The 54,444-nt window shown below is 67.3% G+C and carries 55 protein-coding genes and 3 tRNA genes (1 of these 58 only partly in view); 31 read left to right on the forward strand and 27 right to left on the reverse strand.

Features of this window, described 5'->3' with window-relative positions:
- The 3 genes from F614_RS14725 to F614_RS0100015 form a co-directional block, all read right to left on the reverse strand.
- Positions 1-182, reverse strand: a 182-nt coding sequence (locus tag F614_RS14725; protein ID WP_196800280.1) for a transposase, incomplete at its 3' end; no start/stop codon positions are given.
- 674 nt (positions 183-856) lie between these two features.
- Positions 857-933 (reverse strand) — tRNA-Arg (locus F614_RS0100010).
- An 81-nt stretch (positions 934-1,014) separates the two neighbouring features.
- Positions 1,015-1,722: an MBL fold metallo-hydrolase gene (locus F614_RS0100015; RefSeq protein ID WP_018875347.1), complete on the reverse strand. Its 708-nt coding sequence runs from the start codon at positions 1,720-1,722 to the stop codon at positions 1,015-1,017.
- Positions 1,723-1,794: 72 nt separating this feature from the next.
- On the opposite strand from F614_RS0100015, the gene F614_RS0100020 reads away from it, so the two are divergent.
- Positions 1,795-2,415: a methyltransferase domain-containing protein gene (locus F614_RS0100020; RefSeq protein ID WP_019557970.1), complete on the forward strand. Its 621-nt coding sequence runs from the start codon at positions 1,795-1,797 to the stop codon at positions 2,413-2,415.
- Positions 2,416-2,575: 160 nt separating this feature from the next.
- Positions 2,576-3,094: a DUF302 domain-containing protein gene (locus tag F614_RS0100025; protein ID WP_019557971.1), complete on the forward strand. Its 519-nt coding sequence runs from the start codon at positions 2,576-2,578 to the stop codon at positions 3,092-3,094.
- Between the two features lie 86 nt (positions 3,095-3,180).
- Here F614_RS0100025 and F614_RS0100030 read toward each other — a convergent pair whose 3' ends face one another.
- Positions 3,181-5,136: a DEAD/DEAH box helicase gene (locus tag F614_RS0100030; RefSeq protein ID WP_018880719.1), complete on the reverse strand. Its 1,956-nt coding sequence runs from the start codon at positions 5,134-5,136 to the stop codon at positions 3,181-3,183.
- Between the two features lie 351 nt (positions 5,137-5,487).
- Here F614_RS0100030 and F614_RS0100035 point away from each other — a divergent pair, with 351 nt between their 5' ends.
- Positions 5,488-5,841 carry a metalloregulator ArsR/SmtB family transcription factor gene (locus F614_RS0100035; RefSeq protein ID WP_026329765.1) on the forward strand — a complete coding sequence of 118 codons (354 nt, stop codon included), beginning with the start codon at positions 5,488-5,490 and terminating at the stop codon, positions 5,839-5,841.
- A 99-nt stretch (positions 5,842-5,940) separates the two neighbouring features.
- Here F614_RS0100035 and F614_RS0100040 read toward each other — a convergent pair whose 3' ends face one another.
- Positions 5,941-7,020 (reverse strand): lipoate--protein ligase, encoded by a 1,080-nt coding sequence (locus F614_RS0100040; protein ID WP_019557973.1) that lies wholly within the window; start codon positions 7,018-7,020, stop codon positions 5,941-5,943.
- A 34-nt stretch (positions 7,021-7,054) separates the two neighbouring features.
- Positions 7,055-9,184, reverse strand: a complete 2,130-nt coding sequence (locus F614_RS0100045; RefSeq protein WP_019557974.1) for a TonB-dependent siderophore receptor — start codon at positions 9,182-9,184, stop codon at positions 7,055-7,057.
- Positions 9,185-9,328: 144 nt separating this feature from the next.
- On the opposite strand from F614_RS0100045, the gene F614_RS0100050 reads away from it, so the two are divergent.
- Positions 9,329-9,961 (forward strand): MarC family protein, encoded by a 633-nt coding sequence (locus tag F614_RS0100050; RefSeq protein WP_018867375.1) that lies wholly within the window; start codon positions 9,329-9,331, stop codon positions 9,959-9,961.
- A gap of 66 nt (positions 9,962-10,027) precedes the next feature.
- Here the strand turns inward: F614_RS0100050 and F614_RS0100055 are convergent, their stop codons facing one another.
- Both F614_RS0100055 and F614_RS0100060 read right to left on the reverse strand, forming a co-directional pair.
- Complete coding sequence (locus F614_RS0100055; protein ID WP_018867376.1) at positions 10,028-10,528, reverse strand: heme-binding protein; 501 nt, start codon at positions 10,526-10,528, stop codon at positions 10,028-10,030.
- Positions 10,529-10,722: 194 nt separating this feature from the next.
- Positions 10,723-11,493 (reverse strand): hypothetical protein, encoded by a 771-nt coding sequence (locus F614_RS0100060; RefSeq protein ID WP_019557975.1) that lies wholly within the window; start codon positions 11,491-11,493, stop codon positions 10,723-10,725.
- A 166-nt stretch (positions 11,494-11,659) separates the two neighbouring features.
- Here F614_RS0100060 and F614_RS0100065 point away from each other — a divergent pair, with 166 nt between their 5' ends.
- Positions 11,660-12,715 (forward strand): NAD(P)-dependent alcohol dehydrogenase, encoded by a 1,056-nt coding sequence (locus F614_RS0100065; protein WP_026280537.1) that lies wholly within the window; start codon positions 11,660-11,662, stop codon positions 12,713-12,715.
- Here the strand turns inward: F614_RS0100065 and F614_RS0100070 are convergent.
- From F614_RS0100070 to F614_RS0100095, 6 genes are all read right to left on the reverse strand, one after another.
- Entirely contained in the window at positions 12,705-13,352 is a 648-nt protein-coding gene (locus F614_RS0100070) for a dienelactone hydrolase family protein (protein WP_026279285.1), read from the reverse strand. The genes F614_RS0100065 and F614_RS0100070 overlap by 11 nt on opposite strands.
- Positions 13,339-13,992 (reverse strand): phosphoribosyltransferase, encoded by a 654-nt coding sequence (locus F614_RS0100075; RefSeq protein ID WP_026329766.1) that lies wholly within the window; start codon positions 13,990-13,992, stop codon positions 13,339-13,341. The genes F614_RS0100070 and F614_RS0100075 overlap by 14 nt, the downstream gene beginning before the upstream one ends.
- Positions 13,993-14,122: 130 nt before the next feature.
- On the reverse strand, positions 14,123-14,326 hold the full coding sequence (locus tag F614_RS0100080) for a DUF2892 domain-containing protein (protein WP_018867381.1): 204 nt from the start codon (positions 14,324-14,326) through the stop codon (positions 14,123-14,125).
- A 123-nt stretch (positions 14,327-14,449) separates the two neighbouring features.
- On the reverse strand, positions 14,450-14,653 hold the full coding sequence (locus F614_RS0100085) for a DUF2892 domain-containing protein (protein ID WP_018867382.1): 204 nt from the start codon (positions 14,651-14,653) through the stop codon (positions 14,450-14,452).
- Positions 14,654-14,852: 199 nt separating this feature from the next.
- Positions 14,853-14,928, reverse strand: a tRNA-Thr gene (locus F614_RS0100090).
- A gap of 58 nt (positions 14,929-14,986) precedes the next feature.
- Positions 14,987-15,073 (reverse strand) — tRNA-Leu (locus F614_RS0100095).
- Between the two features lie 258 nt (positions 15,074-15,331).
- On the opposite strand from F614_RS0100095, the gene queA reads away from it, so the two are divergent.
- The 5 genes from queA (at position 15,332) to secF (ending at position 20,785) form a co-directional block, all read left to right on the forward strand.
- Entirely contained in the window at positions 15,332-16,408 is a 1,077-nt protein-coding gene (gene queA / locus F614_RS0100100; protein ID WP_019557977.1) for a tRNA preQ1(34) S-adenosylmethionine ribosyltransferase-isomerase QueA, read from the forward strand.
- Positions 16,398-17,513, forward strand: coding sequence for a tRNA guanosine(34) transglycosylase Tgt (gene tgt, locus F614_RS0100105; protein ID WP_019557978.1), 1,116 nt, complete (start codon positions 16,398-16,400; stop codon positions 17,511-17,513). The genes queA and tgt overlap by 11 nt, the downstream gene beginning before the upstream one ends.
- Before the next feature lie 84 nt (positions 17,514-17,597).
- Positions 17,598-17,927, forward strand: a complete 330-nt coding sequence (gene yajC / locus F614_RS0100110) for a preprotein translocase subunit YajC (RefSeq protein ID WP_018867385.1) — start codon at positions 17,598-17,600, stop codon at positions 17,925-17,927.
- 25 nt (positions 17,928-17,952) lie between these two features.
- The gene (gene secD, locus F614_RS0100115; protein WP_018867386.1) at positions 17,953-19,821 is read left to right on the forward strand and encodes a protein translocase subunit SecD; all 1,869 of its coding nucleotides are present in this window, start codon (positions 17,953-17,955) and stop codon (positions 19,819-19,821) included.
- Positions 19,822-19,837: 16 nt separating this feature from the next.
- Positions 19,838-20,785: a protein translocase subunit SecF gene (secF, locus tag F614_RS0100120; RefSeq protein WP_018867387.1), complete on the forward strand. Its 948-nt coding sequence runs from the start codon at positions 19,838-19,840 to the stop codon at positions 20,783-20,785.
- Positions 20,786-20,881: 96 nt separating this feature from the next.
- Here the strand turns inward: secF and F614_RS0100125 are convergent, their stop codons facing one another.
- The 4 genes from F614_RS0100125 to F614_RS0100140 all read right to left on the reverse strand — a co-directional run bounded on the left by F614_RS0100125 (position 20,882) and on the right by F614_RS0100140 (position 24,471).
- On the reverse strand, positions 20,882-21,409 hold the full coding sequence (locus tag F614_RS0100125) for a DUF302 domain-containing protein (protein ID WP_028484446.1): 528 nt from the start codon (positions 21,407-21,409) through the stop codon (positions 20,882-20,884).
- A 105-nt stretch (positions 21,410-21,514) separates the two neighbouring features.
- The gene (locus tag F614_RS0100130) at positions 21,515-22,069 is read right to left on the reverse strand and encodes a C40 family peptidase (protein ID WP_018867389.1); all 555 of its coding nucleotides are present in this window, start codon (positions 22,067-22,069) and stop codon (positions 21,515-21,517) included.
- Positions 22,047-22,847, reverse strand: coding sequence for a hypothetical protein (locus F614_RS0100135; RefSeq protein ID WP_019557980.1), 801 nt, complete (start codon positions 22,845-22,847; stop codon positions 22,047-22,049). Before F614_RS0100135 ends, F614_RS0100130 begins: the two co-directional genes overlap by 23 nt.
- Positions 22,848-22,908: 61 nt before the next feature.
- Positions 22,909-24,471: a bifunctional aminoglycoside phosphotransferase/ATP-binding protein gene (locus F614_RS0100140; RefSeq protein WP_019557981.1), complete on the reverse strand. Its 1,563-nt coding sequence runs from the start codon at positions 24,469-24,471 to the stop codon at positions 22,909-22,911.
- Between the two features lie 140 nt (positions 24,472-24,611).
- Between F614_RS0100140 and mrcB the strand changes: the two genes are divergently transcribed.
- From mrcB to truD, 5 genes are read left to right on the forward strand one after another with little or no spacing between them, the layout of a single operon-like run.
- On the forward strand, positions 24,612-26,966 hold the full coding sequence (gene mrcB / locus F614_RS0100145) for a penicillin-binding protein 1B (protein WP_081619674.1): 2,355 nt from the start codon (positions 24,612-24,614) through the stop codon (positions 26,964-26,966).
- A gap of 41 nt (positions 26,967-27,007) precedes the next feature.
- A complete protein-coding gene (locus F614_RS0100150; RefSeq protein WP_018867393.1) occupies positions 27,008-27,532 on the forward strand; it encodes a tetratricopeptide repeat protein in 525 nt (174 codons plus the stop codon).
- The gene (locus tag F614_RS0100155) at positions 27,525-29,501 is read left to right on the forward strand and encodes an ATP-dependent DNA helicase (RefSeq protein ID WP_018875369.1); all 1,977 of its coding nucleotides are present in this window, start codon (positions 27,525-27,527) and stop codon (positions 29,499-29,501) included. Before F614_RS0100150 ends, F614_RS0100155 begins: the two co-directional genes overlap by 8 nt.
- Positions 29,492-30,175, forward strand: coding sequence for a tRNA (adenosine(37)-N6)-threonylcarbamoyltransferase complex dimerization subunit type 1 TsaB (gene tsaB / locus F614_RS0100160; RefSeq protein ID WP_019557983.1), 684 nt, complete (start codon positions 29,492-29,494; stop codon positions 30,173-30,175). Before F614_RS0100155 ends, tsaB begins: the two co-directional genes overlap by 10 nt.
- The gene (gene truD / locus F614_RS0100165) at positions 30,172-31,248 is read left to right on the forward strand and encodes a tRNA pseudouridine(13) synthase TruD (RefSeq protein WP_019557984.1); all 1,077 of its coding nucleotides are present in this window, start codon (positions 30,172-30,174) and stop codon (positions 31,246-31,248) included. The genes tsaB and truD overlap by 4 nt, the downstream gene beginning before the upstream one ends.
- Positions 31,249-31,259: 11 nt before the next feature.
- On the opposite strand, the gene F614_RS0100170 is transcribed toward truD, so the two are convergent.
- The 3 genes from F614_RS0100170 to F614_RS0100180 all read right to left on the reverse strand — a co-directional run bounded on the left by F614_RS0100170 (position 31,260) and on the right by F614_RS0100180 (position 33,686).
- Positions 31,260-31,691 carry a PAS sensor domain-containing protein gene (locus F614_RS0100170; RefSeq protein ID WP_026279288.1) on the reverse strand — a complete coding sequence of 144 codons (432 nt, stop codon included), beginning with the start codon at positions 31,689-31,691 and terminating at the stop codon, positions 31,260-31,262.
- 221 nt (positions 31,692-31,912) lie between these two features.
- Complete coding sequence (locus F614_RS0100175) at positions 31,913-32,521, reverse strand: DUF3365 domain-containing protein (protein WP_018867398.1); 609 nt, start codon at positions 32,519-32,521, stop codon at positions 31,913-31,915.
- A 607-nt stretch (positions 32,522-33,128) separates the two neighbouring features.
- Entirely contained in the window at positions 33,129-33,686 is a 558-nt protein-coding gene (locus F614_RS0100180) for a Smr/MutS family protein (protein ID WP_018867399.1), read from the reverse strand.
- Positions 33,687-33,795: 109 nt separating this feature from the next.
- Between F614_RS0100180 and surE the strand changes: the two genes are divergently transcribed.
- The 5 genes from surE to rpoS are packed head-to-tail and all read left to right on the forward strand — an operon-like array spanning position 33,796 to position 37,763.
- Positions 33,796-34,566 (forward strand): 5'/3'-nucleotidase SurE, encoded by a 771-nt coding sequence (gene surE / locus F614_RS0100185; protein ID WP_018875374.1) that lies wholly within the window; start codon positions 33,796-33,798, stop codon positions 34,564-34,566.
- The gene (locus F614_RS0100190; protein ID WP_018867401.1) at positions 34,556-35,221 is read left to right on the forward strand and encodes a protein-L-isoaspartate(D-aspartate) O-methyltransferase; all 666 of its coding nucleotides are present in this window, start codon (positions 34,556-34,558) and stop codon (positions 35,219-35,221) included. Before surE ends, F614_RS0100190 begins: the two co-directional genes overlap by 11 nt.
- Before the next feature lie 56 nt (positions 35,222-35,277).
- The gene (locus F614_RS0100195) at positions 35,278-35,862 is read left to right on the forward strand and encodes a YqaA family protein (protein WP_018867402.1); all 585 of its coding nucleotides are present in this window, start codon (positions 35,278-35,280) and stop codon (positions 35,860-35,862) included.
- Between the two features lie 3 nt (positions 35,863-35,865).
- Entirely contained in the window at positions 35,866-36,651 is a 786-nt protein-coding gene (locus tag F614_RS0100200; RefSeq protein ID WP_026279289.1) for a peptidoglycan DD-metalloendopeptidase family protein, read from the forward strand.
- A 23-nt stretch (positions 36,652-36,674) separates the two neighbouring features.
- A complete protein-coding gene (rpoS, locus tag F614_RS0100205) occupies positions 36,675-37,763 on the forward strand; it encodes an RNA polymerase sigma factor RpoS (RefSeq protein WP_018867405.1) in 1,089 nt (362 codons plus the stop codon).
- 26 nt (positions 37,764-37,789) lie between these two features.
- On the opposite strand, the gene F614_RS0100210 is transcribed toward rpoS, so the two are convergent.
- Positions 37,790-38,164: an Mth938-like domain-containing protein gene (locus F614_RS0100210; protein ID WP_018875375.1), complete on the reverse strand. Its 375-nt coding sequence runs from the start codon at positions 38,162-38,164 to the stop codon at positions 37,790-37,792.
- A gap of 189 nt (positions 38,165-38,353) precedes the next feature.
- Between F614_RS0100210 and alaC the strand changes: the two genes are divergently transcribed.
- From alaC to thrC, 3 genes are all read left to right on the forward strand, one after another.
- Positions 38,354-39,577, forward strand: coding sequence for an alanine transaminase (gene alaC, locus F614_RS0100215; RefSeq protein WP_018875376.1), 1,224 nt, complete (start codon positions 38,354-38,356; stop codon positions 39,575-39,577).
- A gap of 74 nt (positions 39,578-39,651) precedes the next feature.
- Positions 39,652-40,965, forward strand: a complete 1,314-nt coding sequence (locus tag F614_RS0100220) for a homoserine dehydrogenase (RefSeq protein ID WP_018877755.1) — start codon at positions 39,652-39,654, stop codon at positions 40,963-40,965.
- A gap of 40 nt (positions 40,966-41,005) precedes the next feature.
- Positions 41,006-42,148: a threonine synthase gene (thrC, locus tag F614_RS0100225; protein ID WP_018867409.1), complete on the forward strand. Its 1,143-nt coding sequence runs from the start codon at positions 41,006-41,008 to the stop codon at positions 42,146-42,148.
- Between the two features lie 22 nt (positions 42,149-42,170).
- Here thrC and F614_RS0100230 read toward each other — a convergent pair whose 3' ends face one another.
- A complete protein-coding gene (locus F614_RS0100230) occupies positions 42,171-42,956 on the reverse strand; it encodes a RibD family protein (RefSeq protein WP_018877753.1) in 786 nt (261 codons plus the stop codon).
- A 194-nt stretch (positions 42,957-43,150) separates the two neighbouring features.
- On the opposite strand from F614_RS0100230, the gene ribA reads away from it, so the two are divergent.
- Positions 43,151-44,296, forward strand: a complete 1,146-nt coding sequence (ribA, locus tag F614_RS0100235) for a GTP cyclohydrolase II RibA (RefSeq protein WP_026279290.1) — start codon at positions 43,151-43,153, stop codon at positions 44,294-44,296.
- 8 nt (positions 44,297-44,304) lie between these two features.
- Here the strand turns inward: ribA and F614_RS0100240 are convergent, their stop codons facing one another.
- Entirely contained in the window at positions 44,305-45,108 is an 804-nt protein-coding gene (locus F614_RS0100240) for a creatininase family protein (protein WP_019557985.1), read from the reverse strand.
- A gap of 31 nt (positions 45,109-45,139) precedes the next feature.
- Entirely contained in the window at positions 45,140-45,919 is a 780-nt protein-coding gene (locus F614_RS0100245; protein WP_038037197.1) for an FkbM family methyltransferase, read from the reverse strand.
- Between the two features lie 126 nt (positions 45,920-46,045).
- Between F614_RS0100245 and F614_RS0100250 the strand changes: the two genes are divergently transcribed.
- The 3 genes from F614_RS0100250 to F614_RS0100260 are packed head-to-tail and all read left to right on the forward strand — an operon-like array spanning position 46,046 to position 49,586.
- On the forward strand, positions 46,046-47,203 hold the full coding sequence (locus tag F614_RS0100250; protein ID WP_026329768.1) for a ChaN family lipoprotein: 1,158 nt from the start codon (positions 46,046-46,048) through the stop codon (positions 47,201-47,203).
- Between the two features lie 3 nt (positions 47,204-47,206).
- Complete coding sequence (locus tag F614_RS0100255; RefSeq protein ID WP_019557987.1) at positions 47,207-49,174, forward strand: M1 family metallopeptidase; 1,968 nt, start codon at positions 47,207-47,209, stop codon at positions 49,172-49,174.
- Complete coding sequence (locus F614_RS0100260) at positions 49,164-49,586, forward strand: HIT domain-containing protein (RefSeq protein WP_019557988.1); 423 nt, start codon at positions 49,164-49,166, stop codon at positions 49,584-49,586. The genes F614_RS0100255 and F614_RS0100260 overlap by 11 nt, the downstream gene beginning before the upstream one ends.
- Positions 49,587-49,612: 26 nt before the next feature.
- Here F614_RS0100260 and F614_RS0100265 read toward each other — a convergent pair whose 3' ends face one another.
- Entirely contained in the window at positions 49,613-50,278 is a 666-nt protein-coding gene (locus F614_RS0100265) for an OmpW family protein (protein ID WP_019557989.1), read from the reverse strand.
- Between the two features lie 95 nt (positions 50,279-50,373).
- Complete coding sequence (locus tag F614_RS0100270) at positions 50,374-51,078, reverse strand: SDR family NAD(P)-dependent oxidoreductase (RefSeq protein ID WP_019557990.1); 705 nt, start codon at positions 51,076-51,078, stop codon at positions 50,374-50,376.
- 60 nt (positions 51,079-51,138) lie between these two features.
- Between F614_RS0100270 and F614_RS0100275 the strand changes: the two genes are divergently transcribed.
- The 4 genes from F614_RS0100275 to F614_RS0100290 form a co-directional block, all read left to right on the forward strand.
- A complete protein-coding gene (locus tag F614_RS0100275) occupies positions 51,139-52,641 on the forward strand; it encodes a DUF1538 domain-containing protein (RefSeq protein ID WP_018867419.1) in 1,503 nt (500 codons plus the stop codon).
- Between the two features lie 4 nt (positions 52,642-52,645).
- Positions 52,646-52,993: a hypothetical protein gene (locus tag F614_RS0100280; protein ID WP_018867420.1), complete on the forward strand. Its 348-nt coding sequence runs from the start codon at positions 52,646-52,648 to the stop codon at positions 52,991-52,993.
- Positions 52,994-53,004: 11 nt separating this feature from the next.
- Complete coding sequence (locus tag F614_RS0100285) at positions 53,005-53,397, forward strand: CBS domain-containing protein (protein WP_018145798.1); 393 nt, start codon at positions 53,005-53,007, stop codon at positions 53,395-53,397.
- Positions 53,398-53,485: 88 nt separating this feature from the next.
- A protein-coding gene (locus tag F614_RS0100290; protein WP_019557991.1) for a diguanylate cyclase crosses the window boundary here: on the forward strand, positions 53,486-54,444 show its 5' portion. 316 nt of this gene lie beyond the right edge of the window; only the first 959 of its 1,275 coding nucleotides appear in the window; its start codon is at positions 53,486-53,488; the stop codon falls past the right edge of the window.

The following is a 54,444-nucleotide window of genomic DNA, read 5'->3' on the forward strand; positions in this document are numbered from 1 at the left end:
CGGTAGCCCAGGCGGCCCTCGGTGCGCTCGCCCGGTGCCGCCTGGAGCTGGTCGCTCATCTCGGCTTCCAGAACCTGCTGGACCGCCTCGCGCACCAGCGTGCGCATCAGTTCCTCGTCTGTCCCCAAAAACGCTCGCAGTGACGTGCGATCCGCAGTAGCCTGGCTCTTGTGAGTGGTCATGGTCTCGCCCTCCTTGAGGGGTTCCGGTGGTCGCTAACCAACCCGAATACCATGGCCGCTCACCTCCTGCCAGCTTCTGCACATAACTCAGCACACTACTCGTTGCGCCGCACCTGAGGGCTGGCTGTAGGGGCACGATCGAAGGCGTTCCTACGAACACAAGGAACGGAATGACTCGCGAAGCCAGGTACTAATCGGGCACGAGGAGCCCAATTGGCGTAATTCGGGTTTGTCACAGGAGTGGCACGAGCCCTGAGCCAGAACGAAAAAGGGACCAGCGACTGTAAGTCAGGGATCCCTTTCTCCGAAATGTGGCGCGCCCGAAAGGATGGCGGCGACGCGGTACGTGTTGACCTCCCGGCTGCCGGCTGTGGGCTGACACGTTCCTCGCTGCGCGAGGGATCGAACCGTATTGTTGAACGGAAGTTCGAATCCTTTGTGCTGGCCCAAACGAAAAAAGGCACCCGGCTGTGGGTGCCTTTTCTCTGGAATATGGCGCGCCCGGAAGGATAGCGGCGACGCGGGGCGTCTTGCCCTTCCGGGTGTCGGCCGTGGGCCGACACGTTCCTCGCTGCGCTCGGGATCGAACCGTATTGTTGAACGGAGGTTCGAATCCTTTGTGCTGGCCCAAACGAAAAAAGGCACCCGAACGTGGGTGCCTTCTCTCTGGAATATGGCGCGCCCGGAAGGATTCGAACCTCCGACCACCTGGTTCGTAGCCAGGTACTCTATCCAGCTGAGCTACGGGCGCATCGTCTGAAGGCGCGCATTATCGCGATTGGTCCCGGGGGATGCAAGCCATCGGGACGGATTCTTTGTTTTTCGGCCCGTCTCAGCTCCGGGGGATGGGGTGGTAGGGCGTGCTGCGCACGCGGTCGTGCTCGACCATGCGGTAGTGGACGAAGTCGTCCTTGTCGTGGAAGTGCAGGAAGGGGTTGCCGGCGTCCTGTTCTTCCAGTGTGGATTCGGCTTTGTCGGCGTAGTTGTGGCCCGGGTGGATGCAGGTATGCGCCGGCAGGCCTTCACGCAGACCGTTCAGGGTATGGAACATCTGTTCCGGGTCGCCGCCGGCCAGGTCGCAGCGACCGCAGCCGAAGACGAACAGGGTGTCCCCGGTGATGAGGTCGTCGCCCGCGGGCATGTGAAAGCAGGCAGAGCCGGGCGTGTGGCCGGGCGTATGCAGGAAGCGGATCTCGGTATCGCCCAGGCGCATCGCATCGCCGCCGTGGTGCAGCTCCGGGCGTTCCAGTTGCTTGCCCCAAAATTCGGCCTCCGGCTTGAGCAGGTGCAGCCGGGCATTCGGGTATTGCTCCAGGATGGCCTCGACGCCGTTGATGTGATCGTGATGGCTGTGAGTCAGCAGGATGTCGGAGATCTCGACGTCGTTCTCCCGTGCCTGACGGATGATCGCCTCGGGCTCCCAGGCGGGGTCGACCACGGCGCCGCGGTGACTGGCGCGATCCTCGATCAGGTAGACGAAGTTCTCCATGGGGCCGAGTTCCTGGCGGTGGATGCGGTAGGGCAGTTGGTTCCGGTCCATCGGGATCTCCGTGAGTCGTTGGCGCTTTGGTATGGTCTATCGGGTTCCTATCCTGTGCCGAGAAGGAGTCCGATGCCAAATTCCGAAAGTTCCCCTGCCGATTCCGCTTCCGTCGATGCGGAGGCGGACTGGGAGGCCCGCTATCAGGCGGGCTCGACCCGCTGGGATCGCGGTGGGCCCAGCCCCTCGCTGGAGCAATGGTTGCAACGCACCGCCCTGAAGCCGGGGGCCCGTATCGTGGTGCCCGGCTGCGGGTTTGGCCACGAAGTCCCGACCCTGGCGGCACGGGGCTTTCACGTGATTGGACTGGACGTGGCGCCAACGCCCGTCGAACAGCTGCGGAGCGATCTGGACCATGCCGGCCTGGAAGCCGATGTGGTTCAGGCCGATATGCTGTCCTGGCGGCCGGAGGCACCGGTAGACGGGGTTTACGAGCAAACCTCCCTGTGTGCCCTGCCGCCCGCTCAGTGGCCGGCCTATGAACGCCAGCTGCACGCCTGGTTGCGCCCGGGCGGTGAGCTGTTTGCGTGTTTCATGCAGACCGGCCGGGAGGGTGGGCCGCCCTTCCATTGCGCGCTGCCGGCCATGCGGGAACTGTTTCCGGCGGATCGCTGGGACTGGCGTGACGAGGCGGGTCGCACCGATCACACCAACGGCAAGTACGAGCTTCTGCACCGCCTGATCCGGCGTTAGTGCAGGGGGGGGCAGATTGCTTTGATCGCGGGGTATCTCCCGTCGTCCAGTGCGGGAGAGCGGGTGAAGCGCGCCAGCATGATCTAGATTTCGGTAAGGAAGGATTCACATGCCGCCCCGGCCGGCGAACCCTTCCGTCCACCCGAATCAGGAGAGCGCGATGAAAGTCTGGATGCTGGTGTTGCTGTTGATGCTGCTGCCGTTGCCTCTGGCTGCGTCGGATTCCACCGATGTGGAGGAGCTGGATCGCGAGACCCTGCAGCAGATGGTTCGACACAGCGTGGAGCTGGTGCGCATCGAGGATGGCGTAAGCATTGATGAGGCTATCGAGTCGATGAAGCTGCGCGCCAACCTGCGCAATTTCCAGGAGGTCGCGGATCTGCCGCTGTCCGAGCAGGTGCGGGCGATGGGGGGCGAGGGCAACTACATGCGCATCCTGGCCTTCTGTGATGCGCTGATTGCCAATCAGATGGTGCAGCACGACATCATCTTCGCCAGCTTCCTGCCCTGCCGGATCGCCGTGGTGGAGGACGACGAGGGGCGGGGCTGGATCGTGACCACCAACATGGACATGATGCTGCACGCGACGGACCTGCCCGAGGACCTCGAGGCGACCGCGCGCGAGGTCCGCGACACGATCTACAGCATCGTCGAGGCGGGCCGTACCGGCGATTTCTGAAGCCCTGAACGAGAAAGCCCGCGGCATCCAGAGGTGTCGCGGGCTTCTGGCCTGAGCCAGCCGTCGTCTTCGCGGGTTGGGGCGGGTTAGCCGTTCGCGACCTTGCGCTTGATCATCAGCGTGCCGTCCGCGCGCGGACCGGAGGCCTTCGGGGACCCCGTGCCCTTGCCGGCGGGGCGTTTGCCCGGCGCCGCATAGGCCGGGCGCTTGCGGTTGGCCGGGGCCGGGCCGCGCTTGGCGGGTGCCGGCTTGCCCATGGGCCGCGACTTCCGGGCCGCCGGCTCGGACCGCTCATCGCGGGATTTGCCGGGCTTGCGCGCGGGGGCGGGCCGTGCGTCGTCCTGGTGGGCCGACTGGCCGGGGCGGGGCGCCTGGCGGGTCAGCTCCAGCTTGCGATTCGCGACGTGGATGTTGCCCAGGCGGCGAATGGCAGCCTCGTCCAGCGAGGCCGGCAGATCGACATGGCTGTGGTCGTCGCGCAGCCCGATGCGGCCGATGTCGCGGCCGTTCAGCCCGCCCTCATTGGCGAGTGCGCCCACGATGGCGCCCGGTGCCACACCGTTGTTGCGGCCCACGGGCATGTAGTAGCGCACCATATCCGCTTCCGGCTCGCGATCCTTGCCGCGTGAGGGGCGCTCGCCTCGGGGCTTCGCGTCGCGACGACTGTTGCCGCGGTCGGTATGGGGCGCGCGGGCGGCGGCCAGCAGCGGGTCCGTACCCTGACGGGCGTTGGCATCCAGCGGGCTGTCGGCGGTGGCGAGGGCGACCAGGGCCAGGGCCAGGTCGCGTTCGGATACCGTGCCGTCGGCCAGCAGGCGCTCGACCAGGGCGTCGTGCGCGCTGGCCTGTTCACTGCCCAGCAGGGCCTGGACTTGTTCCGCGAAACGCGCCTCGCGACGGGCCTGCACGGCCTGGCGATCGGGAAGCGCCTGCTCGCGGACCGGCTTGCCGGTCAGGCGTTCGATGTCCTTGAGCATGCGGCGCTTGCGCGGCTCCAGGAACAGGATCGCGCGGCCCTTGCGCCCGGCACGGCCGGTACGGCCAATGCGGTGCACATAGACCTCGGCATCGCCGGGGGCATCGAAGTTGAAGACGTGGCTGATGCGCGGCACATCGATGCCGCGGGCGGCGACATCGGTCGCAACGATCACGTCCAGGCGGCCGTCGCGCAGGTCGCTGACGACGCGCTCCCGTTCGCCCTGTTCCATGTCGCCATTCAGGGCCGAGGCCTTGATGCCGGCGAGGCCGAGGGCGTCGGCGATCTCCACCGTGGAGGCCTTGGTGCGGGCGAAGACCACCGCGCCATCCAGGTCTTCTTCGGTTTCCATCAGCCGGGTCAGGGCCTCCAGCTTGTGGCGGGCGTCGACCAGGCAGTAGCTCTGGTCGATATCGGTGCCGGCCTCGTTGCCGGCACCAATCTTGATCTCTTCCGGCTCGCGCATATGGCGATGCGCGATACGACGAATCGGACCCGGCATGGTGGCCGAGAACAGGGTCGTCTGACGCGCTTCCGGGGTCTGCTCCAGGATCCACTCGATCTCTTCGACAAAGCCCATGCGCAGCATCTCGTCGGCCTCGTCCAGCACCACGACCCGCAGGGCCTCCAGGCTCAGCGTGCCCCGCTTGATGTGGTCCACCACGCGGCCAGGGGTGCCGACCACGATTTGCGGGCCCTTGCGCAGGGCGCGCAGCTGCTCGCCCATCGGCTGACCGCCGTAGACGGGCAGCACGTCGATGCCGTCGAACCCGGAGGCGAATTCGGTCAGCGCGCCCGCGACCTGATTGGCCAGTTCGCGGGTCGGGGCCAGCACCAGTGCCTGGGGCACGCGCTCGCCGGCGTCAATCAGGTCGATCAGCGGCAGGCCGAAGGCGCCGGTCTTGCCAGTGCCGGTCTGGGCCTCGCCCAGGACGTCGCGGCCTTCCAGCAATGCAGGGATACAGGCGGCCTGAACCGGGGTCGGGGTGGTGAAGCCCATATTCGACAGGGCACGAACCAGCGACTCGGAAAGCCCGAGCTGGGAGAAGGAGGGGGAATCGGACATTGGGGGGTACTCACACAGGCCGGAAACAAAGGCCCGGCGAAAATCGGATGGCAACTGCCAACCCGGCATCATACACGAATCGAAGCCCTAACAAGCGAAAACTTCGGGATTTTCTTGGGTTCGCCCCTGCCTGGATAGAGTTCCAGCCCGGGACGAGATCGAACGTGTTGCGGATCATCCCTCGTTGGCGGCCATGCACGCGGGCGGATCCTGTCGTTTCTGGGGCGCCGCCGAAATATCCAATGGGCTCGCTGCGTCTTATCGGCAGAGCCGCGTATGCCTGGCTCGGTTGAATTGCCCGACCTGCGGTGTCGGGATATAGTTCGCGAACGCTACTTTGCTGGATGCAATATGTCGCTTAAACCAACGGATTTGTTCAACCTGCTGGCGGACGAGACACGGCTGCGGTCGCTGTTGCTGATGCAGGCGGAAGGGGAGCTTTGTGTGTGCGAGCTGACGCATGCCCTGGAGATGTCCCAGCCGAAGGTGTCGCGTCACCTGGCGGCCTTGCGTCAGCACAAGGTGGTGCGGACGCGGCGGGAGAGCAACTGGATCTATTACCGGATTGCTTCCGATTTGCCGGAATGGGCGGGCGCGACCCTGCAGGCCGCCGAACGCGCGGCGGCGGGCGCGGAGCCCTATGCGGGTGACCGTGCGCGGTTGTCTACCGCGCCCAGCCGTGCCGAGTTCCTCAACTCGGCTTGATCGGCACAGCACCCGAACAAGCGGCATAACGCAAAACGGCCGGCGCCACGTACAAGGCGCCGGCCGTTTTCGTTTGCACCAGCGGCGGTGCAGGGGTGATCAGTGCGGTTCGCGGTGGACGCAGGCAAGGATCGCGGTGGCGATGTCGGCGGCCTCGATACCCGGGGCATCCAGGCCGATCTCCTGCATGCAGGCGGTCGCGGCGGTTTGCAGGGCCTCCTGATCCAGCGGCTGGCCGTGCAGGGCGTCGGCGATGCGGTCCATGCCGTCTTCCGGGAAGACCGTGAAATCGCCGGACAGCAGGAGATCCGCGATGTGATCGTCCTTCTCCATGAGCTGGGCCCGGATCAGGCCGCCGGCGGCCTTGTGGGCCCCCTCGGTCAGGTGAGTGCCCGCGGCGATCTTGACGCCCATCTCCACGAATTTGCGGCCCTTGCGGTAGGTCCATTCAGGGTCCGTGAGCTCGGCCATCTGTTCCTCGATGGCGGCGGTCTCCTCGGCGGTGGGCTCGCTCATCTCGACCTCGACGTCGAGATCGCTGGCCACCCGCTTCAGGAAGGCCTCGCGCACGGTCTCGCGGGCCGGCATCTGGCCGAGTTCGCGGGACAGCGTGGTGATGTAGTCCTCCATGCCGGCGCGCAGCTTGTCGCGGAATTTCTCCGACGGCACCTTGAGGCAGCGCGCCATAGTGGCGGTGTCGAAGTCGAACATGAAGCTGCCGACCATCACCGTTGCGTTGCCGATACTCGCCGCACCCGTGCCACCGATCTTGCGGCCGTCCACGTGGATGTCGTTGACCGGACGGAAGGTCGCGTTCACGCCCAGGTCCTGATAGGTGTTGATCACCGGGTCAATGAACTTCTTGTAGATGTCCGAGACGATCCGCGGTGCCTTTGCCGACGGATAGATGAAGTGAAAGAACATCTGGTTGTGGTCCAGATAGACCGCACCGCCGCCGACGTGACGGCGGATGATGGGCAGGTTCTGTTCCTTGCAGAAGTCCTCGTCCGCCTCCAGGGCGATTTCCTGGTGCAGGCCCACGCAGACGTAGGGGTCGTCCGGGTTGACCAGGGTGAGCACTGGGTCGTCGTCCTTGGCCATGGCCTCGGCGATGCCGTGGTAGACGGCCTGGGAGCGCACGGCCGGCTGCTGGCCGAAGTCGATTACGCGTAAACGCATAGCGGTTTCCTTGTCTTGTTCGTGAGGCAGTCGCTCAGAATTCTGCATTCCAGGTGAGGCCGAAGCTGCGGCCCGGGGCCCAGATGTCCTGGACACCGTTGGCCGGGTCCAGGCGGGCTTCGGTCATTTCGTTGACATGCTCGCGGTAGGTCTTGTTCGCGATGTTGGTCACGCTGAAAGTGATCTCGTTGGAACGAAAGCCCGCGCTCGGCCCGAAGCGGTAGCCTACGGCGAGGTCGGCGGTGGCGAACCCGGAGGTGCTGCGCTCGGTTCCGTCGGTGAACGTGTCCGCCGTGCGGCTCTGAGGCGCTACGGCGCGCACACGCGCATCCCACTGCCAGCCCTGGGCCACGGTGTGGCTCAGGCCGATGCTGGCCTCCGGCGGCGGCATCTGGGTCAGCGGTTCGTCGAAGCGGCTGTCGCGGTTCTCGCCGCGGATCCAGGTGCCGCTTGCGTAGCCGGTGATCGCGTCGCTGAAGGCATGCTCCACCAGCGCCTCGACGCCATGGATGCGGGCCTCGTCGAGGTTGATGGTTTGCTTGATCGGAAATGGATCAAGAGCAACCACGCTTCCACCAATGTAGTCGCGGATCCGGCTCTCGTAGGCCGCGACAGTGTACGAGGTCGCGCCAATGTGGCCGCGGGCGCCCACCTCGAAGGTGCGGTTGCGTTCTGGGTCCAGTTGCGGGTCGCTCTGCCAGGTAAAGCCGTCGCTGTAGGGGTAGGTCAGGTAGCGCTCGAGCAGGCTGGCGGAGCGGTAGCCCTCGGATAGGCTGAAGTAGGGGTTGAAGGCCTCGTCCAGGTGCCAGGTGAGCCCGGCCGACCAGCTGAAGTTGCGATCGGTCTTGTCCAGAGGCCCAGGCACGTTCGCTGCGGCGTCGGCACTGCCGCGTACCTCGTCATAGCGGGCGCCAAGGTTGACGGTCGCCCAGTCAAGGTAGGTCTCGTGCTGGACGAAGACCCCTGCGGATTCAATTCTTCCATTCTCGACCAACGGGGTGGGCGCGGCATTTTCCGGTCGGAACCCGTTGGCCTCGGTGCCGATGAACGAAACGGGGCTTGCACGAAGGCGCCAGGCCTCGGCACCGACCAGGAGGATCTGGTCGTCGGTGGGGACGAGTTCGGTCTGGACGCGCAGGCCATCGGTGGTGAAGTCGGTATCCGAGGTTCGGTAGTCGCGGCCCAGTTGCGCGTTCCAGTCGTAGTTGCCCCGCGTGAGTTCGTGTCGATAGACAGAGGCCTCGACGCGCGGGGCCCAGGCGCCGGACAGTTCGCCCTCGTAGCGGAGTTCGAAGAGGTCGCGTGTCTGGCGCGGGGTGTAGTGGGTGTTGAGGCCCAGGGGTGGAGCAATAGGGCTGGGCGAGGCGCTGGGCGGGGTCTCGTTGAAGTTGCGCGAGGCGAGGTACCAGACGTCCTTGCGTTCGTCGCGCTGGGCGCGGAACTGGACCTCGTGGCCCGGCGCCAGCTTGCCGCGATAGCGCAGGTGGTAGGCGTTCTGTTCGGTGCCGGAATCGCGCAGGCGGTCGCCGTCGCCGTTCTTGTAGTCGTCGGTGTTCAGATACGCGGTGGACAGGTCCAGCACGTTGCGGTCGTTGGAGACGGTTACGCCGACCGCGCCGCGGATGCCGTCATCCACCGAGGTGACACCCAGGCGCGAGAAACCACGGGTCTCGGGCTCCTCGGTGAAGTCGCCGCCGCGGGTGATGATGTTGATCACGCCGCCCATGGCGCCGGCGCCATAGAGTACGGAGCCCGGACCGCGCACGATCTCGATGCGTTCGATCAGGTCCACGTTCACGTAGGACGCCAGTGAGCCACGCGCCGGCGGCTGCATGGCGTTGATGCGTACGCCGTCCACCAGCACCAGGACCTGGTCGCGCTTGAGGCCGCGGATGATCGGATCGGAGCCCACCGATCCGTCCACCGCGGTGGCGATGCCCGGCTGGCCCCGCAGCAGATCGCCCAGGGTGCGCGCCTCGCGGTTGCGGATCTCGCTGGACTCGATCACGGTGACCGAGGCGGGGGTCTCGTCGATCAGCGTCTCGTAGCCCGTCGCCGTGACCGACACGGTGCCCAGAGTGTGCGCGGCGTCCTGGGCGTGGGCAAGGGCGGGTGACGCAAGCAGACTGGCCAGCGTCAGCTGACCGACAACACGACGTTTCATGGCTGGATGGCTCCCCAATCGGTATTTCAGAGCGCGCTAAAGTAGGTTCGTGAAACACGAAGGGCAACTTACACCTCGAAGTGTCGGGCTCATTCAGGTTTGTGCCATGCCCCCCGGAAGGGGCCGCGAGAGGAGGGATCCGCCATGCTGGAACTGGGAATCGTCGCACTGACCACGTTCTTCGTGACCATCGGGCCGGTGGATGTGGCGGTGGTGTTCGCCGTGCTCAGTCAGGGCATGAGCCCGGCCCAGCGGCGAGCTATGGCGATTCGCGGGGCGCTGGTGGCCGGCGGTATTCTCCTGCTGTTCGCGCTGGTCGGAGAGGCGCTGCTTTCGATTCTGGGCATTTCGCTGGCGGCGCTGTATACCGCAGGCGGCATCCTGCTGCTGCTGATCGGGATCGATATGGTGTTCGCCCGCAGTTCCGGCGGCGTATCGGCGACGGCGGCGGAGACGCAGGAGGCCCGGACGCGCAAGGACCTGTCGATCTTCCCGCTGGCGACGCCGTTGCTGGCCGGCCCCGGCGCGATGGGAGCCGCCATTCTGATGATGAGCCGGGCCGAGGGCGATCCCGCCGCTCAGGCGGTGGTGCTGGGCGCGCTGGTCGCCGTGATGGTCCTCGCGTTGGTGTGCCTTCTGGTGGCCTCGCGGCTGCAGCACTGGCTGGGCGTGACCGGGGCGCATGTGCTGACGCGCATCCTGGGGGTCCTGCTGAGCGCGCTGGCCATGCAGTTTATCTTTGACGGGCTGCAGCGCAGCGGTTTGCTGGGGGCATGAAGGGACCGAGGGGATCCCGAGCGGGGGCCTGTCGCCTGTGGCGGCAAGGCCCCCGCGTCGCGTAGATCAGAGCAGGTCGTCGGCGATCGCGTCCATGCCGGCGGCCGCGCATTCATCGTCGATCTGACCGCTGGGCGCGCCGGAGATGCCGATGCCGCCGATAATGCGGCCCCCGGCCATGATCTGCTTGCCCCCGCCCAGGATGCTGACCCGGGGCAGATGCTGGATCCCGTAACCGGCCGCGCCGGGATCGGTCATTTCGCGCAGTTCCAGGGTGTCGGTGCGGAAGCTGACGGCCGTCCAGGCCTTGCTGATAGCGGTGTCCACGGTATGTGGCCCGGCGAAGCGATCACGCTTGAGCGCCTGGGGCGTCCCGTGGCGGTCGACCACCGCCGCGGTCACCTGGGTGTCGCGATCACGGCAGGCCTGTACCGCCGCCTCGGCGGCCTTGACCGCGAGTTCGGGGATCAGGGTGGGGGTATCGAACGTCCCCTCGCTGGCATGCAGTGGCGCGGCAGCCAGTACGAGGGCGATGGGGGCGGCAAGAGCGTAGCGCAGAGTCTTCATTACGGGCCTCCAGGGAGCCGGGGTTTCGCACCCTGATCACTAGATCGCCCGGTCGTGCCCTTCAAGCGGTCCACGATGCGCGCGGACCGGCTGCTCAGCCTGCTTGAAGAAACGATCCGTTTCGCCGGTAAGTTACTGTGTTTTCTTTATAAAACGCATCAAATAACGCTGGCGCGAGTGGTCGTCGAGCTGGCTCAGGCCGCGCCGCTGGCGACTTCGCGATCACGGCGGGCGAGGTCGCGCAGGGCATGGCGCAGGGCGGGCCGAAGCGGGGTATTCAGATGGGCGCGGGCGCGTCCCGGCGGTATCCCCTGAGCGCGGCAGAACAGACCCAGGGCATAGGCAAGATCATCGCGGGACAGCGCGGCTTCACGTTCGGCAGACGGGCCCTTGCAGGCACCGCACTGATTCACGCGGACCTGAAAGGCGGTATTGGCCAGCATTACGCCGAAGCCCATGCGGGTGGCCAGAAGCTCCGCGATGTGCGCCTCGTTGCCTTCCAGGGCCGGTGGGGTCTGGCGCGCCGTGGCGAGCAGACGCAGGGCGATCTCGCGTGCGAAGTGGGCGATCAGGGCCTGGGAATGGGGGACCAGTTCCGGATCGTAGGGGATACCCACTCCCGCGCTCTGGGCTGTCGTTCCGTTCGGGGCGGCGCGGGCTGTGCCCATGGCGTCCCACGGGACCGGGGCGTCCATCAGGTTGCCGGGATGCGAGAGCCGAAACGGGCCGTCGGCGAGCCCGGCATGCTCCAGAACGCGATCAAATACCAGCTGTGCCATCGCCTGCCGGTTGTCCGCCTGGCCGGGGAAGTGCTCGGCCGTGGGCAATACCAGATGCGCTTTGCGCAGAAGCGGGCCCAGGTGGGGTTCGTTCCCGGCCCAGTCGGAGATCGCGTGGATCCAGGCACGGCTTTCCGGGTCGAGGGCCGGCGCGCGTTGAAACAGGCGGGGGATGAGCGAGATCACATGAGATCCTGAACGGCGGATGTAGCCTTATTGTACGGCAGGCGATCGTCGGGTCGCGATCGCAAGGCGTGGCCCAAGTGACCAGGCGGACGGCCTTGCTATGTTCGATAAACAGGTTGCGCATGAAACCGGATGCAGCAACCGGCCACAACCCGTGGAGGCGAGCATGAGTACGATGAAGGCGGCGGTTTTCGTCGAGCCGGGTCGGATCGAGATTCAGGATCGGCCCATCCCGGAGATCGGGCCGACGGATGCCCTGCTGCGGGTGACGACCACCACGATCTGCGGGACCGATATCCATATCCTCAAGGGCGAGTATCCCGTGGAGGCCGGGCGCATCGTCGGGCACGAACCCGTCGGGGTGATCGAACAGCTGGGCAGCGCGGTGACCGGCTACGAGGTGGGCCAGCGTGTGATCGCGGGGGCCATTACGCCCTGCGGGCAGTGCCATTCCTGTCAGGAAGGCATCTCCAGTCAGTGCGGTGGCAAGGCCATGGGGGGCTGGCAGCTTGGGAACACGATCGATGGCTGCCAGGCGGAGTACGTGCGTATTCCCAACGCCCAGGCCAACCTGACCCCGGTGCCGGACGGGCTCAGTGACGAGCAGGTCCTGATGTGCCCCGACATCATGAGCACGGGTTTCGGCGGTGCGGAGAGCGGGCACATCCATATCGGCGACACGGTGGCGGTGTTCGCGCAGGGCCCGATCGGCCTGTGTGCCACGGCGGGCGCCAAGCTGATGGGCGCGACCCGGATCATCGTGGTCGATGGCGTGCCGGAACGCCTGGAGACCGCCCGCAAGCTGGGCGCGGATGTGGCGATCAACTTCCACGAACAGGACCCGGTCGAAGCGATTATGGACCTGACCGGGGGCCGCGGGGTGGATGTATCCATCGAGGCCCTGGGGCAGCAGGAAACCTTCGAGGCCAGCCTGCGCATCCTGAAACCGGGCGGGACGCTATCCAGTCTCGGGGTTTACTCGGGCAAGCTCTCGATGCCGCTGGATGCAATCGCGGCCGGACTGGGGGACCACACCATCGTGACGACGCTGTGCCCCGGCGGGAAGGAGCGCATGCGGCGGCTGATGGAGGTGGTCGCTTCGGGGCGCGTGGACCTGACGCCGATGGTGACGCACCGCTACAAGCTGGCCGATATCGAGGCCGCCTATGACCTGTTCTCGCATCAGCGAGACGGCGTGCTGAAAGTGGCGATCACGCCGTAGGGAGCCACTGACGGAACCAGGCCGCCGCGAGGTCCGCCGCCTGCTCCAGCGTGCCGGGTTCCTCGAACAGATGGGTGGCACCGGGGATGATCTCCAGATCGCAACGGGCGTGCATCAGCGCCTGCGCCTGGCGATTGAGCTGGATGACGGTGGTGTCGAGGCCGCCCACGATCAGCAGCGTGGGGCTTTCCACCCGTTGCAGGGCGTTACCCGCCAGGTCCGGACGGCCGCCGCGCGAGACGACCGCCCGGATCGCTTGTGGCGCGGCCGCGGCGGCCCGCAAGGCAGCGGCCGCGCCGGTGCTCGCGCCGAACAGTCCCAGCGGCAGGGCCGCTAGGGTGGGCTGTGCCGTCGCCCATTGGCAGGCCTGCACCAGCCGCCGGCCGAGCAGCTCGATGTCGAAGCGGTTGGCGTAGGTCCGCTCCTCCTCCTCGGTCAGGAGGTCGAACATCAGGGTGGCCAGGCCGCTGTCCTGCAGGGTGTTGGCGACCTGATGATTGCGGGGGCTCAGGCGGCTGCTGCCGCTGCCATGCGCGAAGATGACCAGTCCGAGGGGCGACCCGGGCAGGTCGAGGATGCCCTGGTGGGGATCGCCATCCAAGACGAGGCTTACGTTACGGTCCTCAGCGGGAGACATCGGGTCGTTGCGACTGGTGGACCGAGGCGAGCAAGGCGATGACTTCGTCATCCGAGGTCTGCTCGAAATCTTCGTAATAAGCCCCGACGGACCCGCGAAAATATTCCGGGATATCCAGGGTGACCAGTTCGTCTGCCTCGGTTTCCAGCATCGCGGCGGTCTCCGCCGGCGCGACGGGGATGGCCACGACGAGGTGGCGGGGCCGGCGCTGGCGGGCGTCGCGGATCGCGGCCCGCATGGTCAGGCCAGTCGCGATCCCGTCATCGACGATGATGGCCAGTTTGCCGGTCACCTCCGGCACGGGTGCGGTGCAGTACAACTCGCGCCGGCGCCGGGCCTCCGAGCGCTCGCGCGCCTCGGCCTGCTCCAGCCAGTCGGGATCCACGCGCTCCGCCTCGCGCGGATTGCAGACCCGTTCGCCGTGTTCCGGTACGGCACAGATGGCGTACTCGGGGTGGAACGGGTGAGCGATCTTGCGCGGGATCAAAAGGTCCAGCGGCATGCCCAGGTGCCGGGCGACCACAGCGCCCAGCGGCACCCCGCCTCGTGGCAACGCATAGACGACCCCGGGCTGACCTCGATAACGGTCCAGGGCGCGGGCGAGCCGCTCACCGGCTTCATTGCGGTCTCGGAAGCGCATGCGGGCACCTCGCGCAGGGGGTTATTCCCGTGAGTGTAGGCCACCGTATCGCGCACCGGGGAACGCCAAAAGAAAAGGCCCGGGGCCAATGGCGCCCGGGCCTCGCGAGGAGATGGTCTGGTCGAGGGGCTTAGTTGAAGGCTTCCCCGGGCTTCACGCCCATGGCCTTCAGGATCATCGCCAGCGGGCAGAAGCCGGTGAAGGCGGACTGCAGCAGGTTGAAGCCAACGAACAGGGTCAGGATCAGCCACATCGGGGTGAAGAGCCAGGCGAGGATGGCGCTGATGATCACGACGGTGCCGGCAAAGGCGAGGACGATGCGGTCAATGCTCATGGATGATGCCTCCGGGTTTCGTATTAGTAATCGCTAATATGTAGTCTGTCGCCCGTGATTACAAGGGGTGCGGGGCGGTCGCACCCTACGGGGAACGTTGAGCCCAAAGTGGCCTGTGGGGACTCAGCGGAAGATCTCGCCAGGCTTCAGCCCCATCGACTTCAGGATCATGATCAGGGGGCAGAAGCCGGTAAACGCGGCCTGAATGAGGTGGACGCCGATAAAGGCCGCGAGCAGCAGCCACCAGGGGCTGACCAGCCAGGCGAGCAGGGCACTGACCAGCACGACGATCCCTGCGAACAACATGAAAAAGCGGTCTGTGGACATGATGACGCCTCCTTGGGGCAGAGCCCGAGGGGGTTGTCTGCGGGGCGTAGCCCGGGGGAAAGCCGGGCCTGCTGACTCGGCTTCCCTGTGGGGCGCCTCTGGACAACCTCGGATCTCCGAGATTACACCCCGCGGGGCGATCGTCAAGGTAGGGATGTGCGTCAGGAGAGAACACCACTGGCTGTGGGAGCCCGAAAAATGGAGCCGGCGACAGGAGTCGAACCTGCGACCCTCTGATTACAAATCAGATGCTCTACCAACTGAGCTACACCGGCCTGGTGTCGGGGAGTCGTGCGCCCCGGGCGGGCCCTGGCGGAGGGCCCGAGAAAATGATGGTGCCGGGAGCGAGAATCGAACTCGCACTCTGTTGCCAGAACCGGATTTTGAGTCCGGCGCGTCTACCAGTTCCGCCATCCCGGCTTGTGGGGTGCCGGAGAGATGCCGATGGGTTGGCGTCTCCCCGTGGCACACGGATGTGCCGTCGGAATCGCCCTCAACGGGGGTGGATTCCAAAGCAGGCTGCAAAACGCGTTTGCAGCGCTGCGCGCGCTGAAAAAGCCAGGTCGACTTTGTTCAGCGCGACCGTAGTGTAGCGCAGGTTTCCCGCGGCAGAAACGGGCTTCGCGGGCCGGGGCATGCCGCGCCGCGCTGGCGTGGCGCGTGGTAGCATCGCGCGCCATGCGTGTTGCCGACTTTGATTACGAGCTCCCGCCGGAGCTGATTGCCCAGTATCCGCTGCCGGACCGTGTGGGGTCGCGCCTGCTGGTGCTGGAGGACGAGCGCCCGCGGGATGCCGGGTTTGCGGAGATCGAGAACCTGCTGCGCCCGGGCGATCTGCTCGTGCTGAACGACACCCGAGTGATACCGGCGCGAGTATTCGGGCAGAAGGAGAGCGGGGGCCAGGTCGAGGTGCTGGTCGAACGCATCGAATCGACCGGGCAGGTGCTGGCCATGGTTCGGGCCAGCCGGGCGCCAAAGGTGGGAACCCGCCTGCGGCTCGCGGATGCTTTCACGGTCGAGGTGACCGGGCGCGAGGGGCCGTTCTTCCGGCTGGTTCTGGTGGAGGCCGGGGACGTGCTGGCTCTGTTGCGCACGCACGGCCATGTGCCACTGCCGCCGTATATCGAGCGGGCTGACGAGGCCCATGACGCGGATCGCTACCAGACGGTGTTCGCCCGCCGCGAGGGTGCGGTCGCCGCCCCCACCGCGGGGCTGCATTTTGACGACGCGCTGCTCGCGCGGCTGCGGGAGGCGGGGGTGGAGACGGCGACGGTGACCCTGCATGTGGGGGCCGGGACCTTCCAGCCAGTCAAGGTGGAGGACACCGCCGCGCACGAGATGCATGCGGAGTGGCTGGAGGTCTCGCCCGAGGCCTGCGCCGCCGTGGCGGCGTGCAAGGCCCGCGGCGGGCGTGTGGTGGCAGTGGGCACGACGTGCGTGCGCTCGCTGGAGACCGCAGCTGCCGGGGGAGCGCTTGAGCCGTTCGAGGGCGAGACCCGGCTGTTCATCCAGCCGGGTTACACGTTCCGCGTGGTGGACCGGATGGTGACCAATTTTCATCTGCCACAGAGCACGCTGCTGATGCTGGTGGCGGCGTTCGCCGGTTATCACCGTATCCTGGATGCTTACGCCCATGCGGTCGCGCAGCGGTACCGGTTCTTCAGTTACGGCGATGCGATGTGGCTGGCGCCGGGGCGGGCCGATGACCTCCCGCCCAGCCTGAGCGCCGATACCGGAGGCCCTGATGGAGTTTGAAAACCTGGCCGCCGACGGCCCGGCGCGGCGCGGCCGCCTGCATTTTCCGCGCGGGACGGTCGAGACGCCGGCCTTCATGCCGGTAGGGACCTACGGCACGGTCAAGGCGATGACTCCGGAAGAGCTGCGCGAGCTTGGGGCGGAGATCATCCTTGGCAATACTTTCCACCTGATGCTGCGCCCGGGCACGGAGGTCATCCGCGCGCATGGCGATCTGCACGACTTCATGCACTGGGAGGGGCCGATCCTGACCGATTCCGGGGGATTCCAGGTCTTTTCGCTGGCCGAGATGCGCAAGATTTCGGAGGAGGGGGTGCGTTTCCAGTCGCCGGTGGATGGCTCGAAGGTGCTGATGACGCCGGAGTCGTCGATGCAGGTGCAGCGCGAGCTGGGCTCGGACATCGTGATGATCTTCGACGAGTGCACGCCGTACCCCGCCACGGAGGACGAGGCGCGCCAGTCCATGGAATTGTCCCTGCGCTGGGCGGCACGTTCGCGCGCGGCGCATGGCGACAACCCGGCGGCCCTGTTCGGGATTGTGCAGGGCGGGATGTATCCGGAGCTGCGCCGGGAATCGGCGGAAGGCCTGCAGGCGATCGGCTTTGACGGCTATGCGATCGGGGGATTGTCGGTGGGGGAGCCGGAGGACGAGCGGCTGCAGACCCTGGACGTGACCCTGCCGCTGTTGCCGCCGGATCGCCCACGCTACCTGATGGGCGTGGGACGCCCGGAGGATATCGTCGAGGCAGTGCGTCGCGGCGTGGACATGTTTGACTGCGTGATGCCCACCCGCAACGCGCGCAACGGTTTTCTGTACACCCGCGAGGGCGTGCTGCGCATACGCAATGCCCGTTTTCGCGAGGATACCGGGCCGATCGACCCGGAATGCGGGTGCTACACCTGTCGTCACTATTCGCGTGCCTATCTCAAGCACCTCGACAAGTGCAACGAGATCCTCGGCTCGCGCCTGGCGACCACCCACAATCTGCATTACTACCAGGACCTGATGCGCGGAATGCGCGAGGCAATCGCGGCGGGGACGCTCGAGGCGTTCGTCGGCGATTTCTATGCGCGGCGCGGCATGGACGTCCCGCCTGTGCCATAATCCGCGCGTTATTTTTTGCGCCGTCCGGCTGCGCTTTTCGCGGCGGGGCGGGGCTCGACCCGAACCGACAGACGGAGTGTTTCGATGGACTTTCTGATTTCTGCAGCGCATGCCCAGGAAGGCGGAGCCGCCGGCGGCGGCATGATCGAGTTCCTGATCATGATCGTCATTTTCTTCGCGATCATGTACTTCCTGATCATCCGCCCGCAGAGCAAGCGCGCCAAGGAACATCGCAACATGGTCGAGGCGCTCTCCAAGGGCGACGAGATCGTCACCAACGGCGGTGTGGCCGGCAAGATCACCGAGGTCAGCGACGACTTCATCAAGGTTGATATCGCCGATGGCGTAAACGTGGCCGTGCAGAAGCAGTCGGTCGCCTCCGTGATGCCCAAGGGCACGCTCAAAGACCTTTAAACCCCGCCCTTCAGGGTCTCCGAATATGCGCAATTCCTATCCGGCGTGGCTGTACGCCCTGATCGTCGTGGTCGTTCTGGGTGCGGGGCTGTACGCCGCGCCCAACCTGTTTCCGGAGGACCCCTCGGTCCAGATCGGGAATCCGATGACCGGCGAGATCGACGAGAACATCCGGGACCTCATGGGCACCATCCTGGGTGCCCAGGGCGTGACGCCGAAGCAGGTCGAGGAGCAGGACGACGGCCAGATATTGCTGCGCTTCGAGACCACCGACGAGCAGTCGGCCGCCGCCGAGATTCTGCGCAACGCCCTGGACGACAACCATACGGTGGCCCTGAACCTGGCCCCGGCCACGCCGAACTGGCTGCGGGCGATCAATGGCCAGCCGATGGCTCTGGGCCTCGACCTGCGCGGCGGGGTGCACTTCCTGATGGAGGTGGATCTGGAGGCGGTGATCGGCACGGCGATGGAGCGCTACGCGAACGAGTTGCGCGGGCGCATGCGCGACGAGCGTCTGTCCTTTGACACGATCGAACGCAGCTCCAGCGACCTCACCGTGATGTTCGGCAACGAGGCGAACTATGAAGCGGCCGAAAGCTGGCTGACCCGCGAGTACCGCGGCGAACTGGAGTGGGACGTCCGCGGCTCCGGCGACTCCATCCGCATGGTGGCCACTCTGGACGACGACCATCTGACCGAACTGCGGCGGCAGGCCCTGCAGCAGAATATCTCGACCCTGCGTTCGCGCGTGGACGAACTGGGCGTGGCCGAGCCGATCATTGCCCAGCAGGGCGAGAACCGCATCGTCGTGCAGCTTCCGGGCGTGCAGGATACCGCCCGGGCCAAGGAGGTGCTGGGTGCGACGGCGACGCTGGAGTTCCGTCTGGTCTCGGAATCCGGGGACCCGATGGAGGCGGCGGAATCCGGCCGTGCGCCATCCGGCACGCGTCTGTATCGCGAGCGTGACGGGACGCCGGTGCTGCTGCAGCGCCAGGTCATGCTGACCGGTGACTACATCACCGACGCCTCTTCCGGCATTGCGCAGGACACCGGTGGGCCGGCCGTTTTCATCAACCTGGATGGCCAGGGGGCGCGGATCTTCTCGCGGGTGACCTCGGACAACGTGGGCCGCCTGATGGCCTCGGTGTTCATCGAGACGACGACCGAGACGGTGGAGGAAAATGGTGAGCAGGTCCTGCGGACCTCGCGCAGCGAAGAGGTGATCAACGTTGCGCGCATCAACGAACCGCTGGGTCGGCGCTTCCAGATATCGGGGCTGGACAGCACCCGCGAGGCACGCAACCTCGCGCTGCTGCTGCGTGCCGGGGCGCTGGCCGCGCCGATGTCCATCGTGGAAGAACGCACGGTCGGGCCAAGCCTGGGGCAGGAAAACATCGACCGCGGCATGCAGTCGGTGGTGATCGGCTTTATCGCGGTGATGATCTTCATGATCCTCTACTACCGCGTGTTCGGCCTGATCGCGAACGTGGCACTGGCCCTTAACCTGATCTTCATCGTGTCGGTGCTCTCGATGCTGCAGGCGACTCTGACCCTGCCGGGGATCGCGGGGATCGTGCTGACGGTCGGTATGGCGGTGGACGCTAACGTGCTGATCTTCGAGCGCATACGCGAGGAGATTCGCAACGGGTTGTCACCGCAGGCGGCGATCTCGTCCGGCTATGACCGGGCCTTCACGACTATCGCGGACGCCAACGTGACGACGCTGATTGCGGCCCTGGTGCTGTTCCTGTTCGGTACCGGTCCGATCAAGGGCTTCGCGATCACGCTGTCGATCGGGATCATCGCTTCGATGTTTACCGCGATCATCGTGACCCGCGCCATCGTCAATCTGACCTACGGGCGCCAGCGCCGGCTGACGCGCCTGGCCATCTGAGCGCCGGGAGACCCGCATGCTTCCGCATCTGAATTTCGCCGAATCGAATATCGATTTCCTGGGCAAGCGCAAGATCACGATCGCCATCTCGCTGATCCTGATCCTGGCTTCCATCGCCATGCTCGCAACCCGCGGCTTGAACTTCGGGATCGACTTTACCGGGGGTACCCTGGTGGAGGTCGGCTATCCCGAGGCGGTCGAGCTGGATCCGATCCGTGAGACCCTCGCGGCCGGGGGCTTTGCCGGGGCCCAGGTGCAGACCTTCGGGACCTCGCGCGATGTGCTGATCCGTCTGCCGCCAAGCGAGGATGACGACGATCCGGCGATGCTCTCCAACCGCGTGCTGAACACGCTGCAGGATGGTGGACCGCAGGACCCGGACCTGCGTCGGGTGGAGTTTGTCGGCCCGGCGGTCGGGGAGGAGCTGCGCGAGCAGGGCGGCCTGGCGATGATCTATGCCCTGGCGGGCATCCTGATCTACGTGGCGGTTCGCTTCGAGTGGCGGTTTTCCATCGGTTCGGTTCTGGCCCTGGTACACGATGTCCTGATCACTCTGGGGATCTTTTCGTTGCTGCAGCTGGAGTTCGACCTGGGCGTGCTGGCGGCGGTACTGGCGGTGATTGGCTACTCGCTGAATGACACCATCGTCGTGTATGACCGAATACGCGAGAACTTCCGGGTGCTGCGCAAGCAGGGTACCGAGCAGGTGATGAATAACGCGGTCAACAAGACCCTGGCGCGTACCATCGTCACCAGTATGACAACCCTGCTGGTGCTGTTCTCGCTCGCGTTCCTCGGCGGGGCGGCACTGCAGAATTTCTCGATCGCCCTGATCATCGGGGTGATTGTGGGGACCTACTCGTCCATCTTCATCGCGGCGACGGCGGCCTTGATGCTGGGCGTTGACCGTCAGGTCCTGCTGCCGGTGAAGAAGGAAGGGGCCGAGGAAGATCAGACGCCCTGAGGGGGGCGTCACACCGGGTTGCACGTTGCGGCCCGGAAAGAAAAAGCCCGGAGCCGCAAGGCCCGGGCTTTTTTCGTGTCGGACGGGCCGCCTGGTTCAGAAGGACAGGGCGTTCTGCACGATGCGGTCGACCAGTTTGTTGACGTCGCGCAGGGCCTCCGCGGAGGGCTCGTCGCCGATCTCCGGGACGCGCTGGTAGCCCACGTAGATGGTACCGGGCTCGTCGGAGAGTTCGTAGATTGCGATCACGTAGGGGCAGAAGGTGATGTTGTGAGGGTCCGCATCCATGGTCGCGCGCGAGTAGGTGGCGCTGCAGAAATCGACGGACATGCCGTTCAGGTACAGGCCTTCGCCACTTTCCTGGTCGGCGGTGCGGTCCAGCATGTCGGCAATGTAGCCGCGATTGTTGATCACCAGTCCCTCGGCGGCGATGGCGTCCTCGATCATCTCGTAGTAGAAGTCGAACTCGCCCTCGATGCTGTACACCACGCGTTCCTGGGTCTCGATCACGGTCTCGGGGCCGAATGCGTGCGCGGTGCTGGTGGCGAAGCCGACGCCAAGCCCGAGGGTGATGGCGAGGGCCGAGGTCCGCAATGCGCGTGTAACGGGGTTGGTCGTTTTCATGGTTCCTTCCTCAGGTAGCGGGTTCGAAGGCTGGATGAGCGAGGGCGGGTGTCGCCGCCAACGCCCCTCGGGACGGCTGGCACCGCGTTTTCCGGGATGCCGGGTTCAGTCGAAGAAATGACCGGCAAACCGGGTTCGAGGGGCCCAGTAGGGGTTGTCCAGTTGCTCAATACGCACCTGGCCCCGGGAGCTGGGTGCATGTACGAAACGTCCGTCTCCCACGTAGACCCCGACGTGATCGATTTGACTCCCGTTGATCGCGAAGAACACGACGTCACCCGGCGCCGGGGCGCCGTCTCGCCGCGTGGCGGCCCGGGCCTGGTCGCGAGTGGTGCGCGGCACGCTGCGACCGGCCTCGCGGTAGGCGCGCTGCACCAGGGCGGAACAGTCGAGTCCGGAGGCGTCGGTTCCCCCGTAGCGATAGGGCGTGTCCAGGTGCCCCAGGGCCGTGAGGACGACCTCCGAACGCTCCAGACCGGCCTCGGGCGCGGGACTCATCGGCCCCTGCGGGAGCGGCTGGGGGGTGGCGATGGTGGTGGCGGTCTCCGTGCCGCGCGGCTCAGGGCCGGCGCTGCAGGCCGCGAGGAACAGCAGGCCGCTGCCCACCAGAGCGAGGGGCAGGAAGCGCGGGACGGTGTCAGAAAAGATCGCGTTCGGCATAGCGGTCGGGGACAGTGAAGAGCTCGGGACTCAGGTCGTCGGTGGAGATGCCCGCGAGGCGAGTGGTCACGCCGTCGTGTTCGCTGACCTCCAGGGGGATGCCATCCACGCGCGGCAGCAGGGACGCGCCCATCTGCGAGGCCATCGGGCCACCGGCCTCGAGGGCGCTGAGGGACAGCTCATACAGGCGATCCATCAGGGCGCCCAGGGTGGCGAAGTCGTGTTCCTCCAATCCCAGACGGGCCGGGTCCGACACGCAGACCGTACTCTGCACCTGACCGTCGATCAGGACCTCGTGCTCGTCACAGACGAAATCGCCGATCTCGCGCTGCTCGCCGGTGGTCCGGGTGCTGATTTCGGCATCGAAGCCTTCCGCGCCGATGCCCAGTTGCTCTTCCAGTTGCTGGCGCACCTCCGGCGGAAGCTGCTCCATCTGGCGACGCAGATCGCTGACCATATCGGTCATCGCGCGCATTTGCTGGTCCATAACCTCGCGGGTCAGCGGGGTGTAGGTCTGTTCGGTATCGTCCACGACGGTCAGCTGGTCGTTGGTGGCGTCGAACAACATATAGCCGGAGGTGCCGCTGATCGCCTCGTTCAGCTCCATGCGAACGATGTCACCGCGCACCAGGATCTGGCTCTCCAGCCCCTCGTCGTCCACATAGTGGAGCAGGGCATCGGCCTGGGCCGCAGAGCCCAGCGCCAGCAGCCCGCAGGCGGCGAGCGGTGTAAGGGCCTGGCGGAGGCGGTCGAACGGGCCAGTACGGCAACGATGCATGGGGGTGTCTCCGGTTTCCGGGCGGACTGTGGTGCTCGTGGGCCTCATTGTAGCGCGTTGCTCAGGTTGCGACGGGCTGGAGCAGGCGGTGCGCGAGGGCATCGGGGTCGAGCGGTGCATCCGGGGCGACCTCGATGCAGCCTTCGGCATCGGTCGGCCATTCCTGTTGGGGCTGCTGCTGTTGCATGACCTCGATACCGGCATCCGAGGCGTCGGTGCCCGCGCGAGCGCGGCGCTCCAGGCGCTCGCGCAGAACGTCTTCGCGCGCCTGGCAGGCGACCACGGCGAACCCGGCCGCATGGCGCCGGGCCAGGGCCTGGAACGGAGCACGTTGCTCGCGGGTGAGGAAGGTGGCATCCACGACGACGGTCAGTCCGAGCGACAGCAGGCGTTCCGCGCGCTGCAACAGGTGTTCGTAGATCCGGGCGCGCCCGGCGGCGCTGTAGTCCACCGGCTCCTCCATCCGCTTGCGCTCGATGTCGGAGCGCAGCCGGATCGCCCCCAGGGCCTCCAGCACCTGGGTACTGACGACGGTCTTGCCACTGCCGGAGACGCCGTGCATCAGGACGAGGCGCGGCGAGCCAGCCTCGGTCAACCGGTCCGCGAGGGCGAGGTAGCGACTCATCTCCGCCCGGTGGGCCGCTTGTTCATCGGACGGCAGCTGGGGCTCGGCTCCGTGTATGCCCTGGACCTTGGCCCGGATCAGGGCACGGTAGACCTGGTACAGCGGCAGCAGGGCAAGACCATCGAAGTCTTCGCGCCCCTCGAGATAGGCATTCAGCAGCCGCCAGGCATGGGCGCGGGAGCGGCGGGCCAGGAGATCCATGGTGGTGAAGGCGATCTCGGACATCACGTCGATCCAGCGCAGGGCGGGGTCGAATTCGATGGCGTCGAAGGCGACCGGGACCTCGTCGCCATCCTCGTTCGTGACGTAGACCAGGTTCCCGAGGTGCAGGTCACCATGGCCGTGGCGCACGAACCCGGCATCATGTCGTTCCTGAAGAAGGGGCCACAGCCGATTGATTTCCGTGCGGGTCCATTGTTCCAGGCGCTCGAGGCGCGCCCGATCCGAGGCGCCGTTGACCGATTCGGAGAGGGCCGGGAAGTTGTCCAGCATGGGCTGGGTCGCGGCCTCGGCGGTCCCGTACTCGGATTGAGCATCGGTCCGCTCGGTGCGCTCATGGAAGGCCGCGATGTAGTGACCGAGCGCATCCATGGCCGCCGTGGGGAGCCGGTCCCGCTCCAGTAGTCGGTCGAGCTGGCGCTCGCGGTCGAAGCGGCGCATGCGCACGGCATAGTCGAGCACGGGGCCGGCGCCATTGATGACCGGATGCGCGTCGTCACCATTGAGGGTCACGACCTCCCGATAGAGCTGGGGCGCCAGGCGGCGGTTAATCTCCAGCTCGGTCTCGCAGTAATGGCGGCGGGCGTCCAGCGTGGTGAAGTCGAGAAAGCCGAGATCCAGCGGTTTCTTGAACTTGTAGGCCTCGTCGGCGGCGAGGATTACGGTGGAGATATGGGTCTCGATGGTCCGAACCGCTCCGGTGTCCGGCAGGGGCGTCGGGAAGCCGTTGCCCTGGACCAGTTGGCGCAGGCGTTTCTGGTGCTGTTCCAGTTCGGTCATGGGGGCTCCGCTTGGAGGTTCAGGCGGGCGAGCGTCGGCGCCGGATGTTTTTCCCGGAATCGCCGGGCATGCACCCGTTTTTGCTGGTCGGTCAGGTTACCATTGCAGCCGTTCCGGTCACGTCGCCCCCCAGCCAGTCCATGCCACGAAAGAGCCGCCAGCGTCCCCGTCATCGAAACGCGCCCCGCAGGGGGCGGGTCCGGCGCCTGCTGGGCGCGGGGGGCTGGACCCTGGCCGGCCTGCTGCTGGCCGCCGTGGGGATCGGGGGGCTCTATGTCCATCATCTGGACCGCGAGATCCGCGAACGGTTCGAGGGCCAGCGCTGGGCATTGCCCGCCCGGGTGTATGCGCGGCCGCTGGAGCTGTATGCCGGCCGCCCGCTGACGGCGGATGCGCTGGAGATGGAGCTGCGCGCGCTGAACTACCGCGAGACGCCGGAGGGTTCGGGCCCGGGCGAGTTTCACGTCAGCGGCGGTACCGTGCGGCTGACCACCCGGCCGTTCACGTTTGGGGACGGACCGGAGCCGGCCCATTCGGTACGCGTGCGCCTGGCGAACGGCCGGGTGCAGTCGGTGGCGGAGCAGTCCGGGGGCCGCAATGTGGACCTGATGCGGGTGGAGCCGTTGCTGATTGGCAGCATCTATCCGACCCATGGTGAGGATCGCATCCTGGTCGATATCGGCGAGGTACCGCGCGAGCTGATCGGGGCGCTGCTGGCGATCGAGGACCGGCGGTTCATGTCGCATCGCGGGATTGATCCGGTGGGCATCGGGCGCGCGGCGGTCGCCAACCTGCGTGCCGGGCGCACGGTCCAGGGGGGCAGCACGCTGACCCAGCAGCTGGTCAAGAACTTCTACCTGACGCGCGAGCAGACGCTGAGCCGCAAGCTGAATGAAGCGGTGATGGCCCTGTTGCTGGAACACCGCTACGACAAGCGGGAGATCCTCGAGGCGTATCTGAACGAGGTGTTCCTCGGGCAGACCGGCGAGCGGGCGATCCATGGCTTTGGCCAGGCGGCCCAGTTCTACTATCAGCGTCCATTGAACGAACTGCGCCTGGATCAGCTGGCGCTGCTGGTCGGTCTGGCGCGGGGAGCGAGTTATTACGATCCGCGCCGCTTCCCGGAGCGGGCCACGCAGCGCCGCGACCGGGTCCTGGAGGCGATGGCGGAGACCGGTCTGGCGAGTCGCGAGCGCGTGGATCGGGCCCTGGCAACCGCACTTGATGTCTCCCCGGTAATGCCGGAGGGGCGCAGCCGTTTCCCGGCCTTTCTCGACCTGGTGCGGCGTGAGCTGCGGGCCGACTACGCGGACGAGGACCTGCGCAGCGAGGGCCTGCGGATCTTCACGACCATGGATCCGGTGGTGCAGATGCGGCTGGAGGATCGCCTGGTGCGGGGTGTGGACGAGCTGGTCCGGAGCCGCGGGGGCGGTTCCGACCTCGACAACCTGCAGGCCGCGGCGGTCGTGACCGATCCGCAGGCGGGCGAAGTGCTGGGGGTGGTGGGGGATCGCAACCCGCGCTATCCCGGGTACAACCGGGCCGTGGAGGCCCAGCGCCAGGTGGGGTCGGTGATCAAGCCGTTCGTCTATCTCGCGGCCCTGACCAACCCGGATCGTTACACCCTGGCGACCCTCCTGGATGACAGCCCGCTGACCCTGCAGCTGCCGCACGGGGAGCCCTGGACGCCGCGCAATTTCGATCGCGAGAACCGGGGGACGGTCACGGCCTGGGAGGCCCTGGTGCAGTCCTACAACGTGGCGACCGTCCGCCTGGCGGAGGAGATCGGTATTTCCCAGGTGGTCAACCTGCTGCAGACGCTGGGGCTGCAGCGGACGCCGACCCCGTTGCCCTCGCTGGCGCTGGGCGCGATCGAGCTGTCACCGCTGGAGGTGGCCGGGCTCTACCAGGCGCTGGCGAACGGCGGCTACGCGACGGGTACCCGGGTGATCCGGGATGTCCTGGACCAGAACGACGAGGTCCTGTCCCACTACGGCCTGTCGCTCCAGGGGGCGGTGTCGGATGGTTCCGTGCGCGTCCTGACCCATGCCCTGCACGACGTGACTCGCGAGGGGACCGGGCGGCGGATCGCGGCGCGGCTGAGTGGTCAGGTGGTGGCTGGCAAGACCGGTACCACGAACAACTTTCGGGACAGCTGGTTCGCCGGCTTCGATGATCGGCATGTGGCGGTGGTCTGGCTGGGGATGGACGACAATCGCCCGACTGGACTCACCGGTGGCGTCTCCGCCGCGCCGGTCTGGGCGGAGATCATGGCGGGGGTAGGCGTGCAGTCCCTGCGGCTGGAAGGCCACCCCGGCGTGGGCTATCAGGAGGTGGACCTGGCCTCCGGCCTGCGGGTGGAAAACGAGGACCATGCCTGCGAGGCGGTGAAGACGCTGCCGTTCTGGCAGAATTCGGGGCCCGAAGGGCGCGCCGAGTGCGACCTGGGCAGTGATTCCGGCTCGCAGGGCTGGTTCGAGAGGTTATTTCGTTGAAGATGTTCCGTATTGCAGAGGACCGGTCCCGGAAAGCGCGGATGGCCAAGGGCGGCTGGCGGGCGGTACAGGGCGCGGGTGTCGTCGCGCTGGCGCTTGTACTGGCGGCCTGCGCGACCCCGGCGCCGCGCGATGCCGGCGCGCCCGCGCCCGACGCGACCGAGAGGGCCGTTTATGAGGATCCGGCGCAAGAGGAGCGTGATGCACCCGAGCCGGAACGCGACCCGACCCCTGGCGCGGCCCTGCAGCTGGCCCAGCAGGCCGAGTCGGCGCGCGAGGCCGGGGATACCGCGCGGGCGGAACAACGCCTGGAACGGGCCTTGCGCATCGCGCCACGGGATGCGGGCCTCTGGCATCAGATGGCCGCGCTGCGTCTGGAACAGGGTCGCCACGAACAGGCCGAGCGCCTGGCGGAGCGTTCGCTGCGGCTGGCGGGTGGGACCGACCGCGAGCTCGGGCTGAAAAACTGGCGCGTGATCCTCGCGGCGCGCGAGGCCCTGGGCGATGCCGCCGGTGCCGAGGAGGCCCGCGAGGCGATCCGCCGTCTGGAAGCCGGCGTTGTCTGACGCGGCGGCGGGATCGGCGGCCGTTCACGCCCTGAGCCCGGGGGGCGACCTGGCGGAGGCCGTTGCCGGCTTTCGCCCGCGCGAGCCGCAGCAGCGCATGGCCGTGGCGGTGGAGGAGGCCCTGGCCACCGCACCCACCGCCCTGCTGGTCGAGGCGGCCACCGGGGTGGGCAAGACCTTCGCCTATCTGGTGCCGATCCTGCAGGCGCGCCGCCGCGCCCTGATCTCCACCGGTACCAAGACCCTGCAGGACCAGCTCTTCGAACGCGACCTGCCGGTGGTCTGCGAGGCGCTGGGCTATCGTCCGCGCGCAGCCCTGCTGAAGGGCCGGGCCAACTACCTTTGCCACTATCGCCTGGAACTGGCAGCGGCCGAGGCGGGCGGCGCGACCGGTGGCGGAGTACGCCGTGACCAGTTGCCGGTGATCGAGGCCCTGCAGCGGTTCGCGCGCACTAGTGACACCGGGGATCTGGGGCTGGCCGGGATCCTCGCGGAGGACTCGCGACTCTGGCCGCAGGTGACCTCGACCGTGGACAACTGCCTGGGCGGGGAATGCCCGAACTACAACGATTGCTTTGTGGTGCAGGCGCGCAAGCGTGCCCAGGAGGCGGACGTAGTGGTGGTCAACCACCACCTGCTGCTCGCGGACATGGCCCTGAAGGAGGAAGGTTTCGGAGAACTGCTGCCCGAGGTGGACGCGGTGATCGTCGACGAGGCGCACCAGTTGCCGGATATTGCCGGATCGTTCTTCGGGATTGCCGTCGGCACGCGCGCCCTGCGGGAGCTGGCGCGGGACACGCGGCGTGAACAGGAACAGCATGCGCCGGAGATGCTGGACATTCGCCAGCGGGTCGCGGAACTGGAGGCGTGCGTCGCCGAGTTCCTCGAGGCGTCGCGGACCTGGGAGGGGCGTTCCAGCTGGGATACGGTCAACCCGGAGGGTGCCCTGGATCCGTTGCTGGACCGCCTTGACGCGACCCTGGGGTTTGTCGGGGACGCCCTGGAGGCCGCCGCGGCGCGGGCGCCGGGGCTGGAGCAGCTGCGCGGGCGCAGCGCCTTGTTGCTGGAGCGCCTGCGGGAATGGCGCGAGGAGACCCCGGATACCGTGGCCTGGGCCGAGCGCTTCAGCCAGAGCCTGACGCTGCATCGGACGCCGCTGGATGCGGCGCGTCCGCTCGCGCAGCGCCGGGCCGCGCGTCCGGCGGCATGGATCTTTACCTCGGCCACGCTCGCCGTGGGAGAGGACTTCAGCCATGCGGCGCGACGGCTCGGACTCCCCGCGGACGTGGCCAGTGAACGCCTGGACAGTCCCTTCGATTTTCCCCGTCAGGCCTGCCTGGTGCATCCGCAGCCACCGCTGCCCAATCCCAACGATCCGGGATATACCCGGGCCTGCATTGCCTGGGCGTGGCCGCTGTTGCGGGACAACCCGGGCGGCGGGTTCTTCCTGTTTACCAGTCACCGGGCCTTGCAGGAGGCGGCCGCTATCCTGCGCGCCGAACTGCCCCGCGATCGCGAGCTGCTGGTCCAGGGCGAACAGCCGCGGGGCGATTTGCTGGCGCGGTTTCGCGAGTCGGGGACGGCCTGGCTGCTGGGGGCCCACAGCTTCTGGGAAGGGGTGGACATCCGCGGCGAGGCGCTGTCGATCGTGATCATCGATCGCCTGCCGTTCGCCGCGCCCAACGATCCCGTCCTGCAGGCGCGCGCGTCCGCGCTGGAGGCCGAAGGTCGCTCGCCGTTCATGGAGTTCACCCTGCCGCAGGCCGTGCTGGCCCTGAAGCAGGGCGCGGGGCGGTTGATCCGGGATGCTGATGATGCCGGCATCCTGGCCCTGTGCGATCCGCGCCTGACCGGAAAATCCTACGGTCGGCGTTTTCTCGCCAGCCTGCCGCCGTTCCATCGCACCCGGGAACCGGCGGCCGCGCTGCGCTTTCTGGAGCAGGCCCGGGAGACGAATACATGCGCCTGATTGCGCTCGAAACCGCAACTGAACAGTGTTCGGCCGCCCTGTATCTCGATGGCGAGATCCTTGGCGTTGCCGAGCGCGCGGCGCGGCGCCACGGGGAATTGATCCTGGGGCAGGTGGAACAGCTGCTGCGCGAGGCAGATATCCCGCGTGCCAGCCTGGATGGTGTGGCGGTCGGACGCGGGCCGGGGGCCTTTACGGGCGTCCGCCTCGGCCTGGGCGTGGCACAGGGGATGGCCTTCGCGCTGGATCGCCCCGTGGTGCCGGTCTCCACGCTGCAGGCCCTGGCGCAGCAGGCCCTGCGGGAGGGCCGACGGCCGGCAGGCGTACTGGCGGCACTGGACGCGCGCATGGGCGAGATCTACTGGAGCCTTTGTCCGGTCCGGGGGGACCGCGTGGAGACGGCGGCGGAACAGGTCGGGGCGCCTGCAAGCCTGGCGCCTGCCTGGCCCGAGGGCGAGCGTTTCGGTCTGGGATCCGCGTTCGCCGCCTTCCCCGAACTGGCGGCCGCGCACGGGCTGGCCATGGCCGCCGTGGATCCCGACGCGCTGCCGGATGCCCGCGAGATCGCCCTGCTGGCAGTGGACGCCTGGGAGCGCGGCGAGGCCGTGGCCCCCGAGTATGCGCAGCCGGAGTATATCCGCAACGATGTCGCCCGCCCGGCCACGCCGCGATGAGCCGGGAAACCGAAAACGACACCACTCCCTACCCGTGGTTGCCACCGCTGGTCGCCACGATCAAGGCGGAGCCGGAGGACTTTCGGGTCGAGGAGGTACCCGCCACGACGCCCGAGGGGCAAGGCGAGCATGTCTGGCTGGAGATCGAGAAGCGCCTGCTGAACTCGGAGGACGTGGCCGTGTGGCTGGGACGCGAGTCAGGTGCGGGACGCGGCCGGGTGAGCTACGCCGGGCGCAAGGACCGTCAGGCCGTTACCCGCCAGTGGTTCAGCGTGCAGTGCCCGCCCGAGTCCGAGCCCGACTGGGCCGGCCGGGCCGAGGCCTGGAATAGCCCACAGGAGGCCGAGGCGACGGGCAGCTGGATGCGGGTGCTGCGCGTGGTGCGCCACGCGCGCAAGCTGCGCACCGGCCACCTGGCCGGCAACCGCTTCGAGATCCGGCTGGGTGCCGTGCAGGGTGACCGGGCGGCGGCGGAATCGATCCTGGCGGCGGTGCGTGACGGGGGCATCCCGAATTACTTCGGCGCGCAGCGCTTTGGTCGCGATAACCTGGAACGGGCGCGCGCCTGGCTGGGTGGCGGGCGGGCGCCGCGCAGCCGCAATCAGCGCAGTCTCCTGCTCTCCGCCGCGCGCTCGGCGATCTTCAACGCGGTACTCGCGGCCCGCGTGCGCCGTGGCGACTGGGATCGGCTGTTGCCGGGGGACGTGGCCAATCTGGAAGGCTCCGGCAGCGTGTTCGCGGTACCGGAGGTGGATGCCGAGCTGGAGGCCCGTGCCGCCCGTCTCGACATCCACCCGACCGGGCCCCTGTGGGGCCGTGGCGCTATGCTGACGGCGGGCGAGGTGGCGGCGCTGGAGGCGGCCATCGCTGCAGAAGAACCGGTATTGGCGGAAGGGCTGGAGCAGGAGGGTGTCCGGGCCGCCCGCCGATCACTGCGCATGGTACCGCGGGCCGTTGCATGGCGCTGGGAGGGCGACGACCTGTGGTTGTCGCTGGAACTGGGGGCCGGGGAATATGCGACGGGGGTCCTGGACGCGATTGGCAACGCGCGGGACGCGGACCGGTCGGGCTGACCGGGGCGGGCTCAGGCGGAGTTCTTGAGCTTGCTTTCGGCGCGTTCGGCGCGCTGTTCGGCCTCCACGCGGTCGGTGATGTCCTTCTGGATGCCGATGTAGTACGTGAGCCGGTCCTCGTCGTTGAATACCGGGGTCAGCGACAGTTCGTTCCAGAACAGGCTGCCGTCCTTGCGGTAATTGCGCAGGGTCACGCGGCAGGGGCGGTTTTCCTCGATGGCCGAGCGGATCTCCTGGCGCACCTCCTGATCGGTGTCGTGGCCCTGGAGGAACCGGCAGTCACGGTAGAGGATCTCTTCGGAGCGGTAGCCGGTGAGTTCTTCGAAGGCCCGATTCACATAGATCAGGATGTTGTCGTCGCCCTCGCGCTCGGCGATGACGATGCCGTCGTTGGAGGCGTCCACGGCGAGGGCGAGGAGTTCGGTGTCTATCGTTCGGGTCATAAACGTGTAGCGATCTGGTCTGCGAGTCGAGCGCGCCAGGGCCCTGTACCGGGCGCAACCTCCGCGCTTGTATGGCACGAAAATAGCACGTTCCGGTGCCACTGTGCTCAAAAATCGGACACCAGCCGGGATGTTTTCGCGTGGCACGGACGTAAAAAAGGCCGCCCGAAGGCGGCCTTTCTCGATGGGGTACGGGCTGTTAGCCGCCGCCACGCGAAGATTCACATCTCCTGGGTCACGGTGAAGGCGCCGCGCACGTCACCCTCGCGGAAGCCGGTCGCCTGATCTTCGGGGTACAGACGTTCCAGCGCGTGCTTTACTTCGCCGCTGACCTCGGACCCGTGGCAGGTCAGGCAGGCCCCGCCGGTCGGGATGGCGGCCATGAAGCGGAACTTCGGCTCGCCGTCTTCGGCCTCGACCACGCCGAAGCGGGGCGGGAGATCCGCGGCCGGTGTGCCGGCCGCGTGCTGGGCCTCGAAGCCCTGCAGGGTGAGGCGTTCCCAGCGGTCCGGGGCGTTGTTCTGGTTACGCAGCTTCAGGCTGGTGCGACCGATCTCGATGCCGGTCTCGGCCGAGATGTCACGTGCAATCTCGGGGGCGCGTTCGTTGCAGACCTGGATGGCCTCGGTCGGGCCGCCCGATTGCATGGCGGACATCAGCTCGCCCTGCAGGGTGCTGGCGAACTTCTGGATGGCGTCACGATTGGCGGCGATGCGTTCCTGCAGATCATCCTGGCTCAGCTGGGGCATCGTGTCGGCACTGGCGTAGCCGCTGCCGGCGGTGAATGCGATCAGGCCGAGGGCCAGGGGGGCAAGCTTCCAGTTCTTCATGGCAAATACCTCGCAGTGCAGAGTCCGTTGCGTCCTGTACCTATACAAGAGCTGTACAAAGCATGGACCGATAATGGTTGGAATGCAAGGAAGGGCGTACGGAAAGTTTAGCCGAGCAGGCTTGTTTCCCTACCGAATTCCGTAAAACACCTCACAGGCCTCGACTCAGTCTAAGCGTGAATATCGCGAATTGCGAATATGGCAAGGGCCGTATGTGAGTGCGTCGTTGGTTGCGGCGGTCGCGGCCCGTGCGCGTGGGGGCTCAGGGAGACGCTGATTTAATCGCACGTCCGCGCTCGAGTCGCTTTTGCGTGCGAACAAGGCGCGGTGACTGCCGTGCAGTCATTCTGCACAAGGGAACCGCAACGCCGTGCGCATGCCCGTTTTTGATAACAACGGGCGGCCGAGCCCCTGCTTTCTATGGCTTGTGGGGTCGGTGTCCCCCGATTCTGAATGAATATGGCCCGATCCTGCGTTGCGCCCCGAATCCATCAGAAACGGGCGGGTAGAACCACTACCCGCTGCACGACGCGCCTTGTCTCGGAACGCTTTGTCTCGAAGAACCGGGGGGCACCAACGCGGACGTGCGATTTGATCAGCGTCTCCCTCAGCGAGCGGAATCCGGGTTGCGCGGGCGTTTGAGCAGGACGTAGACCGCCCCGGTTCCACCGTCGGCCGGGCGTGCGGAACAAAAGGCCAGTACGTCGTCGCGCTGGCGCAGCCAGTGGTCGGTGAGGCCCTTGAGGACCGGGCCTTGCTGGCGCGAGCGCAGTCCCTTGCCATGCACGATGCGAACGCACAGGGCTCCTTCCCGGCGGGCGTCGTCCAGGAACAGGCCGATGGCGCGGCGCGCCTCGTCGGCGAACAGGCCATGCAGGTCAATCTCGTCCTGGATGCGGTAATGCCCGCCACGCAGCTTGCGGAATACCCGCTGGCTGATACCCGGGCGCGCGAAGCGGAGTTCATCGCCGGGCTGCAGGTCAGCGGCGTTGAGTGGATCGCTGAGCCAGTCGGCGTGGGCCTGGGCCTCGTCGGCGTCGCGCTGGCGGGCCCGGGCGGCGGGCCGCGGCGGCCGCACGTCGGCCTGATCGCTGTGGAGTCGACGAACGTTGCCAACCGCCTGCAGGAATTCGTCGAAATCGTTGGGATCATCCCCGGAGTTCATGGCAGGATACTCGCACTTTTCGGGGGGCGGGCGCGATCGTGTCGATCGACGGGCCCGGCCCGGACGGTTTCCAGTATATTAAGAGCCCTCTCAACGGCCCCTTTCCTGCATGCGCATTCTGGTTAGCAACGACGATGGAATTCACGCCCCGGGCATTCAGTGCCTGGCGACGCATCTGCGCCGGATTGCCGAGGTCCATGTGGTGGCGCCCGACCGCGATCGCAGTGGCGCCAGCAACAGTCTGACCCTGGTGCGGCCGCTGCGCACGCGTCACCTTCAGGGGGGCGACGTGCAGGTGGACGGGACGCCAACCGACTGCGTGCACCTGGCGATCACCGGGCTGTTGCAGCAGGAACCGGACGTGGTGATCTCCGGCATCAACGCGGGTGCCAACATGGGGGATGACGTGCTTTATTCGGGCACGGTCGCCGCTGCGATGGAGGGGCGCTTCCTGGGACTCCCGGCGATCGCGGTCTCGCTGGTGGGGCCGGACCTGCGCCATTACGACGCCGCCGCGAGCGTGGTGGTCGAGCTGCTGGACCGCATCAATCGCGTTCCGCTGCCGGCGGCCACGATCCTGAACGTGAATGTCCCCGACCTGCCGCGCGCCGAGATCCGCGGGGTCCAGGCCACGCGCCTGGGGCATCGCCACCGGGCCGAGCCGATGATCGCGGACGAGGACCCCCGCGGGCGCCCGATCTACTGGGTCGGGCCGGCCGGTTCGGAACAGGATGCCGGGCCCGGTACGGATTTCCATGCGGTGCGCGAGGGGTATGTCTCGGTCACGCCGATCCAGGTGGACCTGACCCGCTTTGACGCGATCGATACGGTAGGGCGCTGGCTGGACGATTCCCTGCCGGAGGCTGGGCATGGTTCCTGATGCCGCCGGCGCGGGCCTGACCTCGCAGCGGGCGCGCGATCGCCTGGTCCGGATCCTGGAGGGGCAGGGGATTCGCGATCCACGGGTCCTGGAGGCCGTGCGCAGCATCCCGCGCCACCTGTTCGTGGAAGAGGCTCTGGGGCACCGTGCCTACGAGAACACGGCCTTGCCGATCGGTCATCGCCAGACCATTTCCCAGCCCTTTATCGTTGCGCGGATGACCGAGGCCCTGCTGGAAGGTGATCGCCCGCGCACGGTCCTGGAGATCGGGACGGGCTCGGGCTATCAGGCCGCCGTGCTGGCCCAGATCGTGGATCGGGTGTTTTCGGTGGAACGCATCCAGGCGCTGAGCCGCAACGCGCGCGAGCTTCTCAGTCGTCTGGGGATCAACAACGTGAACCTGCGCCATAGCGACGGTGGGGAAGGGTGGCCGGAGAAGGGGCCGTTCGACGGCATCATCCTGACCGCGGCGCCCCGGGAGGTGCCGGAGGCGCTGCTTACCCAGCTGGCGCTGGGCGGCCGACTGGTCGCGCCGGTGGAGGGTCCGGACGGGCGCCAGCAACTGGTGCGCTACACCCGGACGGAGGAGGCCTACGTGCGCGACATCCTGGATGCCGTGATGTTCGTGCCCATGCTGCCGGGGGCCGAGCAGTGACGCGGGTGGCGCCCCTTCCGGGTGGGTGTGACTGAGCCGATGGTGGTGTGGCGCCGATGAAGCTCTTCGAGCCCCTATACGACCGGGTGATGGGATGGTCCCGTCACCCCCATGCGCCGCGCTATCTGGCCGGGCTTTCGTTCGCCGAATCCTCGTTCTTTCCGGTCCCGCCGGACGTGATGCTCGCGCCCATGGCGGCCGCTCGCCCGCGCTCGGCCTGGCGTCTGGCCGCGCTGACGACACTGTTTTCTGCCCTCGGCGGTCTGCTGGGTTACCTGATTGGCTGGCTGGCGTTCGAGTGGATCGGCCCCTGGTTGCAGCAGGTGGGGTATGGCGAGGAGTTGCGCCAGGCCGAGGCCTGGTTCGCGACCTGGGGGGTATGGGTGGTGCTGATTGCCGGTTTCTCGCCGATCCCCTACAAGCTGTTCACCGTCACCGCCGGGGCCTTGTCGATGGCCTTGCTGCCGTTCTTCATCGCCTCGCTGGTCGGGCGCGGGCTGCGCTTCTTTCTGGTGGCGCTGTTCATGGCCTGGGCCGGTCCGCGCGCGGAGCAGCACCTGCGCCCGTACATGGAACGCCTGGGCTGGGCCGCAGTGATCCTGCTGGTCGCGGTCATGGCGGTTTACCTGGTCATGGACTGAACGATGCGCCTGCACGCGGTTCAGGGGGTGCTGACGATCGTACTGCTGGCCCTGATCGTGGGCACGCTGGCCGGTTGCGCGGCGCGGGCCCCCAGCGGGAGCGGGGCCTCGATGCCGGATACGCACGTCGTGCAGCGCAACGAGACGCTTTATCGCATTGCCCAGCGCTATGGGCTCGAATGGCGTGACCTCGCGCGGCGCAACGCGATCGATGCCCCCTATTTGATCCACCCGGGGCAGCGCCTGCGGCTGCGGGGCGCCGCCCGCTCGTCCCCGCCCAGCGCGCCTCAGGCATCGTCCGCGCCGAGTTCGCGATCGTCCTCGTCCGGCAGTTCCGGGAGTGGCAGCAGCTCCAGCAGTGGGGCGTCCAGCTCGACCTCCAGCAGTTCGAGTTCCAGTCCGAGTTCGGCGCCTGCCGATCCGGGGGGCTGGCAATGGCCCGCGGACGGCCAGGTATTGCGCGGCTTCTCCAGTAGCGGCACGCGGCGAGGCCTGGCGATCGGCGGCGAACGTGGAGATAACGTCCGCGCGACGCGGGCCGGCGAAGTGGTCTATGCAGGCGGCGGTCTCGTGGGGTATGGTCGATTGGTCATCCTCAAACACGATGCGCGGTTCCTCAGCGCCTACGGGCACAACGATGAACTGCTGGTTTCGGAGGGTGACCGGGTGCAGGCGGGTGACACGATCGCGCGTCTGGGCTCGTCGGGGGCCGAGCGCCCGATGCTGCATTTCGAGATCCGGGTGGATGGGACGCCGGTAGACCCGACGCGCTATCTCCCGGATCGCTGAAACGATCAAGAGCAGGACACTACATGGCCAAGACCCGGCAGCCGGTGGACCCGGAACTGGATGACGAACGCCTGACCGAAGGCCCGGCCGAGGACGAAGACGGGGAGGCGCTGCCCGAAGATCTGGCCCGGCCGGTCGAGTCCATGCAAGCCCCCGAAGATCCTGAAGATGCCGAGGACGACGCGGCGCAGGTGGCCCCCGAGGTCACGGTTGGCCTTGAGCCGGAAACCGAGGCCCCCGTGCGGCCGAAGACCCTGCGTGATGCCCGGCCGGCCGAGCTGGATGCCATCCAGATCTACCTGCGCGATATCGAGTACCGCCCGCTGCTGACCCCCGATGAAGAACGCAAGTACGCCCGGCTGGCACGTCAGGGCGATGACGCCGGTCGGCGCCGCATGATCGAGTGCAACCTGCGGCTGGTGGTAAAGATTGCCAGGCGTTACCTCAACCGGGGGCTGCCACTGCTGGATCTGATCGAGGAAGGCAACCTCGGTCTGATGCACGCGGTCGAGAAGTTCGACCCGGAGCGGGGGTTCCGGTTTTCCACCTATGCGACCTGGTGGATCCGCCAGACCATCGAGCGGGCCCTGATGAATCAGGGGCGGACGATCCGCATTCCCGTGCATGTCAGCAAGGAACTGCGCATGCATGCGCGGATCGCGCGCAACCTGACCCAGGAACTCGGCCGCGACCCGAGCGAGGAGGAGCTGGCGCAGCGCCTCGGCAAGCCGGTGGCCGAGATCCAGAAGCTGCGCGCGATGTCCGAGCCCTCGACCTCGATGGACCTGCCGTCGGGCCCGGACGGGGACCGCTCGCTGACCGATATCCTGGCCGATGCGAATGCCCCGGAGCCCTCCACACTGCTGGAGGATCAGGACCTCCACCATCTGGTGGAGGCCTGGCTGGCGGAACTCGATCACAAGCAGCGCGAGGTGCTGGTGCGTCGGTTCGGGCTGCACGGTTTCGAACGCTCGACGCTGGAGCAGGTGGGGTCGGAGATCGGCGTGACCCGCGAACGCGTGCGGCAAATTCAGATGGATGCCCTCAAGCGGCTGCGCAAGCTGCTCGAATCGCGCGGGATGAAGGGCGACGAGGTCCTGCCGAACTCCTGACCCGGGTTCCCCGGGCGGTGGTCCGACTACCCCTCGATGATCAGAGCTGCGGCGACGTCGCGGCCCTCCGCCATGATCAGGTTGTAGGTGCGGCAGGCCGCCGCGGTATCCATGATCTCCACGCCCAGCCCCTGAGCGCGAAGGTGTCGCCAGACCGCACGGTCCGGAAACCGCTGCAGCTCGCCGGTGCCGATCAGCAGCACCTCGGGCGGGGTGTCCAGTACGGCTTGCAGGTGATCCACCCGCAGCTCGTCCGCCGCCTGCACCGGCCAGTCGGTTTGCAGCTGGTGCGGGCGGACAATCAGGCTGCGGCTGTGGGCCACCTGATTGATCCCGACGCGACCGGTCTCGTAGCCGGTCACGATGTAGGACTCTTCGCTGGTGACTTCGGAGAACAGCATGCTGCGTACGCTACTCCGGCGCCGTGAATGACTCAAGAATGCGCGCCCTCACCAAAGGGCGGCGGCGCCCCGATTCGTTGACAGGTCCGGGCCCGGGTTATACTTTGGCGCGCTTTCCGGTGCGGCATCCGGAGGGGCCTTCAGGGTCCCGGAAAACAACCGCCAAGGCCCCAACCAGGACCCAGACCCGTGACCGACGTCTTCCCCCGTATCGAGCGCCTCCCGCCCTACGTCTTCAACATCGTGAACCAGTTGAAGGCCGAGGCCCGCGCCCGTGGCGAGGACATTATCGACTTCGGGATGGGCAACCCCGACCAGCCGACGCCGCAGCACATCGTGGACAAGCTGTGCGAGGCGGCCCAGCGCGGCGATACCCATCGCTACTCCGTGTCCAAGGGCATCCCGCGCCTGCGTCGTGCGATCACACGCTGGTACAAGACCCAGTTCGACGTGGATCTGGACCCGGAGACCGAGGCCATCGTGACCATCGGTTCCAAGGAGGGCCTGGCGCACCTGGCACTGGCGACCCTGGGGCCGGGGGATGCCGTCCTGGTGCCGAACCCGGCGTATCCCATTCATCCGTATGGCTGCGTGATCGCCGGCGCCGACGTGCGCCATGTGCCGCTGACGCCGGATGTCGACTTCTTCGCCGAGCTGGAGCGGGCGATCCAGGACTCCTGGCCGAAGCCGAAGATGCTGATCCTGAACTTTCCGGCGAACCCGACCACGCAATGCGTGGATCTCGAGTTCTTCGAGCGGGTGGTGGCGATCTGCAAGGAACACGGCATCTGGATCGTGCACGACCTGGCCTATGCGGAGATCAGCTTCGATGGCTACAAGGCGCCGTCGATCTTCGAGGTGCCGGGTGCCAAGGACATTGCGGTGGAGTTCTACACCCTGTCCAAAACCTACAACATGCCCGGCTGGCGCGTGGGCTTCATGTGCGGCAATCCGACGCTGGTGGCCGCCCTCGCGCGCATCAAGTCCTACCTCGATTACGGGACCTTTACCCCGATCCAGGTGGCCGCGATCGCGGCGCTGGAAGGTCCGCAGGACTGTGTCGAGGAGATCCGCGAGTTGTACCGCGTGCGCCGGGATGTACTCTGCGACGGCCTCAACAAGCTCGGCTGGCAGGTGGAAAAGCCGAAGGCGACCATGTTCGTCTGGGCCCCGATCCCGGAACCGTACCGCGAGATGGGATCGCTGGAGTTCGCGAAGAAGATGCTGCGTGACGCCAAGGTGGCCGTCTCGCCGGGCATCGGGTTCGGCAACTATGGCGATGACCACGTGCGCTTCAGCCTGATCGAGAACGAACAGCGCACCCGCCAGGCGCTGCGCGGGATCAAGGCGATGTTCCGGGCCGACTCGATCCTCGCCGACGCGGCCGAGGAAAGCTCGGGTTCGAACGCCTGAGGCGCGCGGGCCGCGCTCCGAATGCAATCAACACCGGGCGCCGGACGGCGCCTGACGTCAAGGACAGCAAGGCTATGACGCCGGTAAAGATCGGAATTCTTGGACTGGGTACGGTGGGCTGCGGCACGGTGAACGTGCTCGCGCGCAACGGCACCGAGATCGCCCGCCGCGCGGGTCGCGATATCCAGGTCGTGGCGGCCGCCGCGCGCGATGTCAACCGCGAGCGGGAATGTGACTGTTCGCAGATTCGGCTGACCACCGATCCGGCGGCGGTCGTGAATGACCCCGAGGTCGAGGTCGTCGTCGAACTGATGGGCGGCACCGACCCGGCCCTGAACCTGGTGCTGGCCGCGATCGACGCCGGCAAGCACGTGGTCACCGCGAACAAGGCCCTGATCGCTTTGCACGGCAACACGATCTTCGAGCGCGCCCAGCAAAAGGGCGTGATGGTCGCCTTCGAGGCCGCGGTGGCCGGTGGCATCCCGATTATCAAGGCGATTCGCGAGGGCCTGGCCGGCAACCAGATCGAATGGCTGGCCGGCATCATCAACGGCACCGGCAACTTCATCCTGACCGAGATGCGCGACAAGGGTCGCGATTTCGAGGACGTGCTGGCCGAGGCCCAGGCACTGGGCTATGCCGAGGCCGACCCGACCTTTGACGTGGAAGGCATCGACGCGGCCCACAAGCTCGCGATCCTGGCCTCCATTGCCTTTGGCATTCCGCTGCAGTTCGACCGGGTTGCGGTGGAAGGCATCAGCAACATCACCCGCGAGGATGTCGGTTTCGCCGCCGAGCTGGGCTACCGCATCAAGCACCTGGGTATCGCCCGGCGCACGCCCAAGGGCTACGAGCTGCGGGTGCACCCCACGCTGATCCCGGAACGCCGACTGATCGCCAACGTGGACGGCGTGATGAACGCGGTGCTGGTCAACGCCGACGCCGTGGGCCCGACGCTTTACTACGGTGCGGGTGCGGGCGCGGAGGCCACCGCCTCGGCCGTGGTGGCCGATCTGGTCGACGTGGTGCGTGCCCTGACCACCGATCCCGAGAATCGCGTGCCGCATCTGGCCTTCCAGCCGGATGCCTTGTCGGACAAGCCGGTGCTGGATCTGGCGGACGTCGAGACGTCGTTCTACCTGCGTCTGCGCACGCAGGACCGTCCGGGCGTGCTGGCCGACATCACCCGCATCCTCGGCGAGCACGGCATCAGCATCGAGGCGATCCTGCAGCGTGAACCGGATCCGGAGCGCGGCGAGGCGACGATCATCATGCTGACGCACAAGGTGCGCGAGGGTGCGATGAACGAGGCGATTACCGCGCTCGAGGCGCTGGATCACCTGCTGACCCCGATTACCCGTATCCGCATGGAAGGGCTGGCGCGCTGATCCCGGCGCCCGGACTGCAACCGCAACGACAGAGAACATCATGGCCTTTGGACACCGCTATACCGGACTGATCGAACGCTACCGCGACCGCCTGCCGGTGCATGACGACACCCGCATCATCTCGCTGGGCGAGGGCAACACGCCGCTGATCCGGCTGAACAACATCCCGCGTGATCTGGCGCGGGAGGTCGAGATCTACGTGAAGTTCGAGGGCCTGAACCCCACCGGTTCGTTCAAGGACCGCGGCATGACCATGGCCGTGACCAAGGCGGTGGAAGAGGGCTCGCGGGCGATCGTCTGCGCCTCCACCGGCAACACCTCCGCGGCGGCGGCTGCCTATGCCGCCCGCGCCGGGATCACCGCGTTCGTGGTGATCCCGGATGGCAAGATTGCGATGGGCAAGCTGGCCCAGGCGATGATGCATGGCGCGACGGTGATTCAGATCGAGGGCAACTTCGACGACGGCATGCGCCTGGTCAAGGAAGTGGCCTCCAACACCCCGGTGACCCTGGTGAACTCGGTCAATCCGTATCGCCTGCAGGGCCAGAAGACCGCCGCTTTCGAAATCGTCGAGGAGCTGGGTCGGGCCCCGGACTATCACTGCCTGCCGGTGGGCAACGCGGGTAACATCACCGCGCACTGGATCGGCTACAGCGAGATGGCGGCCAAGAGCAGTGACGACGTGACCGATGCCTGCGCCTATTGCAAGGGCCACTGCAAATATGCCGGAGGCGGCATGGTGGGTAACCGCCCGCATATGGTGGGCTACCAGGCCTCGGGCTCCGCGCCGTTCATGCGCGGCGCGATGGTGGACAACCCGGATACCGTGGCGACCGCGATTCGCATTGGCCATCCGCAGTCCTGGGACATGGCGTGGACGGTGCGCGAAGAGTCGGGTGGCTGGTTCGACGAATGCCAGGACGACGAGATCCTGGCCGCGCAGAAGCTGCTGGCCGAGAAGGAGGGCGTGTTCTGCGAGCCGGCCTCGGCCGCATCCCTGGCCGGCGCCCTGCGCGATATCCGCGACGGCAAGATCCCGGAAGGCTCGACGGTCGTGTGCACGCTCACGGGCAACGGACTGAAGGACCCGGACACCGCGATCGCGCAGAGCGTGGTGCAGCCGACCAAGGTGCCGGCCGAGCTGGACGCGGTCTCCCGCGCGATTCGCGACAACCTGAGCTGAGGCCACGCCGTGCCGGCCGGCCTCAGGGCTTGCTGCGCAGGTCCAGGTCGAACAGGGTGTCCCCCCCCAGTCGGAAGATCCGGCAGGGCGGGCGCAGGGCCTGATCCAGCGAGTCGATCTCTGGCAGCGTGACGCCGGGGCGCCCGGACCCGATCAGCATCGGTGCGATGGTGAGGTGCAGGCGGTCCAGGGTGTCGGCCTGCAGGAAGCGCGAAACCGTTTGCCCGCCACCCTCGACCAGCAGGCGGTGCAGGCCCATCTCCGCCAGCCGCCCGCGGATCTGTGCCGGGTCGAAGCGCCCGTCGTCCCCGGTGGGCATCTCCAGGCATTCCACGTGTTCGGGAAGCCCGCAGGGGCCGTAGCCGGCCGCGTGGAGGACGAGCGTGCGGACCTCGGCATGGCGGAAGACATGGGCATCGGCGGGGATGCGGCCGTCGGGGTCCAGGATCACGCGCACCGGATTCGGGCCCTCGGTCTTGCGCACGGTCAGACGGGGGTCGTCCGCGACCACGGTGCCGGCGCCGACGATGACGGCATCCACCAGGGCCCGCAGGCGGTGCAGGCGCTCGATATCCTCGGGGCCGGTAACGTAGTGCGAATGGCCGCTGGCAGTGGCGATGCGTCCGTCCAGGCTTTGCCCGAGCTGGGCCACGGTGATGCTGGGCGCCTCGACGATCGGGCCGTAGAGATCCAGCAATTCGTGGGCACCCGGCGCCAGGGGCCCGGGCAGGGGGCAGCACCCGGGATCGGCCCGCTGGGCCAGCAGCCAGCGCCAGGCTTGTTCCTCGGTGACCGGATATGCCGTCATGCCGCAAATTCCGGGGTTACGGGACCGCGACCGGCCAGTTGGGGTAGGCTAGGGGCCGATCTCCCGCACGCGTAGCCGATCAGTCCCGAATTCGGCAGGTTCCTGATGACACGTCTGGAGTATCCGGGGCTCGCCTTCGGGGAATTCGCGGGTTGCGGGCGGGTCATAAACAAAACTCCCTATGGACGTACCCGATGCATAACGCCGATCGCGGGATCTTTGATCTGCGCCGGGGCCATCCGGTCCTGGTAAGTGGTTCGCAGTCGAGTGTACTCGTTGCGGCCGTCGAGGGTCTGACCCCCGTTCTGCTGGATCGTTTGACCCACATGACCGGGGCGTCGCCTCGACTGATTCTAACTGCGCACCGGGCCTCTGCAATGGGCTGGGCCCAGCCGCTGCAGGAAGGCTGGGAGGGCGTGGCCCTCGAGTTCGCCCCGGACACCGATCCCGAGGCGCTGTTTACTCTGGCCAGTGCCCCCGAGGCCTCGAACGAGGCCGGACACCCCGATGCCGCCCTCGGCCAGCCGACGGTGACGCGGGCATTGCCGGCGGAAGTCGCCGCCCTGGAACTGGTGCGGGCGGGTCGCCTGTTGCCGGCGGTGGTGGCCGCCCCGGTGCCCGAACCGGTGCCCGAGGCGATACAGTCGGCGCTTGCCGATGGCATGTTCCTGGATGTAGACGAGCAGGAGGCCCGGGCCGTGGCCCAGCATCCGCGGCTGGAGCTGGCCTACGTCAGCGAGGCCCCCGTGCCGCTCGCGGATGCTCCGGTCACGCGCTTCATGCTGTTCCGGGAGGGGAACGGGATTCTGGAGCATGTGGCCGTTTTGATCGGCGAGCCCCGGGACTGGCCCGAGGCGGTCCCGGTGCGACTGCATTCGGCCTGCCTGACCGGCGATCTGTTCGGCAGCCTGCGCTGCGACTGCGGCGACCAGTTGCGGCTGGGTGTGAAGACCATCAACGAGTCGGGTGGGGGCGTGCTGCTGTACCTGGCGCAGGAAGGCCGCGGCATCGGGCTGGCCAACAAGCTGCGCGCGTACACCATGCAGACGGCCGGTCTGGACACCATCGACTCCGACTGCCAGCTGGGCTTCGAGGCGGACGGGCGGCGCTACGATGCGGCCGTGGAGATGCTGGAATTCCTGGGTATCGATACCGTCCGTCTGCTGACCAACAACCCCGGCAAGATCGAGGCGCTGCGGGCCGGCGGCATCGACGTGGTGGCGCGCGAGCCGGTGCACGGCAAGCTGAATCCGCACAACCTGCGCTACCTCAGCACCAAGGCCGACCGCGGCGGTCACTGGCTGCAGGAACTGCTGGCCTCGGAGGCCGAGCGCGGCTGAGGGACCGGTCAGGCGCGCAGTTGCGCCAGATCGAAGCGGGCCGTGTCGCGGATGGCGGCGGCCAGGATTCCGGCATAGTGCGCCACCAGGCGTTCGCCGAGGTCCGCGGTCGCCGCGCGGGCATTGCCCACCACCCCCGAAGGGTTGAGGTCCTGCGCCATCCAGGCGAAGGACGCGCGGCCCTCGGGTTCCAGCACCTCCATTGTCTCGGCCAGCGTGGCCCCCAGCGACGGCGCGTCCGCGGCCGCGTCCATGTGGACGGTCTCCGGCGCGAGGAAGCGCATCATCGCGGTCTCGATCAGCCCTCCGTGCAGGCCGTGGCGGAGTTCCTCGGCCGGGATGCCGAATTCGGACGACGGGGGCTGGGTGAAGTAGTGATGCTTGACCACCAGCATGCTGTGCGCTCGGCGCAGCTCCAGCGCGGCCAGGTCGCAGATCGCGGTGTTGCCGCCGTGGCTGTTCACGATCAGCAGTCGGCGAAGACCGCTGCGCGCTACGCTCTCGCCAAGATCACGCAGCAGGGCCAGCGCGGTCTCGGGGCGCAGGGTCAGCGTGCCAGAGAAGTCAGTGTGTTCATGACTGGTAGCGACGGCCACGGGCGGAAGGACGACCCGCGGCAGATCCTCCGGAAGGGTCTTGCAGGCCGCCTGCAGGAGACCGAGGCCGATGCGGTAGTCGGTGTCCAGCGGGAGGTGCGGGCCGTGTTGCTCGATCGCCGACAGGGGCAGGAGCGCAACGGCGTCGCGCGCGGCGAGTTCGGCGATCCCGGCGCTTGTACGGTCCTGCCACCAGAGGAGGTCTCGGGCACTCATGCGTCCAGCCTTGCCGCCTGGGGGCGTGGCGTCAAGCGACAGGGCGGCGGGCATAGAGATCGCCCGAACCCAGGCGGTCGCCGTGTGCCTCCAGCCAGGTCAGGATTTCCGCGCCGGACTGCCATTGGGCAAAGCGGTACCGGCGTTGTTCGCCGGGGATCAGGTTGTACTCGTAGGTATCGAGCGCGTCCAGTTGCTGGAGGCAGTCGCGGGTGACGTCCAGCGCACCGGCGACGAATTCGAACGAGAGGGCCGGGACCGCGTGGGTGAGTCCGCGCAGGACCTCGGCCTCCAGGCCTTCGACATCGATCTTGCAGAAGGCGGGGGTGCCGTATTCCTCGATCAACTGGTCGAGGGTGACCATGGGGACCGTGATCTCGTCGTCCCAGTGCACGTGCTGGAAGCGCCGGTTGTGGTTGCGCAGCGATCGGACCCAGGGGCGCGAAGCCGAGGAGACCGTGGGGTGGCGCCGGCTGATCTGCAACTGCGCGGAGCCGGGGCGGGGCCCGGCGACCTCGCGGCGGATCGCGATACCCGGCCGGCCGCGCACGGCGCGCCGCAACCAGGGCAGGAGCTGGGGCTGGGGTTCCAGTGCCACGACCCGGGCGCCCAGGGCGGCAAAGGCCAGGGTGCGGTCGCCGACGTGGGCCCCGATGTCGAACACCAGGTCCCCGGGCTGGACGAACGGGGCATACATGCGCTGCAGGCCTCGCTGCCGGCCGGGGCGGCGGTAGATGATCAGCGAGCGCAGGACACCTATCGCCTGGTCCAGCCAGGCCATGCGGGAAGGGCTTTGCGGGGATGCATTCATCCCGGCAGGCTAACCGAGCCGGGGCCACGGGGGAACGCCGGCGGTCTAGCAGAGTCTTCAGGAGGGTTGGCAGTTACGTGCCTGGCACGAGCGGCCGGGTAGAACGGGCGGGACGAGGAGCGATGCATGAGTGCAGGTTTTCGGATGCTGAAACGGCTGGTTTCTTCGGGTCTGCTGGCCGTTTCGCTGGTGAGCGTTGCCCAGGCCGGTGATGACTGTGCCGCCGCTGGCGTCTGGTCGGCGCCGGGCGGCGAGCGGCTGGATACGGCCGAGTTGTATGCCGACCTGGCAAGGCGTGATGCGGTCCTGCTGGGCGAGCGCCATGACCGAATGGATCATCATCGCTGGCAATTGGCGACCCTGGCGGCACTGCATGGGTATCGCCCGGACCTGGTGATCGGCCTCGAGATGCTGCCGCGTTCCAAACAGCCGGTCCTGGATGCCTGGGTCGCGGGCGAACTGGACCCGGAGGCCTTCCTGGAAGCGAGTGGCTGGTATACCCACTGGGGCTTCGATCCCGACCTGTACTGGCCCATCCTGCACTTCGCCCGTTTGCATGACGTGCCCCTGCTGGCGCTGAACCTGGAGCGGGAGTCGATCCGGCGGCTGGGCCATGAAGGCTGGGACGCGTTGGACGAGGAGGCACGCGACGGCGTGTCCGCCCCGGCCGCGCCCAGCGCCGGGTACCGCGCGTATCTGGAATCCGTATTGGAACGCCACCCGGCGGGGATGGGGCCGGATGCGGAGCGCTTTGTCGCGACCCAGGTGGCCTGGGACCGCATGATGGCGGGCGCCATCTCCGCGCATCTCGAGGCGGGCGGCGAGCGTCCTCCGCTGGTGGCGGCGATCATCGGCTCGGGGCATCTGGAATACGGCTACGGGGTACCCCACCAGCTCGCCGATCTGGGCGTGACCGACACGGCGGTGCTTTTGCCGCGTGAGCCCGGGGAATGCGCGGAAACCGACCCGGACCTGGCGGATGCCGTATTCGGGGTCCCGCGCGACGATCGATTCGAACTTTCGGGGGCCCTGCTTGGGGTACACCTGGAGGCCGATGACCAGCCGGGTATTCGCATCCTGCGGGTCCAGCCGGACTCGGTGGGCGAGGCCGCCGGCTTGCAAGCGGGGGACCGCGTCCTGCGGGCCGGGGACCGATCCATCCGCGCGGCGAGCGACCTGCAGCGCGTGGTGCGGGCCGTCGCGCCCGGTACCTGGCTGCCCCTGGAGATCGAGCGCGAGGGCGAGCAGCTCGAGCGGGTAGCGCGTTTCCCGCGCGGGGACTGAACCATGCGAACCGGCTTGCTTGCGGGCGTCATCATCGCCGTAGGACTGCTTCTGGCGCCGCTCCCCGGCGCGGCCTCTGTTGCCGGGGTGGTGGTGCAGGTGGAACTGGATCCCGGCCAGTCGCGGCTGGAGGGCCGGTTCGAGGCGGATCCGGCGCAGGTGGATCCGGCCACTCTGCGGCGCTTCCGGCTCGATCCGGGGATTGCCGTGGACGCCGTCTCGCTGGGCGGACACCCCGTCGAGTTCGAGCGTAGCGGAGATGGCTGGCTGGAGCTGGCGCGCGCGCCGGAGGCCGATGCCGGCGCCCTGGTGATTCGCTACGGCGCACGTCTGCCCGCACTGGACGATGCGCGACCCGGAAGCGGATTCCTGGCCCCGGAGGGCGGATATCTGCCGGCGGGGGCGGACTGGTATCCGCGCCGACCGGAGCAGGAGCCGCATGCCGTGCGTATTGAAGTGACCAGTCTCGGCGGCCATCGGGCGGTCGCATCCGGCTCGCAGGTGGCGGAGGAGCGCGAAGAAGACCGGTACCGCACAACCTTCGAACACCCGGCGGCACGCGCGCTGGCCGTGGCCACCGGACCCTGGGACGCGGTCGAGCAGGAGGTTGGAACGGTCACGGTGCGCACGCTGTTTCCGGCTCACCTGGAAGCCGAGTTCGGCGCGACCTATCGCGAGCAGGCGGCTGGCTATATCGAGCGCTTCAGCGAGGCGATCGGGCCGTATCCCTACGACACCTTCACCATCGCCGCGAGTCCGCGGCCGGTGGGGCTGGCCTTCCCGGGTTTTACGCTGATGGGCGAGCGCGTGATTCCGTTGCCGTTTATCCCCCATACCTCCCTCGGACACGAAGTGCTCCACGCCTGGTGGGGGACGGGGGTGTACGTGGACGCCTCGGGCGGCAACTGGTCGGAAGGGCTGACCACCTTCATGGCCGATTACCAGTTCAAGCGTGATCGTGGTGAGGGGCGTGAGGAGCGCGGGCAGTGGCTGCGTGACTACGCGGCCCTACCCAGTGGGCAGGATCGGCCACATGGTAGCTTCCGGGGCGGGAATTCCGGCGCCGCGCGGATTGCCGGGTATCACCGCGGAGCGATGCTGTGGCGGATGCTGGAGGACCGGATTGGGGAGGAGGCCCTGCGCGCCGGCGTGCGCGAGCTGTATGCCGAGTGGCTTTTTCGCGAGGCCGACTGGGCGGCCGTGATCGAAGCTTTCGACCGGGAGACGGAGGAGGACCTGCGCCCGTTCTTCGAGCAATGGATCGAACGTGCGGGGGCGCCGACGCCGGAACTGGCCGCGCTGCGGCTGGAGCCGCGCGGGAACGGGTGGCAGGTGACGGGGCAACTGCGTCAAGCGGATGACGACGACCCGTGGCACCTGCGTGTGCCGCTGGTGCTGAAGACCGAGGAGGGGCGCGAAACGCACTGGATCGAGCTGGAGAGCGTGTCCCGGCCAGTTTCGATCAAGACCGACAGGCGGCCGCGGGCGATCGCCGTCGATCCGGACTGGCGGCTGTTCCGGCATCTGGCCGATGGCGAGTCGCCGGAGATTCTGCGCCAGGGCGCCCTGGATCCGGAGGTGCGGGTGTTCGCGCTCGGGGAAGCCGGGGCCGCCGAGGTCGCGCCCTGGCTGGGGCGTGTGCCCGAGGTCGCGGAGGGCATGGGGGGCACGCGGATCCTGCTGGGCACGCATGCCGCCGTGGCCGAATGGCTGGACGCGCGCGGGCTCGCACCGGAGCCCGCGGCCGTGGAGCCGGGCCTGGAAACGGGAACCAGCGCCCGGGCCTGGACGGTCCCCGGCACGCAACTGGTGGTGATCAGCGGCCCGGATGCGGAGGCCCGGCGTGGTGCCGCGGCCGCCTTGCGGCATCGGTCGCACTACAGCTATCTGCTGGGGACCGCGGACGGGGACTGGGAGACGGGCCTCTGGCCGCAACCCGGCATCTGGCAGGAGCTGGCCAATGACGACTGAGTTTCGACTCGATCCGCGGCTCGTCGCGGACACCTGGGCCGTGGCGGAGTGGACGCTGTCCAGTGTCCGATTGATGGATCACTGGGACTACCCCTGGTTCATCCTGGTCCCGCGGCGCCCCGACCTGCGGGAACTGCATGCACTCGCGGTGGACGATGCCACCCAGCTGGCCCGCGAATCGCGCGCCCTGGCCCGGGCGATGGAGCAGGCCTTCGTCCCGCGAGCGCTGAACGTGGCCAAGCTGGGCAACATCGTGGAGCAGTTGCACCTGCACCACGTGGCGCGCTTCGAGGGGGATCCGGCCTGGCCCGGCCCCGTCTGGGGTGCGCCGAAATCACGGGGCCTGGAAACACAAGAGGCCGAGGATCGCGTCGCGCGGGTCCTCGGCCTCGTGGAAGACGTCGGCGGTTAGGCCGGCGTCTTGCTTCAGGGTAGGCGTCAGAAGCGGTAGCCGACGTTCATCCCGAAGGTCCAGGGGTCGATGTTGACGGTACCAAGGTGCCCCAGTGTCGGATGCGAGACGTCGGTATCGATGTCGATCCAGCGCACTTCGGCATTCACGAACCAGTTGTCGTCCACCGCGAAGTCGATCCCGGCCTGCACCGCGGCACCCCAGGAATCGTCGAGGTCGATGTCGGCGCCAAGCGCGTCGCTGGTGTCTTCATCGAAGAAGTAGGTGTAGTTGATGCCGGCACCGACATACGGGCGCACCGCGGACCCGGTGTTGAAGTGGTACTGCAGGCTCAGGGTCGGCGGCAGGTGGCGGGTGCTGCCGATGTCGACGCCACCGACGTTCAGGTTGTGCTTGAACGGGATGGCGACCAGCAGCTCCAGGCCCAGATTGTCGGTCATCATGTAGGTGATGTTGCCGGACGGACGGGTGTTCGAGCCGACGTCAGCCGGAGCTGTTGCGCTCAGCCCCAAGCCGCTGGCATTCAGGTTGCCGTTGTCGGACTTGGGGGCCACGTGGGTCAGGCCGCCACGGATCAGCCAGTCGCCGGCGGAGACATCGGCATTGGCGGCGGTGGCGTGGGCCGGGATCAGGGCGGTGGGGGCCAGGAGGCCGGCCAGCGCCAGGGAGCGGAAGGTCAGGGTGTGTCGCATGTTCGGTTCCTCCGAAGGCGTGTTGGTTGTTCGGAGGTACTATCGCGCCGCGCGTATCAGTATTCGTTGATGCAGATCATTTCCGCTGATTATTTTCAGAACGGCAATCGCTGGCCCTCGAAGTCGTGGAAACTCCCGGACTGCTCGGCGTCCAGCCGGTCCAGAACATCCAGCAGGCGTCCGGTTGCGTACTCGGGGCTCAGCACCTCCGGCGCGCGCGAGCGATACGGCTCCGACAGGCGGGTGGCGCAGGTGCCGGGCTGCAGGGCGACCACGACCGCCTGACGGTGGCTGAACCGCAGCTCCAGGGCGGTGGTCCGCACGATCTGGTTGAGTGCCGCCTTGGAGGCGCGATAGCTGACCCAGCCGCCGAGGTGATTGTCCTCGATGGAGCCGACCCGGGCCGACAGGGTGGCCAGAACCCCCTTGCGATTGCGCGGGAGCAGCGGTGCCAGGTGCTTGAACAACAGCGCCGGGCCGATGGCGTTGATGGCGAAGGCTCGGGCCATGACGGCCGGATCGAGGTCGCGCAGGCGCTTCTCCGGGCCCTGGCCGTCGATGGTCAGGATGCCGGTGGCATCGAGGATCAGGTCCCACTCGGCGGCCTGCTCGCGCAGCCAGGCGGCGGCACGTTCGATACTGGATTCGTCGAGGAGATCCACGGGCGGGTCGCTGTGGCGCCCCAGTCCGATGACCTGCTCACAGTTCGGGTCCTGTTCCAGGTGTTGCATGAACGCGGCACCGAGGCCGCCCGTGGCGCCGACCACCACGGCGCGATAGGGTATCTGCAGGGATTCCATACACCCTGCGACCGCCAGGCGGGGAATTGATTCCGGGGTCATATCCCGGGAAGGGAGCGCATGAACTTTCTCCACACCCTGGGTCATGCGGCGCGCAATCTTGCGCCCATCGTGATCGTGGTGGCGGTGTTCCAGGCGCTGGTGCTGCGTACGGTGCCGGATGGCCTGCTGTCCATGGTGGTCGGGCTGGCCATCGTGGTCTTTGGCGTGGCGCTGTTCCTGCAGGGTCTGGAGATGGGCATCTTCCCCATCGGCAAGAACCTTTCCAACGCGCTGGCCCGGCGGGGTTCGTTGCTGCTGCTGATGGCGTTCGGTTTTACCCTCGGCTTCGCCACGGTGATCGCGGAACCGGCCCTGATCGCGGTCGCGGAGCAGGCGGAGCTGATCAGCGAGGGGCGGATCGAGGGATTCGTGCTGCGCCTGATCGTCGCATTGTCAGTCGGGGCCGTGGTGGCGCTGGGGATCCTGCGCACGGTGCTGGGCCACCCGCTGCACTGGTACATCCTGACCGGCTACGTGCTCGTGGTGCTGGTCACCTTCTTTGCCCCGGAAGAGATTGTCGGTCTGGCCTACGACTCCGGCGGGGTGACCACGAACATCGTGACCGTGCCCCTGGTGGCGGCTTTGGGTTTGGGGCTGGCCGCCTCGATCAGCGGGCGGAATCCGCTGCGTGACGGGTTCGGGCTGGTGGCGCTGGCCGTGATGGTGCCGATGATCACCGTGCAGCTCTACGGCATCATCGTGTTCACCGGCGCCGATATCGGGGCGCCGACCAACGCCGAGACCGCCGCGATGGATCCGGACACGGATCTGCCGGGGGCCGAGGGTCACTGGCTGGCCACGATGGGCATGGACCTGCTGCTGATGCTGCGCGACGTGGCGCCGATCATCGCGGTGATCGTGGTGTTCCAGTATTTCGTGCTGCGCAAGCGCATCCCGTATCTGCCGCGGGTGATCTTCGGTTTCGTGCTGGTGGTGCTGGGGCTGTACGCCTTCGTGGTCGGGCTCAAGCTGGGCCTGTTCCCGATCGGCGAGAGCATGGCCGAGCAGCTGATCACCAACGAGCTGTTCCTGTGGGTCTATCTGTTCGCGTTTTCCATCGGTTTTGCCACCACGATGGCGGAACCGGCCCTGATCGCGATCGGCCAGAAGGCGGAGGAGGCGGCGCGCGGCTCCCTGCGCGGCGATGTGATCCGCATCCTGGTGGCGCTGGGCGTGGCCATCGGTATCACTATCGGGGTGCACCGGATCCTGGCGGGCGATTCCATCCACCACTACATCATGGGCGGCTACCTGCTGGTGATCGTGCTGACCATCCTCGCGCCGAAGCAGATCGTGGCGCTGGCCTTCGACCTGGGCGGCGTGACCACCTCGGAGGTGACCGTACCCCTGGTGACGGCACTGGGGATTGGTCTCGCGACGCACCTGGAGGACCGCAACGTCCTGATCGACGGCTTTGGCCTGATCGCGTTTGCGTCCATCTTTCCCATCGTCACGGTGATGCTCTACGCGATCGCCGTGGATCTGTACGAACGCTGGTTTACGCGTAACCAGGAGGAGTAGCGCAATGAGATTTTCCGCACTGGTGGCCGTCCTCTCGGATGACCTGGAGGAACAGGCAATCGCCACGGCCAAGAAGGCCGGCGCGGGTGGGGTAACCATCATGGACGCGCGCGGCATCGGGGCCGAGGCGCGCAAGACCTTCCTCGGCATGACCTACGAGGGGAGTCAGTCGGTCCTGTTGTGGGTACTGGAGAAGAAAGTGGCCCTGGGCGTGCTCAAGTCCATTTCCAGGGAGCTCGATCTGGCCAATGATCCGCGCGGGATTGCCTTTACGGTGGATCTCGCCCACCTGGCCGGTATCGGGCGCAACCAGATCGAGCAGTTCCAGGAACAGGTCAAGGAAGAACTTTGACGGAGACGATTATGCTGGTAAGCGAGATTCTCAGACCCAACGTGGTGACCGTGTCCCCCCTGGCGCCGTTGCGCGAGGCCATGCAGTTGATGCGCAAGCATGGCGTGAAGTCCCTGGTGGTGGAGAAGCAGCACGCCCACGATGCCTACGGCATCATCACCTACACCACGATCCTGAAGACGATCGTGGCGGAGGAGGGCGATATTGACCTCTCGAACGTCTATGATGTCTGCACCAAGCCGGTGATCACGGTGCCCGCTGAGATGGACGTGAAATATGTGGCGCGGTTGATGGTGAGCCAGGGGATCCGGCGGCTGGTCGTGCTCAAGGGCAACGAGCTCGAGGGCATTGTGACCACCAGCGACATTGTCGGCTCGATCCTCGAGATGGCCGATATGGACTGAACGCTGCCTTCGCGGACGAGTCCGAGTCCTCGGCCGTATACTTCGCGGGGCCCATCCCCGCGCCCATTCGTTTCCGGAAGGCCGTGCCATGCCGCCCATGTCGTTCATCGAGGGGTTCGAGAAACTCCGCCTTCTGGATGCGGCCATCGAGCAGTCGCACAACTCGGTGGTCATCACCGATGCCGATCTGGATGCGGGCCCGCGGATCGTCTACGTGAATGCCGGCTTCGAGCGCATGACCGGCTACGATCGCGACGAGGCCCTGGGCCAGACCCCGCGCATGCTGCAGGGACCGGCCACCTCGCGCGCGGTGCTGGACCGGATGCGGGGTGCCCTGGCCAGCGGGGAGTGTTTCGATGGCGAGGCCATCAACTACCGCAAGGACGGTTCCTGGTACCGGGTTCGCTGGCACATCTCGCCGGTGTATGCGGAGGATGACGACCGCCGGGTGACCCACTTCGTGTCGGTGCAGCAGGACATCACGGACGAACGGCGCCGCGATGACGAGATCCGGCTGCTGTCCACCGCGCTGGAGGTATCCGCGGACCCGGTCCTGATTACCGACCCCGAGGGCACCATCACCTACGTGAATGCGGCCTTCGAGGAACAGACCGGTTATAGCCGCAACGAGGCCCTGGGGCAGACTCCGCGCATCCTGAAATCCGGCCAGCAGGATGCCGATTTCTATCGCGAGATGTGGGACACGCTGAAGCGGGGGGATGCCTTTCGCGGCGAGTTCGTGAATCGGCGCCGGGATGGCTCCCTGATGCACATGGAGCAGAGCATCAGCCCGGTCACCAATGCCGGCGGCGAAGTAACCCACTACGTGTCGATTGGCAAGGACGTGACCGATCGCGTGCGCATGGAAGACGAGATCCGGCGGCTGGCGCACACCGACTGGCTGACGGGTCTGGCGAATCGTCTGAGTCTCGGCGATACCCTCGAGGCGGAGATGGAGCGCAGCCGACGCTACGGGCGTCCGTTGTCCCTGATCATGTTCGATATCGACCGCTTCAAGGACTTCAACGACGACTACGGCCACGAGAC

The sequence above is a fragment of the Thioalkalivibrio sp. ALE12 genome (assembly GCF_000381105.1).
Classification (GTDB): Bacteria; Pseudomonadota; Gammaproteobacteria; order Ectothiorhodospirales; family Ectothiorhodospiraceae; genus Thioalkalivibrio.

What these genes read in the sequence shown, in the direction of transcription:
- F614_RS0100015 (WP_018875347.1), bottom strand. Translation starts at nt 1,722, where the DNA reads ATGGACCGGAACCAACTGCCCTACCGCATCCACCGCCAGGAACTCGGC.
- F614_RS0100020 (WP_019557970.1), top strand. Translation starts at nt 1,795, where the DNA reads ATGCCAAATTCCGAAAGTTCCCCTGCCGATTCCGCTTCCGTCGATGCG.
- F614_RS0100025 (WP_019557971.1), top strand. Translation starts at nt 2,576, where the DNA reads ATGAAAGTCTGGATGCTGGTGTTGCTGTTGATGCTGCTGCCGTTGCCT.
- F614_RS0100030 (WP_018880719.1), bottom strand. Translation starts at nt 5,136, where the DNA reads ATGTCCGATTCCCCCTCCTTCTCCCAGCTCGGGCTTTCCGAGTCGCTG.
- F614_RS0100035 (WP_026329765.1), top strand. Translation starts at nt 5,488, where the DNA reads ATGTCGCTTAAACCAACGGATTTGTTCAACCTGCTGGCGGACGAGACA.
- F614_RS0100040 (WP_019557973.1), bottom strand. Translation starts at nt 7,020, where the DNA reads ATGCGTTTACGCGTAATCGACTTCGGCCAGCAGCCGGCCGTGCGCTCC.
- F614_RS0100045 (WP_019557974.1), bottom strand. Translation starts at nt 9,184, where the DNA reads ATGAAACGTCGTGTTGTCGGTCAGCTGACGCTGGCCAGTCTGCTTGCG.
- F614_RS0100050 (WP_018867375.1), top strand. Translation starts at nt 9,329, where the DNA reads ATGCTGGAACTGGGAATCGTCGCACTGACCACGTTCTTCGTGACCATC.
- F614_RS0100055 (WP_018867376.1), bottom strand. Translation starts at nt 10,528, where the DNA reads ATGAAGACTCTGCGCTACGCTCTTGCCGCCCCCATCGCCCTCGTACTG.
- F614_RS0100065 (WP_026280537.1), top strand. Translation starts at nt 11,660, where the DNA reads ATGAGTACGATGAAGGCGGCGGTTTTCGTCGAGCCGGGTCGGATCGAG.
- F614_RS0100070 (WP_026279285.1), bottom strand. Translation starts at nt 13,352, where the DNA reads ATGTCTCCCGCTGAGGACCGTAACGTAAGCCTCGTCTTGGATGGCGAT.
- F614_RS0100075 (WP_026329766.1), bottom strand. Translation starts at nt 13,992, where the DNA reads ATGCGCTTCCGAGACCGCAATGAAGCCGGTGAGCGGCTCGCCCGCGCC.
- F614_RS0100080 (WP_018867381.1), bottom strand. Translation starts at nt 14,326, where the DNA reads ATGAGCATTGACCGCATCGTCCTCGCCTTTGCCGGCACCGTCGTGATC.
- F614_RS0100085 (WP_018867382.1), bottom strand. Translation starts at nt 14,653, where the DNA reads ATGTCCACAGACCGCTTTTTCATGTTGTTCGCAGGGATCGTCGTGCTG.
- queA (WP_019557977.1), top strand. Translation starts at nt 15,332, where the DNA reads ATGCGTGTTGCCGACTTTGATTACGAGCTCCCGCCGGAGCTGATTGCC.
- tgt (WP_019557978.1), top strand. Translation starts at nt 16,398, where the DNA reads ATGGAGTTTGAAAACCTGGCCGCCGACGGCCCGGCGCGGCGCGGCCGC.
- yajC (WP_018867385.1), top strand. Translation starts at nt 17,598, where the DNA reads ATGGACTTTCTGATTTCTGCAGCGCATGCCCAGGAAGGCGGAGCCGCC.
- secD (WP_018867386.1), top strand. Translation starts at nt 17,953, where the DNA reads ATGCGCAATTCCTATCCGGCGTGGCTGTACGCCCTGATCGTCGTGGTC.
- secF (WP_018867387.1), top strand. Translation starts at nt 19,838, where the DNA reads ATGCTTCCGCATCTGAATTTCGCCGAATCGAATATCGATTTCCTGGGC.
- F614_RS0100125 (WP_028484446.1), bottom strand. Translation starts at nt 21,409, where the DNA reads ATGAAAACGACCAACCCCGTTACACGCGCATTGCGGACCTCGGCCCTC.
- F614_RS0100130 (WP_018867389.1), bottom strand. Translation starts at nt 22,069, where the DNA reads ATGCCGAACGCGATCTTTTCTGACACCGTCCCGCGCTTCCTGCCCCTC.
- F614_RS0100135 (WP_019557980.1), bottom strand. Translation starts at nt 22,847, where the DNA reads ATGCATCGTTGCCGTACTGGCCCGTTCGACCGCCTCCGCCAGGCCCTT.
- F614_RS0100140 (WP_019557981.1), bottom strand. Translation starts at nt 24,471, where the DNA reads ATGACCGAACTGGAACAGCACCAGAAACGCCTGCGCCAACTGGTCCAG.
- mrcB (WP_081619674.1), top strand. Translation starts at nt 24,612, where the DNA reads ATGCCACGAAAGAGCCGCCAGCGTCCCCGTCATCGAAACGCGCCCCGC.
- F614_RS0100150 (WP_018867393.1), top strand. Translation starts at nt 27,008, where the DNA reads ATGGCCAAGGGCGGCTGGCGGGCGGTACAGGGCGCGGGTGTCGTCGCG.
- tsaB (WP_019557983.1), top strand. Translation starts at nt 29,492, where the DNA reads ATGCGCCTGATTGCGCTCGAAACCGCAACTGAACAGTGTTCGGCCGCC.
- truD (WP_019557984.1), top strand. Translation starts at nt 30,172, where the DNA reads ATGAGCCGGGAAACCGAAAACGACACCACTCCCTACCCGTGGTTGCCA.
- F614_RS0100170 (WP_026279288.1), bottom strand. Translation starts at nt 31,691, where the DNA reads ATGACCCGAACGATAGACACCGAACTCCTCGCCCTCGCCGTGGACGCC.
- F614_RS0100175 (WP_018867398.1), bottom strand. Translation starts at nt 32,521, where the DNA reads ATGAAGAACTGGAAGCTTGCCCCCCTGGCCCTCGGCCTGATCGCATTC.
- F614_RS0100180 (WP_018867399.1), bottom strand. Translation starts at nt 33,686, where the DNA reads ATGAACTCCGGGGATGATCCCAACGATTTCGACGAATTCCTGCAGGCG.
- surE (WP_018875374.1), top strand. Translation starts at nt 33,796, where the DNA reads ATGCGCATTCTGGTTAGCAACGACGATGGAATTCACGCCCCGGGCATT.
- F614_RS0100190 (WP_018867401.1), top strand. Translation starts at nt 34,556, where the DNA reads ATGGTTCCTGATGCCGCCGGCGCGGGCCTGACCTCGCAGCGGGCGCGC.
- F614_RS0100195 (WP_018867402.1), top strand. Translation starts at nt 35,278, where the DNA reads ATGAAGCTCTTCGAGCCCCTATACGACCGGGTGATGGGATGGTCCCGT.
- F614_RS0100200 (WP_026279289.1), top strand. Translation starts at nt 35,866, where the DNA reads ATGCGCCTGCACGCGGTTCAGGGGGTGCTGACGATCGTACTGCTGGCC.
- rpoS (WP_018867405.1), top strand. Translation starts at nt 36,675, where the DNA reads ATGGCCAAGACCCGGCAGCCGGTGGACCCGGAACTGGATGACGAACGC.
- F614_RS0100210 (WP_018875375.1), bottom strand. Translation starts at nt 38,164, where the DNA reads ATGCTGTTCTCCGAAGTCACCAGCGAAGAGTCCTACATCGTGACCGGC.
- F614_RS0100220 (WP_018877755.1), top strand. Translation starts at nt 39,652, where the DNA reads ATGACGCCGGTAAAGATCGGAATTCTTGGACTGGGTACGGTGGGCTGC.
- thrC (WP_018867409.1), top strand. Translation starts at nt 41,006, where the DNA reads ATGGCCTTTGGACACCGCTATACCGGACTGATCGAACGCTACCGCGAC.
- F614_RS0100230 (WP_018877753.1), bottom strand. Translation starts at nt 42,956, where the DNA reads ATGACGGCATATCCGGTCACCGAGGAACAAGCCTGGCGCTGGCTGCTG.
- ribA (WP_026279290.1), top strand. Translation starts at nt 43,151, where the DNA reads ATGCATAACGCCGATCGCGGGATCTTTGATCTGCGCCGGGGCCATCCG.
- F614_RS0100240 (WP_019557985.1), bottom strand. Translation starts at nt 45,108, where the DNA reads ATGAGTGCCCGAGACCTCCTCTGGTGGCAGGACCGTACAAGCGCCGGG.
- F614_RS0100245 (WP_038037197.1), bottom strand. Translation starts at nt 45,919, where the DNA reads ATGAATGCATCCCCGCAAAGCCCTTCCCGCATGGCCTGGCTGGACCAG.
- F614_RS0100250 (WP_026329768.1), top strand. Translation starts at nt 46,046, where the DNA reads ATGAGTGCAGGTTTTCGGATGCTGAAACGGCTGGTTTCTTCGGGTCTG.
- F614_RS0100255 (WP_019557987.1), top strand. Translation starts at nt 47,207, where the DNA reads ATGCGAACCGGCTTGCTTGCGGGCGTCATCATCGCCGTAGGACTGCTT.
- F614_RS0100260 (WP_019557988.1), top strand. Translation starts at nt 49,164, where the DNA reads ATGACGACTGAGTTTCGACTCGATCCGCGGCTCGTCGCGGACACCTGG.
- F614_RS0100265 (WP_019557989.1), bottom strand. Translation starts at nt 50,278, where the DNA reads ATGCGACACACCCTGACCTTCCGCTCCCTGGCGCTGGCCGGCCTCCTG.
- F614_RS0100270 (WP_019557990.1), bottom strand. Translation starts at nt 51,078, where the DNA reads ATGGAATCCCTGCAGATACCCTATCGCGCCGTGGTGGTCGGCGCCACG.
- F614_RS0100275 (WP_018867419.1), top strand. Translation starts at nt 51,139, where the DNA reads ATGAACTTTCTCCACACCCTGGGTCATGCGGCGCGCAATCTTGCGCCC.
- F614_RS0100280 (WP_018867420.1), top strand. Translation starts at nt 52,646, where the DNA reads ATGAGATTTTCCGCACTGGTGGCCGTCCTCTCGGATGACCTGGAGGAA.
- F614_RS0100285 (WP_018145798.1), top strand. Translation starts at nt 53,005, where the DNA reads ATGCTGGTAAGCGAGATTCTCAGACCCAACGTGGTGACCGTGTCCCCC.